Source organism: Vibrio sp. B1REV9 (assembly GCF_905175395.2).
GTDB classification, from domain to species: Bacteria; Pseudomonadota; Gammaproteobacteria; order Enterobacterales; family Vibrionaceae; genus Vibrio; species Vibrio alfacsensis.
Genome location: NZ_CAJIMW020000221.1, coordinates 288,358 through 346,028, shown reverse-complemented (window position 1 = coordinate 346,028; position 57,671 = coordinate 288,358). Strand labels below are relative to the sequence as shown.

The following is a 57,671-nucleotide window of genomic DNA, read 5'->3' as shown; positions in this document are numbered from 1 at the left end:
AACCAATTAAAGATCGTAAAACCGCAACGCATGTAAATAAGCCTCAGGTTCAGTCTCGTTTGAATAGCATCAGTGCATCACTTGCACAGCGAAGTGCGCCTTATGTGGAGCGAGTTGTACATCAGGCTGAAGTCCTCGGCTTACCGCTTTTACCAACCACAACAATAGGCTCTTTTCCACAGACGGCCGAAATTCGAGTACAACGAAACGCGTTCCGAAATGGCCAATTGTCTGAAGCAGATTATAAACAGGCACTTAAGGGCCACATCGCTGATGCGGTCAAGCGACAAGAAGCGCTCGATCTGGATGTGCTCGTTCATGGTGAGGCAGAGCGTAATGATATGGTGGAATACTTTGCCGAAAACTTAGATGGTTTCCAAACGACCAAGTTTGGGTGGGTACAAAGCTATGGTTCACGTTGTGTTAAGCCCGCGATAGTGGTTGCCGATATTGAACGTGAAAAACCGATTACCGTTGAGTGGTCTACTTACGCACAATCGCTCACAAGTAAGAAGATGAAAGGCATGCTTACAGGCCCAGTGACGATTCTGTGTTGGACATTTCCACGGGAAGACATCTCTCGCAAACAGATTGCACAGCAACTCGCCCTTGTACTGCGTGATGAAGTGACCGATTTACAAAGTGCGGGAATAAATATTATCCAAATTGATGAGCCTGCAATTCGTGAGGGCTTGCCTTTGAAAAAACGTGACCATGATGAGTATTTAAAATGGGCGGTAGACGCGTTTAAGATTTCTGCAGCGAGTGCCAAACCCGAAACACAAATTCATACTCACATGTGTTACAGCGAATTTAATGAGATCATCGACTCTGTCGCAGCATTGGATGCAGACGTCATTACGATTGAAACTTCCCGTTCAAACATGGAATTGCTAAAAGCGTTTGAAGACTTTAATTACCCCAATGAAATTGGTCCGGGGGTGTATGATATTCATTCGCCAAATATTCCGACAGAGGCATGGATTGAAAGTCTCATCAAGAAAGCGGCGGAGAAAATCCCACCACAGCGTTTGTGGGTTAATCCAGACTGCGGGTTAAAGACTCGAAATTGGGCAGAAACTGAAGCTGCACTATCGAACTTGGTGTCTGCAACGAAGAAGTTACGTGCAGAGTTAGACTTATAATAAGCAATAATAAACCGTTATTGACTACGATTAATATGGCATAAAAAAGCGAGGTTATCTGCCCTCGCTTTTATCTGTTTAGTCCACGCCGAATTGAATGAAATCGATTGGCTAGATAATTACTGTGGCTGTTGAGTTGCAGTACAACTTTGCTCTGAAACCAATTCGTCTGCCATCAATTGACCACGTGAATTGCGGATCTTAATGCGATATAGCAAGCCCATATCAATCTGTTCACGAACGGCTGGCGTGTTACAGTATGAGTAAATACTGGTGTTCAGCACTTGGTTTAATGGTTTGGCACTGAGAGCATCGTCGTTATAAATCATCATCATCTCTACTACGTTTTTATTGGCAGAAATGCGCATGATTTTAAGTGGCCCGTATTCAAGCGGCAATCCTGCAGACAATACTCCTGCGCGGTTTGAAGCCATCAACTCAAGTTGGCGTTGTTTATCATCATTTGATGAACAGCCTGCAAGTGCACCAAAGGCAAGGAATAGACACAGTAATTTTTTCATAATTTAAAATACTTTCTTGAACGGTTTTACGATCACGTTTTCATAAACGCCTGCCGCGATATAAGGATCGGCATCCGCCCACGCTTGTGCATCTTCTAATGACGCAAACTCTGCAATAACCGTTGAACCAGTAAATCCAGCTTCGCCAGGGTTATCAGAATCAATGGCAGGCATAGGGCCTGCTGTGAGTAGGCGACCTTCGTCTTGAAGTTGCTGTAAGCGCTCAAGGTGTTGAGGGCGAACACTCAAGCGTTTTTCTAACGAGTTCTCTACGTCTTGGGAAAAAATGACGTACCACATGGCATAGTTCCTTAATTGAGGAGGTAAACTCCTAATTTAACGCCTTTTTTGTGCTACTCACAAGCCAACATTTGAATTTGTGAGTGCTTTCTTCGCAATTCGTTGTAATACGAACGTCTATTACTTATTGATTGGACGAGGCTTGCCATTACTATCAATTGCAACGTAGTTAAAAGTCGCATCACAAACCATGAAACGGTCTTCGACGGCATCGACTTTTACCGGTTTGACCCAGACCTCAAGATCTACGCTCATCGAAGTACGACCGATTTTCGTACAGATACCATAGCAACATACCACGTCACCCACACTAACCGGTTTTTTAAAGGTGATGCTAGAAACAGAAACCGTTACGACGCGCCCAGAGGAAATCTCTTTCGCTAAAATTGCACCAGCTAGGTCGAGCTGAGACATGATCCAACCGCCGAAGATATCGCCGTTCGCATTGGTATCGGCTGGCATTGCTAAGGTTCTTAGCAGCAATTGCCCTTTAGGTGACTGACCGTTTTCACTCATTATGACATTCCAAATTAAAAAATATGCAAAAAATGAAGCTCAAAATACGCCCAAGTTTATGGCGCAAGCAACAAAACAGCGACCCTAGGGTCGCTGCAATTAATCGGTATTATTGGATTATAGCAAAATTGAGTTTTTAATCATCAACCGATATGTCGGCCGAGTTTTCTTTTTGTTCACTCTGTTCATTTTGCATGTGCTTATTCTTTGGGCATGTGCTTATAGATATAAAAACCAGTCGCAATCATGTAAGCGAATGTCGCGATAAGTAAACCAAACACTTTGAAGTTGACCCACACGTCCAGAGGTAGGTTAAACGCGACATAGATATTTAAGCCTGCACAAAATGTGAAGAAGCCGACCCAAGCCCAATTTATTTTGGTCCAGATAGTTTCCGGTAACGTGATCTCTTTGCCTAACATGCCTTTAATAGCAGATTTGCCCATTGCGTGGCTGATCGCTAAACCCATTGCAAATGCGGCATAAACGATAGTGACTTTCCATTTAATGAAATTGTCATCATGGAGGAAAATCGTCATCCCACCAAAGATAGCGACCATAACAAATGTAATCAGCTGCATTTTTTCGACTTTTTTGTACAGAGCAAAAGTCAGAACCAATTGGATGGCGGTTGCAACGATGAGTGCTCCGGTCGCAACATAGATGTCGTACATCTTATATAGAGCAAAGAAAATAATGAGTGGAATAAAATCAAGGATTTGCTTCATTTTTCACAAACTACTTAGTTGTTGAGTTGAAGACAGTCTAACGGAATCTCCGTTAATGTGAATAGTGAGAGGGAATAGGGGAGATGAAAACTTATTGCTATGATTATAAAGAAAGCCGCTCATGAGGAGCGGCGAGAGATTAAATATCTGTAAGTCTGTGCCTTTTACAACTCAGCCCCTAATTATTTAAGCTTCTTGTTTTTGAAGCTCCGCTTGTTCTGCAACTTCTTCTTCTACTAAAGCGTCTACAATCACCGCACATGCAGCATCACCGGTGATGTTTAGAGCAGTACGAATCATGTCAAAGATGCGGTCAAGAGCGAACAACAGCGGTAGACCCTCGATTGGAATACCTGCAGCTAGAAGTACCGCAACAACAAGGAATGATGGGCCAGGAACACCTGCTTGACCTACCGCACCTAACGTAGAGGTGACGATGATGGCAATGTAAGCACCCATGCTCAAATCAATGTTGAATAGCTGCGCAAAGAAGATAGCAACTAAGCCGTAGTAGATGGCATTACCAGACATGTTGATGGTTGCGCCTAGTGGCAAAACGAACGAAGCGGTTGAGTTTCTTACGCCAAGTTCTTTCTCGCAAGTATCCATTGTCACTGGCAGGGTTGCCATAGAAGATGCTGTCGACAATGCAACCGCTTGTGGTTTTTTCATCGCAGAGACGAACTTTTTCGCCGATGTCTTAGTGAAAATATGAACCATCAATGGGTATGCAATGAAGCCAAAGATCAGAATCGCCGCAACGTAGACGAGGAACAGTTTGAACACGACCATGAGTGCGCCGAAACCAAACGTACCCACGGCTTCTGCCATTAGACCAAATACACCGATTGGTGCAATGATCATCACTTTGTTGATCATCCAAACCATCGCATCAACAATACAGTTAACACCGTTGATGATAGGATCGCGGCGTTCTTTTGCTTGCTTAGAAATCGCAATGCCGAAGAACATACAGAATACGAGGATCTGTAGAATATTGGCTTCATTCAGTGATTGGAAAACGTTGGTTGGGATCATACCAGTGATGGTTGCCCAGAAAGTAGGTAAATCACCTTTTGAAGCGTACTCAGCAGAGAACATTCCCTCAACACCGCTAATGTCGATGCCCATGCCTGGCTTGAAGATCTCGCCCATGACTAAAGCAAGAGCAACAGCCAGCGCCGACGTTAAGCCAAAGTAACCAAGGGTAATAAGGCCCACTTTACCAGCAGATTGACTATTACCAAGACCAGCAGCACCTGAAATCAATGCGACAGCAACCAATGGGATGACTAACATTTTGATCAAATTGATAAAAATTGCACCTAATGGTGCAAATACTGTTGCGCTTTGACCCATAACGGCACCAACGGCAGTGCCCACGATCATTGCAATGACGACTTGAACGCCAATGTTGTTTAGCAAACTCTTTTCTTTTAACACTTCCATAACCTCTGTGCTAATAATATGTAAAGTCCTAAAATTACCCACCAATCTAATGTTGTTATTTGGATAATTATATCGGGTTGATTTTTACACTTATCATTCACAATTAGCAATACAAAATCGGTACAAACTGGTTCGCTAAGTGAGAAAACTTTGATTGATGATAATTTATTAGCCAATTGCAATCGTTTGCTATCGATCTGGCTGATGTTTTTAGCTGGTGTTGTTTATAAAATAGATAGTAAGAAAGGAGGGCACTTTGAAATGAAATGTTAAAAAAAGATCGATCCCACATGGCACTTAAGGAATCGATCTCATATTTTTAGTTTTGTAATCCGTTATTTTTGTGTCGCAGCTTTCATCGTTACTACGAACTCTTTAAGTTTGTCGAGCATAATCTGTGGCTGCTCAACGTGAACTTCAATGATTTTTACTACGGCTGACCCTGAGATTGCGCCGGCCGCACCAGATTCAAGTGCTTCTTTTACTTGCGCTGGCTCAGAAATACCAAAGCCAAGTAGTGCTGGCGGTGCATTGAATTGATTCAGCCTATCTAGCATATGACCGACAGGCATGTTTGCTTTGGTCTCTGCACCTGTTACACCTGCGCGAGAAAGCAGGTAAGTGTAACCACCGCCTAGCTGAGAGACTTGTTTTAGTGTTTCGTCACTGGCTGTTGGTGGGGCGATAAAGATTTGGTGAATGCCAAATTTCTCCGCCGCCGCGACAAACTCTGCACTTTCATTGGTCGGTACATCGGCAATCAGTACTGAATCGATGCCTGCTTTTGCGCATCGTTCATAGAAGTTTTCAATTCCGCGTGAGTACACAAGGTTTGCGTACATCAATAGGCCAATAGGCAACTCTGGGTACTTAGCTCGGATCTTGCTGATTTGCTCGAAGCAGATATCCGGCGTTGCACCTGAGTCTAATGCGCGAATGTTCGCGCCTTGGATGGTTGGTCCATCGGCTAGTGGATCAGAGAATGGGATGCCGAGCTCAAGGGCATCAGCACCAGATTCCACCAAGGTTTCCATGATTTTGTATGACTGCTGGGCATTTGGATCGCAAACCGTTACGAACGGTACAAATGCGCCTTGGTTTTTCTCGTTTAGGCGCGCAAACATCTTTTCATAACGGCTCATTAGATCGCTCCTTTTTCTTCTAAGATGGCATGCACAGTGAAGATATCTTTATCACCACGACCTGATAGGTTCACAACCAACAATTGTTCTTTTTCTGGGTTCTCACGAGCCATACGCAACGCATGCGCTAAAGCGTGGGAAGATTCTAGGGCAGGGATAATGCCTTCGTTACGAGCAATCTCTTGAAACGCATCTAGAGCTTCATCGTCGGTGACATTGTCGTATTCTGCTCGACCAATCGCATTAAGGTGTGCGTGCTGAGGTCCTACCGATGGAAAGTCTAAGCCAGCTGAGACAGAGTATGATTCTTCCACTTGACCATTAGGGTCTTGCATCAATGGTGCTTTCATGCCGAAGAAGATGCCTGTTTTGCCGTGTTTGAGCGGCGCACCATGCTGGTCAGTATCGATACCTTTACCAGCAGGCTCAACACCGATTAGACGAACGCTCTCTTCTTCAATGAAGTCAGCAAACATACCGATAGCGTTTGAACCGCCACCCACACACGCGATAACAGCATCTGGCAGACGACCCTCGCGAGCCAAAATTTGATTCTTTGTTTCTTCACCGATCATGCGTTGGAAGTCACGAACGATCGTTGGGAATGGGTGAGGACCTGCCGCTGTACCAAGTAGGTAGTGAGCATCTTCATATGTTGCAGACCAGTCACGCAGTGCTTCGTTACAGGCGTCTTTCAGTGTTGCAGAACCAGAGTGTACAGGAATCACTTCAGCACCCATTAGTTTCATTCGAAAAACATTCGGGCTTTGACGCTCAACGTCTTTTGCACCCATGTAAACGCGGCACTTAAGCCCAAGCAATGCACACGCTAGTGCGGTTGCTACGCCGTGTTGTCCTGCACCTGTTTCTGCAATGATCTCGTTTTTACCCATACGTTTCGCAAGCAATGCTTGACCCAACACTTGGTTTGTCTTGTGCGCGCCACCGTGAAGTAGATCTTCACGTTTTAGGTACAGTTTAGTTTTCGTGCCTTTGGTTAGGTTACGAGTTAGAGTTAATGCCGTAGGACGACCCGCATACTCTTGAAGTAATGTCATGAATTCGCTGCGGAATTCAGGATCTTCTTGCGCATCGATAAACGCTTGCTCTAGTTGATCTAGCGCTGGAACTAGAATTTGCGGAACGTACTGACCGCCGTATTCGCCAAAGTAGGCATTCAGTTTTGCCATCGTGATATTCCTTTTCGTAATTTTTTAGCTGCGAATAACGTGAATTTTTCGCTACCACTTTAATTTTTAACTACAACTATAATTTTTGAGCTACAAACCGTTTAATAGTTACGAATAGCACTAAATGCAGATTGCAACTTCTGTGAATCTTTCTTACCTGGCGAACTTTCTACGCCAGAGTTTAAATCTAATCCCAAGCAACCGAGTGTTGCGGCTTGTTGGGCATTTTCTGGTGACAGTCCGCCAGCTAACATAATTTGGCTAGGGTCGCCGATAAGGGACCAGTCAAACACGTGTCCGGTTCCGCCGGTTTGAGAACCAACTTGAGCATCCAATAGGTGGCGGTCAATGTTGTCTGCAAGCAATGCTGGTTTCGTATCGGTGACGCCATAGGCTTTCCAAATCTCAACGCCATCCGGTAATTCCGTTTTCAGCTTGTTGACGTAAGCTTGGTCTTCTTGGCCATGCAGCTGCACCGCTTTCAATCCAAGTGACGTAACAATGGAAGTAACAAAGTCAATGTCGTGATTTTGGAAAACGCCGACATATCGAAGCGGTGCGCCACTCATCGTCATGCGGGCACGTTCAAGATCAACCGCGCGTTTCGATTTTTCTACGAAGATCAAGCCACCAAATACAGCCCCTGCTTGGTAAGCTTTGACAGCATCATCTGGATGCGTCAAACCGCACACTTTGTTTTCTCCAAGCGTCACCTTGCGTACAGCAAGTTCTAGGTTGTCTTCTGCCATCAGCGAGCTGCCAATTAAGAATCCATCTGCGTATTCCGCTAAATCACGAACTTGTTGATGCGTGTAAATACCCGATTCGGAAATCACGGTCGCGTTTGGTGCGAGTTCGCGAATCGTCGGTGCCAGCTCTTTGGTGCGATGTAAATCCGTGCTCAAGTCACGCAAGTTACGGTTATTAATACCGATAACGCGTGCGCCTAGGTTCACCGCACGGTGCAGTTCTTCTTCGTTGCTCACTTCGGTCAGGATACCCATGTTTAGGCTGTGTGCTGCTTCTTCTAGCGCTTTGTACTCTTCGTCATTCAGGACAGAGAGCATCAGTAGCACAGCATCGGCGCTGTAATGACGCGCTAGGTAAACTTGGTAGATATCTACCATGAAGTCTTTGCATAGAACTGGTTGTTTGACTTGACCACGCACTTGAGGAAGAAAATCAAAGTTACCTTGGAAGTATTTCTCATCGGTTAGAACTGAAATCGCATCAGCATGGTTGTTATAAATCGACGCAATGTAATCCAAATCGAAGTCATCACGAATCAAGCCTTTTGATGGGGATGCTTTTTTACATTCCGTAATGAATACCGTTTTTTCACCACTCAATGCATCGTAAAAACTGCGGTCAGATGGCAACAAGTCTGATTGGAAAGTGCTCAGTGGTTGTGACGCTTTACGGTCTGCTACCCATTGGTATTTGTCTCGTACTATTTTGGCGAGAACTTCTGCCATCTCTGCTTCTTTCTTAGAAACATGTTGAGACAGATTGTCGGCTTGTTGAGTGTTGAAGTCAGTCATCTTCATCAATTCCTTAAGCGTGTGCGGCAAGTTGCTGTACCAATTGGTATGCCTTGCCTGAATCCATTGCTTCAATCGCTTGTTGCGTGTTGGCTTTTAAATCTTCATGGCCGAATAGGCGCATTAGCAGAGCAACGTTAACCGCTACTGCACCTAATTGTGCGTCAGTGCCTTTACCCGTCAGGATATTGGTAATAATTGCTTTGTTTTCTTCAGGATCGCCACCCTTGATGGCTTCTAGCGGGTGTGGTTCTAGACCGAAGTCTGCGGGTGTTAGCGTGTATTCAGTGATTTTGCCGTCTTTGATTTCTGCAACGGTTGTTTCACCGTGAATCGCCACTTCATCCAAACCACTGCCGTGTACTACAGCGGCGCGTGTCATACCCATTTGTAGCATGGTTTCTGCGATAGGACGAACCAGTTCTTCACTGTAAACGCCCATCAATTCGATGTTGGGACGAGCAGGGTTAATCAGTGGACCAAGAATGTTGAAGATGGTGCGCGTTTTCATGGTTTGACGCACTGGCATCGCATGGCGCACACCACCGTGGTATTGAGGTGCAAATAGGAAAGCCACACCGATATCGTCTACCGCTTTACGTGTATCTTCTGCGCTCATGGCTAGGTTAATACCAAACGAATCAAGAAGATCAGAAGAACCAGATTTGCTTGAAACGCTGCGATTACCATGTTTCGCCACTTTTAGACCACATGCTGCAGCAACAAACGCCGCAGTGGTTGAAATATTGATGGTGTTGTGACCGTCACCGCCAGTACCGACGATATCTGCGAAATCGTAATCTGGACGAGGGAAGGAGTTTGCATTTGCCAGCAGTGCTTTTGCTGCACCAGCTATCTCATCTGGCGTTTCGCCTTTGATTTTTAGTGCAGTCAGTGCTGATGCCATCAAAATTGGTTCAAGTTCGCCACGGATAATGATGTCGAACAGCTGTTGGCTCTCTTCCTGAGTCAGAGACTCTTGCTCATACAATTTGGTAATAATAGGGTTGATGATTGCTTCCATGTTTCCTCTCCTAAATTTCTTATGTGCCTAGTGCTCTTTAAGCAGTGAGTGGGCTTGCTGAAGTTTGTTCTTCAAGTGCCCATTCAATGGCATTGGCCAACAGTGTTGCTCCGTAGGTCGTCATAATAGATTCCGGGTGGAACTGGAACCCGCAAACTTTATCTTCTTCATGTACAACAGACATTACCAAGTCATTCACTTCTGCTGTGATGGTTAGGCTCTCAGGAACCTTGGTCGCAACCAGCGAGTGGTAACGCGCAATTGCAAGTGGTGATGGTAGGTTTTGGTAAATGGCATGGCTTTGGTGCTCCATCATAGAGACCTTACCGTGAATGATTTCGCCTGCGCCAGCAACGGTGCCGCCGTACGCTTCAATAATCGCTTGGTGACCAAGACAAATGCCGATCATCGGAACTTTGCCTTTCATCCGTTGAATCAGTTCTGGCATTGAGCCTGCCTCTGACGGTGCACCAGGACCTGGTGATAGCAGAACCACTGGGTTTTCAAGCTCGTTTACTGCTTGTTCAATGGTTTGTGCTGGGATGTTATTTCGGTAAATCTTGACTGAGTGACCTAGCGAGCGGAACTGATCCACAAGGTTGTAGGTGAACGAGTCAAAGTTGTCGATAAAAATGATATTAGCCATCTCTGAACCCTATTCCTTATTTTGACTTGTGCGCTGCTTGAATAGCAGAGATTACGGCTTGTGCTTTGCCGCGTGTTTCGTCTGCTTCCGCTTGTGGATCAGAGTCAAAAACCACGCCTGCACCAGCTTGAACTTGAGCAATGCCATTTTCAACGTACGCTGAGCGAATTACTATACAAGTATCAAGCGTACCTTCACCAGTTAAGTAGCCCACAGCACCGCCGTAGCTACCGCGTCGTGCACCTTCTACATCACGAATCAACTGCATTGCGCGAATCTTAGGTGCGCCTGTTAGCGTGCCCATGTTCATACAAGCTTGATAAGCGTGCAGCGCATCCAGGTCTTCACGTAGTTGACCGACCACGCGTGATACTAAGTGCATTACGTGACTGTAGCGGTCCACTTTTAATAGGTCTGCCACGTGGCGAGTGCCAGCTTGAGCAATACGCGCTACATCGTTACGTGCTAGGTCAACCAACATCATGTGTTCTGCGTTTTCTTTCTTGTCGGTGCGCAGTTCAAGTTCGATACGGCTGTCTAAATCAAAGTCAATTTCACCGTTGGGACGTTTACCACGGCGACGCGTGCCCGCGATTGGGTAGATTTCAATTTGGTTGGTGTCGGTTTCATACTTAAGCGCACTCTCTGGTGACGCGCCAAACAAAGTGAACAGCTCATCTTGCATGTAAAACATGTAAGGGCTTGGGTTACTTTGTTTAAGCTCTTTGTATGCAGCGAGCGGTGACGGGCAAGGGAGAGTGAATCGACGTGACGGCACAACTTGGAACACATCGCCTTTCACTACGAACTGTTTTAAGTCACGAACGATCTGGCAGAAGTCATCATCAGAGACGCTTGGTTCAACCGTGATGTCGGTGATTTGCTCTGCACTTGGTAGCAGTTTTGGCGCAGCACATTGAGCGTTGATTTCTTCGATTCGAGTTTCAAGCGTTGTTTTTTCTGAATCATCAACAAACAATGTGGCCTGAAGCTGACAAGATTCCGTTTGATGATCCACAACCAACAACGTTTCCGCTATGTAGAAAACGTAATCTGGGCATTGGTTGGTTGCTTCCGCATTGCCAAGTGGCTCGAAGTTCGCGACTAAGTCGTAAGCAAACAGACCACCAAGGAAAATTGCGTGTTTGTCTTGCTTAGAAATATCAAAGCTGTGTTGAATCAAGCGCAGCGCATCAAAAGAAGAAGCCTCACGCAAGCGGGAATCTTCATCGAGTGTGTCACATGGTTGAGTGAATTCCAAAGTAAGCGTGTTGCCGTTGAATTGACGAGTGACTTCACCGCGCACATTTTGGTAGAGGTGCGTTAGTAGGTTCTTGCCGTTGTTTGTTAACGCGGTCATGGTAACCGTATGGTCAAAGCAAACAATGCGAACGGCCGAATCGACGATAAGTAATGACTTTAGATCTTGCTTTGAATCAATTTCAGCGGACTCTAGCAATAGACTGTCCGTTTTGTTTTCACATAATGTGTGAAACAAGCGCGTTGGATCTTGAGTATAAGGAACAGGTGTTGTTATCACCTCTAACTGTCCAAGCGTTTTAATCTCTATGGCCTTGTTCACAAGACCTCCTTATAGCTGTTGTATCTTCCTGCCGTACATAGTCGCATAAAGCAAACGTTCACCCAATCGAGTCGTGGTCAAAATTGATGAATGTTTAAGCAGTTAAATGTGAGATGGACGACAAAACAAAAAAGCCCGCTGAACTAGCGGGCTTTGCGACATTTAATTCTCTAAACTAAAAGTACACGTTCGCCCACCAAGAACTTGTCCAAGTGCGCCACCAAGCTAGATCAGCAGAACTCGCCTTATTGAGACGAACTGAAACTTTCGCTTTCTGGTCTTGGTTAAATTCTTGTAACATAGTGAGCCTTACAATAGGTACTTCGTATTTGTGTACTAGTAAACTGGTGCGGAGATTAAAAGTCAACCCCAAAACAGCATTAAAACGACAAAAAGATGAGAATTGATTTACACAGCCACACTACTGCCTCGGATGGTCGATTTACCCCGAGTGATTTGGTGGATAGGGCACTAAGTTTTGATATCGAGGTGTTGGCGATCACGGATCATGATACGGTTGACGGCTTAGCTCCGGCCAAGCAATACGTAGAAGAGAATAATCTTCCGATTAAAATCATCGACGGTATCGAAATTTCCACGGTTTGGCAGAACAAAGATATCCATATTGTTGGATTGAATGTGGATCCTGAAAACCCAGCGTTGACGAATCTTATCCAACAACAAAAAGCGCATCGCGTTGCGCGTTCTGAAATGATCGCCGAGCGATTGCAGAAAGCGACGCGAGAGGGAGTTTTAGAAGAAGTCCAGCACATTGCAGGGGACGCGCCCATTACACGAGCGCATTTTGCAAAATGGTTAGTAGATAATGGCTATGCCAAGAACATGCAGATGGTATTCAAGAAATATCTAACGCGCACGAATCCAGGATATGTACCACCAAATTGGTGTTCGATGAAAGAGGCCGTCGATGCCATTCATGCCGCTGGTGGACACGCGGTGTTAGCGCATCCAGGGCGTTATCAGCTGACAGCTAAGTGGGTAAAACGTCTATTAGCTGCGTTTGTTGAAGCGGGCGGTGATGCGATGGAAGTAGCGCAACCTCAACAAGCGCAACAAGAAAGGCGCACTTTGGCGGATTATGCTATACAATACAAACTATTAGCTTCCCAAGGCAGCGATTTTCACTATCCATCACCGTGGATGGAGTTGGGAAGAAACCTCTGGTTACCTGCGGGCGTAGAACCAGTTTGGAAAGATTGGGGAATTGATCCCTCGTTGAATAGCAACGAAATTAAGACTCCATAAAATATAGAGCCGAGAGGTTCGATAATGAGGAATTACAATGAGCCAGTTTTTTTACGTTCATCCAGAAAACCCACAGGCTCGCTTGATCAGTCAAGCAGTAGCAATCATTCGTAGTGGTGGCGTGGTTGTGTATCCAACCGATTCAGGTTATGCACTAGGCTGTCAATTGGAGAACAAACAGGCGTTGGAACGAATTTGTCAGATCCGCCGTCTGGATGACAAACACAACTTTACCTTGTTGTGTCGAGATTTGTCGGAGCTTTCTCTGTATGCACGTGTTGATAACTCGGCATTCCGACTACTAAAAAATAACACACCGGGTCCTTACACATTCATCTTCAAAGGCACAAAAGAAGTGCCGCGTCGCTTAATGAATGCGAAACGCAAGACGATTGGTATTCGTGTTCCGGACAACCGTATCGCGTTGGATTTATTAGAAGCACTGGGTGAGCCAATGATGTCTACCTCGCTTATCTTGCCTGGTAATGACGTAACGGAATCGGATCCAGAAGACATTCGTGACAAGCTAGAGCACGTAGTCGACGTGATTCTTAATGGCGGTTACCTTGGTGAACAACCGACAACGGTTGTTGATTTTAGCGAAGGCGACGCGGTAATTGCTCGTGTAGGCGCCGGTGATCCAGCTCCGTTTGAGTAAAATTTTTTAGCGATTACGAACGTTGATAACGATTGTTTCTTTATACAGTCAATAACGTTAGGAGGCATGTTTGCCTCCTTTTTTGTGATTGTTGGTCACAGAATCACAAAAAGAGAATGGAATTTTTCGAGAATTTGATGAGCGATTCTTTGGTCGATTTTGCTTACATTAAATTTGAGAATCTCGTATAATATCTGACTGAAAAAAATCCCATTAACTGGGTAACTTGCATAATGAAGGCCAATTTCGGTCTCGACGTCTGTGAAGACGACACATAGGTAGATAAATGAGCGAAAAGTTACAAAAAGTATTAGCACGTGCTGGCCACGGCTCTCGTCGCGAGATTGAAGCGTTAATCAAATCTGGTCGCGTTAGTGTAAATGGCATGGTAGCTAAACTTGGTGAGAGACTAGAAGATGAGAACAGCGTAGTTCGAATCGACGGTCACGTTGTGTCTGCAAAGGCACAAGAAGAAGTGATTTGTCGTGTACTGGCATACTACAAGCCGGAAGGTGAACTATGTACTCGTCACGATCCGGAAGGTCGTCGCACTGTTTTTGATCGTCTGCCAAAGATTCGTGGTTCTCGCTGGATTTCAGTGGGCCGTCTTGATGCAAACACTTCAGGCTTGTTGCTATTCACTACTGATGGTGAATTGGCTAACCGTCTAATGCACCCAAGTCGCCAAGTTGAACGTGAATACCTTGTTCGTGTTTTCGGTGACGTTACAGAACAAAAAGTAAAAAATCTAGTTCGCGGAGTTGAGCTAGAAGATGGTCTAGCGCGTTTCGAAGATGTGGTATATGCGGGTGGTGAGGGTATGAACCACACGTTTTATGTCGTGATCAACGAAGGTCGTAACCGTGAAGTACGTCGTCTGTGGGAATCGCAAGAAACGACAGTGAGCCGCTTGAAGCGTGTTCGTTATGGCGACATCTATCTAGATAAAAAACTGCCACGTGGCGGTTGGATGGAGCTTGATCTGAAAGAAGTAAACTACCTACGTGAGTTAGTAGAACTTCGTCCAGAGAAAGAAACCATGCTTGATCTTGATAAAGAAAATACATCACGCAAGCGTGAACGTGCGCGTAGCCAAAAAATTCGCCGCGCAGTTAAGCGCCATGAAGAGCGAGTAAGCGCACCGAAAGGTCGCAGCAATAACCCGTCTCGTCGTAAGCCAAGTAAATCGGCTGGCGAACAAGGTGGACGCAATAAGCATCGTTAATGATTAGCGAAACATTTGAAAGGCTTGCCAATTGGCAGGCCTTTTTCTTATCCATTATTTTATTTTTATCCCTTGTTTTACTTTCTTACCTATTGCCTTTGAAACGAATTTTTACACTGCTTAGAGCTTAGAGCTTAGAGCTTAGAGCTTAGAGCTTAGAGCTTGGGATTTAGACATAAAAAAACACCAGCACGAGGCTGGTGTTTGAATGCAAAATTGGTGAACGTTTTAATCACGTTTCCAAAGCATATGACAGAACTTATGTTCAGGATCTCGACTGATTAGCATACGAGCAAATACGTCATCAAGTACGTCATTTTCCTCGTTTACTAGGCCGATACGAACTTCTGCATACACTTCTTTGTCTACTTCGAAACCAACATGTTCAACCCAGTCATCACCAGTTTCAACAAGTTCGGCCGCTCCGCGATCTTCAAATTGTGCAGTAAACAGAATGACATCAGCAGGCTCTAGGTTGTCTGGAGCCATCTCAAGGAAGATGTCGTACGCTGCGTCGATAACGTCGTCGTAAGAAATCAAATCAGACATGCTTATGCTCGGCTCATGAACTTACGTTCAGTTGTGTTCACAATTACACGCTCGCCAGTTGCGATGTACTCTGGAACTTGAACAACAAGGCCAGAAGCAAAACGTGCTGGTTTAGTACGTGCAGAAGCAGATGCACCTTTGATTGATGGATCTGTTTCTTCAATAACAAGTTCAACAGAAGATGGAAGCTCGATACCAACAGCAGCGCCGTTTACTAGGATAATGTGGATACCTTGCGTGTCTTCATTGATGAATAGAAGCTCATCTTCAACTTCATTGTGCTTGAATGTGTATTGAGAGTAGTCTTCGTTGTCCATGAAAATGTGCTCATCGCCATCAGCGTATGAGTACATTACTGCACGTTTGTTCATTTCTACTGTGTCAACAACGTCATCAGACTTGTAACGCTCATCCACACGTGCGCCTGTCGTTAGATCAGTACAACGCATTTTGTAGATTTTTGAACCGCCACGACCACCAGGAGTCGTTACTTCGATGTCTTTTACTAGAAGAGTTTTACCATTAGACTCGATTGCGAAGCCTTTTTTGATTTCACTTGCCTTTGGCATTGTATTTTCCTATTACACTTATTAAGCAAAACTTTGTGATTATATACCCAACTTTGTTATCTGGCACCAAAATTCATCGCAGTAATTCGATCATCAATAAGCATTGTAACGGGCTTGATTCAAACGCAAGGCTAGTGGATCATATAACTCATCGTTTGTAATATGCTTGAGTTCGCGTTTTCTTTCATGTCTCTCCCTGTAATTAATCCACAGCAACCGTTTCAACCAGAGTTCGCGCCGTTGATCCGTGAAGTTATCATGTGTCTAAAAGGCGGGCTTGGGCCTAATCTTCATAGTGTATATGTTTATGGCAGTGTGGCACGAAAGACGGCGGTTTCAGGTCAATCTAATCTTGATTTGGTCGTAGTAACCAAATCGACCTTTGAGAGTAATCGTGCGACGTTAATTAATACGGTTAAGTGGCGTGCTCAGCAGGGGTACCCACATGTAAAGGGCGTGTCGATCCGTACTGCTGTCGTCAATGAAGTTGCGAATCTAGATAGCATCTTTACTTGGGGCTTTATGTTGAAACATTGCTGTGTATGCGTCTATGGCAATGATTTAAGTGATTGCTTTGGGGATTATGAGCCAAGTTGGGAGATAGCCAAGCACTGGAATATGGATGTGCAAGACTGGCTAACGGTTTATCGAACTAAGATAGCTCAAGCGCAAAGTATTGACGAGTTAGTGAGTGCGCAAGTGGTGATCGCTAAGAAGTTGCTAAGAGCATCTTATTCGTTGGTGATGTACCGAGATAAGCGTTGGTTTGATGATCCTATCGAGTGTGGGGCGGTATTTTTAAAGTACCACCCAGAAAAACAAGTTGAGATTGAACGTCTTGGTATTTTACTTTCAGGTCGGAGTATTCCTAAGCGTTCGGTAATTGGGCTCATTGACGTCTTCGGTGATTGGTTGGTGAAGCAATATCAAAAAACCGAATTTCGAATAGGTTGATTCTAACCTTACGCGAAGTCGTTTCTGATTGGGATCGTGGCTTCGCATAATTATGTTTAGAATAGTCCCATCTGTGGGGCAGACAATTGCTCAAAATCGGTACCAATAAACGGCAAGATCGCATCAGCGACAGGTTTTAACTGCTTATCAATATAGTGTTGATAATCGATTGGGCTTGATGAGTATTCTCTCGGCTCAGGGCCATTTACGGTGATCAAATATTCAATACGTCCACGGTTTTGATATTGTAAAGGGCGTCCTAGTTTTGCGTTGATATCATCCGCTATGCGCGCAGCGCGTACTTGTGGGGGGATATTTTTTTGGTATTCGTGTAACTTGCGGCGCAGACGTTTTTGATACACCAGCTGATCATTGAACTCGCCGCTGTTGGTTTTTTCTACAACCTCGCGAACGTAATCACTCGGATCTTCACCATGGAATATCATTTGATACAGCGTGTTTTGAAACTTTTGTGCTAATGGTGTCCAATCTGTTCGTGCGCTTTCGAGCCCTTTAAAGATGATGCGCTCGTGTTCACCCTCTCCAATTAAACCCGCGTAGCGTTTTTTCGACCCAGTTTCTGCACCACGAATCGTCGGCATCAAAAATTTGCGATAGTGGGTTTCATATTCGAGTTCAAGGATCGAGTTTAGATTGTACTCGCAACGCAAGTGGTCACTCCACCATTGGTTGATATAGTCGACCAACTCATTACCAATCTTATCTGCGTCTGCTTGGCTAAACGCGCCATTTAAAGACACAAAAGTCGAGTCCGTATCACCATAAATCACCTGATAGCCTTTCTCTTCGATGAGCACCTTAGTTTGCTTCATGATCTCGTGCCCACGCATAGTGATGCTAGACGCGAGGCGTGTATCAAAGAAGCGACAACCAGAAGAGCCCAAAACACCATAAAATGAGTTCATGATGATCTTAATTGCTTGAGAGAATGCTTTTTCGTTATTTTTCTTTGCGATATCTCTGGCTGCCCAGAGGTTTTCGATCATCTCTGGTAAGAAGTGTTTGGTGCGATGAAATTGGCCGCCTCGAAAGCCGGGAACAGATTGATGGTCGAGTTTGCCGATTTCTTGTTGTAAGCCCTCAATCAACCCCATAGGGTCAATGAGAAATGAGCGAATAATAGAGGGGTAAAGGCTCTTAAAGTCTAAGACTAAAACAGATTCGTACAGGTTGGGTATTGAGTCCATCACATAACCGCCGGGACTCGCAATCCAATCTTCTGGGTGTAGGTTTGGTGCTACGTAGCCCGCGCGATGAATCTGTGGTAAATATAAGTTAGTAAACGCCGCGACAGAACCGCCAATGCGATCAAGCTCGACACCGGTTAAGCGAGAGCGCTCAATGGCAAAATCAAGTAGGTGAGTATGATTGAAGATTTTGTTTACCAAAACACAATCTTGTAAGTTGTATTTTGCTAACGAGGGTTTATCGGAACGGTACATGCGATTAATTTCATCCATTCGGTCATGCACGTTATGAATTTCTTTACCCTCACCAAGCAGTTCTTGAGAGACCGACTCCAGTGACCAAGAGCGAAAGTGATAGGTCGCCGTCTTTAAGGTATCAATACCATCTAGAACGACACGCCCAGGTATCGAGATAAACCCTTGTTGACTTTGAGCGGAGCTACGGAAAAAACTCGCTTGATCAGCACGGCCAAGCATTAACTTCATGTTATGCCACTCAGCACGCTTATGCAGTAAGCGAAAATCGAAGTCGATAACGTTCCAACCTATAATTACGTCTGGGTCAAAACAGTTAAACCAATCGATCAATGCTTCAAGCAAGGCACGTTCGTCTTTTACCCATTGAATCGACGTTTCTGCCGGTTCAGGCGTACCAATCATGATGACGCGAGAGTCAGCTGGGCTGTCTAACCCAATTGAGTATAAAATGCCTTTTTCAGAACACTCTACATCGAGTGAAACGACATGAAGTTTCGGTTGGTATTCACCACGGCGGCATTTGGCATTTAGGACTCGTTGGAAACCATTTTGAATTTGTATATTGCCGGTGTACTCCATGCTTCCTTTAATGAAGCGCTCCATTAAGTAGCGATCCGCGAGTCGTATATCGCCCTCGTAGTGCGTCAGTTCATTTTGGTTTAGTAGATCCTGCAGCGCCAATGCATCTCGGGTAGTGTGCGAATAGCAGGCTGCGAGTGGCTTGAGTTGGAAATTCTTTAACTCTAACGGGCGAATATCACAAGCAATATGATGAGTTTGAGCCAACTTTTTGACTTGTTCAATATGATCATGCAGGAGAAAAAATACCGGTTTTTCTTCTTGAATAAGCAGTTGAGTTGGGCCGTTATCTGTCGACAGCCAAAGCTCTATTTGTGTTTTTCCTTTTATATCTCGAGCTTGTCGAGTCAGAAGAAAGCCTTGCTGGATATTCAAGAGTGGGAAACCTTAACAATCGAAATAAGTAATGATTCTATCACTCAATGGCCTAAATAGCCTCAATTCGGGATAATCGAAGCCATTCAAAACGACGCTTTTAACGTCTAATGTCGTTAAAATGAACGCTATAGACCCGCGATTGATTTGTCTTTTGGTCTCATCGCCCATCTAAAATAGACGTGCTGACTTTTGCATTTGATTATATTGCTCATAAATTGAGCAATATAGGTTTTTAATCCCAAGTTGAGGTTAAATGGAATTGCACGAGCAAATGGTAATGAGATAGTACTATTCATGAAGTAGGATAATAGGGAAACGGTTGCTTAATGAATGACCATTTGTTCTAGATATTTAGCTTAACTGAACAATATGAAACTTAGTTTCTTGATTTATGGGCGTTTATGTTGTTAATTAGCGTAATATTTAAAATTGGTTCTGCATTCTGCTCTTTTGAACAATTGAGTGGCTGGTGAATAAGTTCTTGCTAAAGTTTGCGTTTCAGCACATATTCAAAGAAAGCAATTTTGTGCCTAATGCGTTAGTATAAGGCCTCATACTGATATCCACATTTAATTACCATTATGTGGGTGCAGAACCAAACCAAGTGTGGAGATACAAGTTTGATAAATGTTTTCCTTGTAGATGATCACGAGCTGGTTCGCACAGGGATACGACGTATTATTGAAGACGTCCGTGGAATGAACGTAGCAGGAGAAGCTGACAGCGGTGAAGAAGCAGTAAAATGGTGTCGTAGTAATCATGCCGACGTCGTTTTGATGGATATGAACATGCCGGGTATCGGCGGTTTAGAAGCCACAAAGAAAATTCTTCGCGTGAATCCTGATGTAAAAATTATCGTTTTGACCGTTCATACGGAAAATCCGTTCCCAACTAAGGTGATGCAGGCGGGGGCTTCTGGTTACTTAACCAAAGGTGCAGGTCCCGACGAGATGGTCAATGCCATTCGTGTGGTTAAAAGTGGACAACGTTATATTTCTCCGGAAATAGCGCAGCAGATGGCATTGAGTCAATTCTCGCCTGCGTCAGAAAATCCATTTAAAGACCTTTCAGAGCGTGAATTGCAGATCATGATGATGATCACCAAAGGCCAGAAAGTAACGGATATTTCTGAACAGTTGAATTTAAGTCCAAAAACAGTCAATAGTTACCGCTATCGCTTGTTTAATAAACTGGACATTAACGGTGACGTTGAGTTAACACACTTAGCGATCCGCCACGGAATGCTGGATACCGAGACCCTTTAGCGTGAATCCTATTTTCGATTCGGCTTCCTTTCTCAAGACAGTTACTCATCAGCCCGGCGTTTACAGAATGTACAACGCCGAGGCTGTTGTTATTTATGTCGGTAAAGCCAAAGATCTTCAAAAGCGCCTTTCTAGTTATTTTCGTAAGAAAGTCGACAGCGAGAAAACTCGCGCCCTCGTTAGTAATATTGCCAAAATTGATGTCACTGTCACGCATACGGAGACAGAAGCACTTATCCTTGAGCATAATTACATCAAGCAGTATTTGCCTAAATACAACGTGCTTTTGCGCGATGATAAATCTTACCCTTACATTTTTATAAGTGGCCACAAACATCCACGGTTGTCGATGCATCGTGGTGCGAAAAAGCGTAAAGGTGAGTATTTTGGTCCCTATCCCGACTCAGGGGCGGTTCGCGAAACGTTGCATTTACTGCAGAAAATATTTCCCGTCCGTCAATGCGAAGACACGGTCTATTCCAACCGAACTCGTCCTTGTTTGATGTATCAAATTGGTCGCTGTGCAGGCCCATGTGTCAGTACAATCATTTCTGAACAAGACTACGGAGAATTAGTGGGCTTCGTTCGTCTATTTTTACAAGGGAAAGACAAGCAAGTTCTAGAACAGCTGATTGTGAAGATGGAACAAGCGAGTCAACAACTTCGTTTTGAAGATGCGGCCAAGTTTCGAGATCAAATCCAAGCGATTCGAAGAGTGCAAGAGCAGCAGTTTGTATCTGAGGATACTTTGGATGACATGGACGTGTTAGGTTTTGCACAAGAAAAAGGCATCGCTTGTATACACATTCTGATGATTCGCCAAGGTAAAGTGCTCGGCAGTCGAAGTCATTTTCCTAAGATCCCTCACAATACAAGTCAACAGGAAGTCTTTGATAGTTTCTTATCTCAATACTATTTAAGCCACAATGAAGCTCGTACGATCCCGACACGTATCATTTTGAATCAAGAGTTAGGAGAGAACATCGCTTCTTTTCAGCAAGCGCTAAGTGATGTAGCAGGGCGTAAAATACGTTTCCACACATCACCGACGGGCTCTCGTGGCCGCTATCTGAAGTTGTCCAATACAAACGCTCTGACCGCGCTTACTGCGAAGATTAACCATAAGATGACCATTAACCAACGCTTCAAAGCATTACGAGAAGTGTTGGGTTTAGAGTCTATTACTCGTATGGAGTGTTTTGATATCTCTCATACGATGGGGGAGAGTACTATCGCCTCTTGTGTGGTCTTCAATAGTGAGGGACCGGTTAAGCAAGAGTATCGTCGCTATAACATCACAGGGATAACCGGAGGCGATGACTATGCTGCGATGGGACAAGCATTAGAGCGCCGTTATTCTAAACAGTTGGATGTCGAGAAAATACCGGACATCATCTTTATTGATGGTGGCAAAGGTCAACTCAACCGTGCTCATGAGATTATTTCGCAATATTGGGGAGATTGGCCAAAGCGTCCAACCATGATCGGTATTGCCAAAGGGGTGACTCGTAAACCAGGTCTTGAAACCTTAATTACCGTAGATGGTGGTGAGTTTAATTTGCCAAGTGATGCACCAGCATTGCATTTGATTCAACATATCCGAGATGAGAGTCATAATCATGCAATCGCAGGCCATCGAGCGAAACGTGGAAAGACGAGAAGAACCAGTGCGTTAGAAGGAATTGAGGGTGTAGGACCGAAACGTCGCCAAGCTTTGCTCAAATATATGGGCGGTTTACAGGAATTGAAGCGTGCGAGTGTCGAAGAAATCGCCAAAGTGCCAGGAATTAGCCACTCTTTGGCAGAAATTATTTTCCAAGCATTGAAACAATAAAGAAAATCCCGCAACATTAAGCCGCAATGTGTAAGAGAATAATAAAATGCGTTTGAATATCCCGAACATTCTGTCCCTACTAAGACTGTTCCTAATCCCAGTTTTTGTGGTTGTCTTCTATCTACCTTACTCTTGGGCACCATTTGCCGCCGCAATGGTATTTTGGGTTGCAGGCTTTACGGATTGGTTAGATGGCATGTTAGCCCGAAAATTGGGCCAAACCTCTCGCTTTGGTGCCTTTATCGATCCAGTTGCGGATAAAGTACTTGTCGCCACAGCCTTAATTTTGATTACTGAACATTACCATACGATTTGGGTCACTATCCCAGCAGTGACTATGATAGCGCGTGAAATCATTATCTCTGCATTGCGTGAATGGATGGCTGAAATTGGTAAACGAGCCAGTGTTGCTGTTTCATGGGTAGGGAAAGTGAAAACCGTTTCACAGATGTTTGCACTTTGGGTTCTGATTTGGCGTTACGACGATTGGATGGTATGGGTTGGTTTTGGTGCACTTTACGTTGCGACATTCCTGACTTATTGGTCAATGGTTCAGTATCTCGCTGCGGCGAAAGATGACTTGCTCAATGAAGAGCATCACTGATTGTTACCGCTCGTACGAATAGCATTTTAAGAAGCAGGCTTGATGGCCTGCTTTTTTATTCCAGAATAAAAATCATCATGAATGTGATCTAAGTCTTGTTTTTGTTTTCTTCATATTAAATGTCGCGTTTAACAAGTAATACTTAATGATAATAAGGGAAGATCTTTTATTGATATTCGCTAGCGTAGTAGCCCAATATTCATGATAAACAAGTGTATTTGGGATTTTTTAGTACTAAAACCAAGCAATTTATGGCGTTTCGAACAAATTGTGGTCAAACGATTTAAAAAACTAAAAATAGTGTTGACTCGAATGCTCGAATCCGTAGAATGCATCCCGTACCCAAGAGAGCACGGCTTGAAAGGGTGGTGAAAGAAGTTAACTTCATTCACAAAGATGGCGCCTTGGCAGAGTGGCTATGCAGCGGATTGCAAATCCGTGGACCTCGGTTCGACTCCGGGAGGCGCCTCCATTCTTTTGAAAGTGAATGACTTTCGAGAATAAATGCGACACTAGCTCAGTTGGTAGAGCGCAACCTTGCCAAGGTTGAGGTCACGAGTTCGAACCTCGTGTGTCGCTCCAAAAATTTAAAGATATGGCTTTTTTAGCGGTATCGGATGGTGTTTTACTTTTCTGTAAAGGCATCACAAAGAAATTTGTGTGCCCTGGTGGTGGAATTGGTAGACACAAGGGATTTAAAATCCCTCGACGTTCGCGTTGTGCCGGTTCAAGTCCGGCCCGGGGCACCATCTCAAACATTGCGACACTAGCTCAGTTGGTAGAGCGCAACCTTGCCAAGGTTGAGGTCACGAGTTCGAACCTCGTGTGTCGCTCCAAACTTCAAAGCCCAGCATTTATGTTGGGCTTTTTAGTATCCGAACATTTGTCTAAATGTGCGTTCCATTCGTTGTTTTCCCAATCTCATCCAGAACAATACCCGTTCACCTCTGTTTGTTCTAATACACATCTAATACTCAAGTAAGATTAGTCACAGTAAAAGCTTGATCATTATTGCTTGTCAAAATCGCTGTTTCGCGCGTTATAACATATTGATTAGAATCATTAGTTTTCTGAAATTTATGCTTTTTCTCAAGTGCTTTTCTTGGCATAACTTACTGCTTATGTATTATTCGGCTTAGTATCATTTATGAGTGATATGTGAAAAATTATTTCCAGATGATTTTAATTTGTGATAAATTTCCGCGCAATCTCGGAGCGTAATTATACGGCACATCTCTGGGGGATACGCGTAATGACCATTCAAGCTGATTGTGACATTACGTAGGGTAGGTATTGGCAAAGCCATTTGTCGATAGACGGGATACTAATGCTGCAAGTTCAGCATGTTTATGGGAAACCCAACATTGAAACTTTTTAACACACACACACTAATCAGCTTCATTTTACCGAAATGTCCAGTTCTTCAAAACGGGTGCATTACGGAGCCTTGATTATTCCTCAACATCGTTAAAAGTCTCACTTACCTGAGACGGTGTATCTGTACCTGTCGTTTTGCTTCGGCGGTGCGGAGGTGTATCTATTTCCTACTATTTAATATTAATAAAAATAAATATAGGAAAGAGAATAATTATAATTCAAGGGACTATGTAGTATGAGCACTGCCTTTGAAGTCGATAATACTATCGCAAATTTCTTTTCTGCTCAGATTCCTATTGTTGACGGGGTCTATGATTTAACGCCGGATCAAATTTTGATTGAGCAGGAGGAACATGAATCTGAAGTTCGTTCTTATCCTCGTCGCTTACCGATTGCGATCAAACAAGCTTATGGGTGTTTGGTGGAAGATTCTCGAGGTCAAATCTTCTTGGACTGCTTAGCTGGTGCAGGCACGCTAGCTTTGGGTTATAACCACCCAGAGATTAACCAAGCACTAAAAGAACAGTTGGATGCGGGCTTACCGTATCAGACACTTGATATTGCAACATCGGCGAAAACGCATTTCATCAAGTCAGTGAAAGACTTTCTTCCTCAAGATATGAGTGATAATTGTGTTGTTCAATTCTGTGGTCCGTCAGGGGCTGATGCCGTTGAAGCGGCGATTAAGCTCGCTAAACAAACCACGGGCCGTAACACTATGTTTGCTTTTCGTGGTGCCTACCATGGTATGACGAATGGCACCATGGGTATGATGGGTAACTTGGGCACTAAGGCTCGTCGTACCGGTTTGATGTCAGACGTACACTTTATGCCTTTCCCATACAGCTTACGTTGTCCATTTGGTTTAGGCGGTGACGAGGGCGCGAAAGCGAGTATTCGTTACATAGAACGTTTATTGAATGACGATGAGGCAGGCATCATGAAGCCCGCTGCGATCATTGTCGAGCCAGTACAAGGCGAAGGTGGTGTTATTCCTGCTCCTGCATTCTGGCTACGTGAGTTGCGACGCATTTGTGACGATCACGGCATCTTGCTGATTTTCGACGAAATTCAATGTGGTGTTGGCAAGTCTGGTCATAATTTCGCATTCGAAGAAGCCGGTATCGTGCCTGATATTTTATGTTTGTCTAAAGCAATCGGTGGTGGCTTGCCAATGTCATTATTGGTGATCAACAAACAACACGACACATGGAAGCCTGGCGAGCATACGGGTACTTTCCGTGGCAACCAACTCGCAATGGTCTCAGGTGCAAAAGCACTAGAAATCATCCAACGCGACAACCTTGTTGAACATGCGAACGTTGCCGGTCAGTACTTACGCTTTGGTCTTGAGAGCATTCAAAAACGCGTTAACTGTATTGCAGATGTACGCGGCAAAGGCTTAATGCTTGGCGTTGAGATTAAGAACCCAAATGGCGAACTAAACAAGTTCGGTGAGCCTTTGTCAGATGGCCAACTTACTCTTGCTATTCAACGTGCGGCGCTTGAGCGTGGATTGATGGTAGAAAAGGGCGGCCGCGACGGTTCAGTCATCCGTTTCCTTCCTCCACTCATTATCTCTTTTGAGCAAATCGATTTTGCCCTCCGAGTATTGGAAGACGCAATTATCGCGGCGGGTGGTAGCCACATTGAAACAGACCCACAAGAAGAGTGGAAAAAGCACTTCATTCAAACCGGTGAACTTGGTGGTACTGAGTTTGCGTCAGTGATGAACCACATGACTGCAGCAATGAAGTCGGTGTTTGAGCAGGTCAACACGCCATACTCAGGAATGGATCCTAAATTACTCGAAGCGGCTATCAACTCGGTTGATTTGGATAACAAGAACGCACCGCTCAAATCGGTGATTGATGAGGCGGCTGAACTCGTTGCAAAGAATGCCATCTTCACTCAACACCCTGATTGTATTGCTCACCTACACACGCCTCCATTGATGCCTGCGATAGCGGCAGAAGCCATGATTGCAGCGTTGAACCAATCAATGGATTCATGGGATCAAGCATCGTCAGCGACTTACGTTGAACAAAAAGTGATCGGCTGGCTGTGCAATAAATACGAGCTAGGTAATCAGGCCGACGGTATTTTCACTAGCGGTGGTACGCAAAGCAACCAGATGGGCTTAATGCTGGCGCGTGACTGGATGGCAGATAAGCTAAGCGGTCACTCTATTCAGAAGTTGGGTCTGCCCGATTACGCAGACAAACTGCGCATTGTATGTTCGAAGAAATCACACTTCACTGTTCAAAAGTCAGCTTCTTGGATGGGACTTGGTGAGAAAGCGGTGATGACTGTCGATGCGAACGCTGACGGTACCATGGATGTTACTCAGTTAGATCAAGTTCTAACCCAGGCAAAAGCAGAAGGTTTGATTCCATTTTCTATTGTTGGCACCGCGGGTACGACCGATCACGGCGCAATTGACGATCTTGATTTCATTGCTGATATGGCAGCGAAACATGAAATGTGGATGCACGTTGATGGCGCGTACGGTGGCGCACTGATTCTTAGCAGCCACAAATCACGCCTGAAAGGTGTAGAGCGTGCGCACTCGATCAGTGTCGACTTCCACAAACTCTTCTACCAAACAATCAGCTGCGGTGCGTTGCTGGTGAATGACAAGTCGAACTTCAAGTTCTTACTTCATCATGCGGACTACTTAAACCGTGAACACGATGAACTGCCAAACTTGGTCGACAAATCCATCGCAACCACGAAGCGTTTTGATGCATTGAAAGTTTTTATGACGATGCAAAACGTGGGCCCTAAAGCGCTTGGCGATATGTACGATCACTTGTTAGCACAAACACAACAAGTGGCTGACATGATTCGCGCACACGATCAGTTTGAACTTCTGGCTGACCCAGCACTTTCTACGGTTCTATTCCGCGCAACAAACGTCCGTGCAACAAATGTCCATATAAAAAACGCATCTGCAGATTTAGATGAACTAAATAAAGCATTGCGTCTAGAAGCGTTGACTCGTGGTATCGCAGTACTTGGAGAAACCATCGTCGATGGTAAGACCGCTCTTAAATTTACGATTTTGAATCCTTGTTTGACGACATCGGACTTTGAATCTTTGCTCTTGAAAATCAACACGCTAGCCGTTGAGCTAGTTTAATAAAGGTAACGGAAAACTATGGCAGTTCTACAGATTGGTGCAGGCGGCGTTGGCTGGGTTGTTGCACACAAAGCGGCACAAAACAACGACGTTCTGGGTGATATCACAATCGCATCACGTACTATTGGTAAGTGTGAGAAGATCATCGAATCGATTCAGAAGAAAAACAACCTGAAAGATTCAACTAAGAAACTAGATGCGCGCGCAGTTAACGCTGACGACGTAGATTCTCTGGTTGCTCTTATTGAAGAAGTTAAACCGGATCTCGTAATTAACGCGGGTCCTCCGTGGGTTAACATGCCAATCATGGAAGCGTGTTACCGAGCAAAAGTTTCATACCTAGACACATCTGTGGCCGTTGACCTATGTTCTGAAGGTCAGCAAGTTCCTGAAGCTTATGATTGGCAATGGGGCTACCGCGAGAAGTTCGAAGAAGCGGGCATCACGGGTATCCTAGGCGCTGGTTTCGATCCAGGCGTAGTATCGGTATTCGCGGCGTACGCAGTGAAGCATCTGTTTGATGAAATTGATACGATCGACGTAATGGATGTGAATGCAGGCGACCACGGTAAGAAGTTTGCAACCAACTTTGACCCAGAAACAAACATGCTTGAGATCCAAGGCGACTCGTTCTACTGGGAAAACGGCGAGTGGAAACAAGTGCCTTGCCACTCTCGTATGCTAGAGTTTGATTTCCCGAACTGTGGTTCACACAAAGTTTACTCAATGGCGCACGATGAAGTTCGCTCAATGAAAGAATTCATCCCGGCAAAACGCATTGAATTCTGGATGGGGTTCGGTGACCGTTACCTAAACTATTTCAACGTAATGCGTGATATTGGCCTACTAAGTCCAGAACCACTAACGCTACACGACGGTACAGTCGTTCAACCTCTACACGTGTTAAAAGCGATGTTGCCTGATCCAACGTCTCTAGCACCTGGCTACACTGGCCTAACGTGTATCGGTACTTGGGTTCAAGGTAAGAAAGACGGTAAAGAGCGCAGCGTGTTTATCTACAACAACGCAGACCATGAAGTCGCGTACGAAGACGTTGAACACCAAGCGATCTCTTACACAACAGGTGTGCCAGCAATTACAGCCGCGCTGCAATTCTTCCGTGGCGAATGGGCAGATAAAGGTGTGTTCAACATGGAACAGCTAAACCCAGATCCGTTCCTAGAAACAATGCCAACAATCGGCCTTGATTGGCATGTTCAGGAGTTGGAAGCAGGTCAGGGCTTACCGCTGATTCACGAACTGAACAAATAAGTTTTATTATTAAATTTGTTTAGATAATTCGAGCAGTCATGGTCAAAAGCCGTGACTGCTTTTGTCGTATTTGAGTTTAGCCCCTCCCAGTCTCCTTTTCTTAAAGGGGACGTTAAAGGGGGTAACGTGTGATGAAAATGGTGAGTTATGAGTAAAGAGCAACTTAAAACCCCGTACTTTATGATCAATGAAGATAAGTTGGTTGAGAACCTAGAAAAAGCGAAGCAGCTAAAAGACATTTCTGGTGTAAAGTTGGTGTTGGCACTGAAGTGCTTCTCAACATGGGGTGTATTCGACATCATCAAGCCTTACTTAGATGGCACGACTAGCTCTGGTCCGTTTGAAGTGAAGCTTGGCTACGAAACTTTCGGTGGTGAAACGCACGCATACAGTGTTGGCTATAGCGAAGACGATGTGCGAGAAGTCGCTGATATCTGTGACAAGATGATTTTTAACTCACAGTCACAGCTAGCAGCTTACCGTCATGTTGTTGAGGGCAAAGCATCTATTGGCTTGCGCTTAAACCCAGGTGTAAGTTACGCGGGGCAAGATTTAGCGAATCCTGCTCGTCAGTTCTCTCGACTTGGCGTACAAGCTGACCACATTAAGCCGGAAATTTTCGATGGCATTGATGGTGTGATGTTCCACATGAACTGTGAGAACAAAGACGTGGACGCGTTCATCGCCTTGTTGGATTCGATCTCGGAACAGTTTGGCGAATACCTGAATAAACTTGATTGGGTCAGTATGGGCGGTGGTGTATTCTTCACATGGCCGGGCTACGACATCGAGAAGTTAGGCTTAGCGCTGAAAGCGTTCTCGAAAAAGCACGGAGTACAAATGTACTTAGAACCGGGAGAGGCAATCATCACAAAAACGACCGACCTTGTCGTGACCGTTGTAGATATTGTTGAAAACGTGAAGAAGACGGCGATTGTGGATTCGGCAACGGAAGCTCACCGCTTGGATACCCTTATCTACAATGAGCCTGCGTCTATCCTAGAAGCATCAGAAAACGGCGAGCACGAGTACGTGATTGGTTCTTGCTCTTGCCTAGCGGGTGATCAGTTCTGTGTGGCGAACTTTGAACAACCACTGGAGATCGGCCAGCGTCTGCATATTCTAGATAGTGCGGGTTACACCATGGTGAAGTTGAACTGGTTTAATGGCTTGCGTATGCCATCTGTGTATTGCCAACGTTCAAATGGTGAGATTCAAAAACTAAACGAATTTGATTACTCAGATTTCAAACGCTCGTTATCTCAGTGGACGGTGAAATAACCACTAATCCACCCGCTGGAAACGTAAAAAGAGCAGCGATGGCTGCTCTTTTTTGTACTTCGTGAATGACTAGCTATATGAGGTATCGTTCGAAAATACCCTAGAATCCAGCGATTAGCTTTCAACAATCACGCGAGTGTCTTCACTTAGTGATTCAAGCTCATTCACCACGTCATCGAGTTCAAGTTCACTTGGTAATTTGATGGCCAATTTTGCGCTAAACAAACTGGAACTTATACCACCGCCGCCAGCAATGAATACTCGCTGACAGTCCATATCAAGTATAGAGATACCTTGGCTATCAAGTACATGAGTGATCTCGTTGACGATGCCTCCGCGGTCATTGGCATCTAAACGTAACTGAAATATCGTCTCTTCACGGTGTGAATGAGGGCCGGAGTCGACGAACTTCACGACTAGGGTTTGACAAGCAGAGAACGCGTCTTTTACTGTCTCGGCGTTTTCTTCAGGAAGCTCAATTTTAATCACGCCAGCCACTTGGTCCTCAATAAAGTTCACTTTACTGATTAACCATTTGCCCCCATTTTCATGTGTGACCGCCGCAAGTTGTTTGATGGTCGCAGGTGAAGCCTGACCGACGAAGTTTACGATAAATACAGTGTTCATAATGTCCCCTCCCAGATAAGGTTTGGACGCGGCACGCATTTACGCATCGCTGAAGTGATTGGAACTTAAGTTATTGGAATAAGTCCTTTTATTTCAGTGTAGGTGCTGAGAGAGGGTAATGTTTGATAAAGGTCAATTTTTCACACTAATTCGTGATGCAAATAATGAAAACTACGCTTAGGGCACAAAAAAAGCAGTCCGGAGACTGCTATTTGAATGTGTTGCTTTGCTTTAAATATTCTCAATTACTTAGAAAGAGACTTTCATCTCAAAGCCGTAGAATTGGCGATCGTAGCTCGCCCCAGCGTTCATTGCGAATTTAGCCGCATCCTGGTTACCAAACCAAGGAGAAGAGGCGAACTGGAATTCTGCGCTGCCGCCCCAAGCGTCTGACACCCAGTAGTGAATATGGCCGACAGGGTTTAGGAAGAATAGTGATACATCACCTATGGTTTCTGACCCCATGACTTCTCCACCGCCAGCAATAATATCTTGTTCTGCGCTGAGCATCATTTCACCAACGACTGCTCCGAAGAAAGGCGTAATGAAAATATCTTGCCATGATGGCACTTCGGCAAACGCTTCTACACCATATTCCCAAAAGAACGTCGACATGGTTGCAGAGTATAAGAACGATTCGAATTCGTTGTAACCTGCGTGACGTGCTGCCGTATAGTAAACCCCACCAAAGTATGGGTGCATGATGTAGTTAAGAAAGTGTTCGTCACGATCCCACACAGGGCCACTTGATACATTGTCTTTCCACTTACTGCCGAGCTTACTCATGTCACGATCATCGTCGTCCCATTTGGTAATACTTTCTGGTAGAAACGTCATTAAACCAACAGTCGCAACACTTAGACCTAAAATGGTGTAAGTTTGCCCCATAAGGTAATCCCAATCTTTGTCTTTTGGAACAATAAGATGTTTCGGTTGAAGACCAGCATCAAGATCAAGTGAGTCATTGCTATCCAGTCCCATTGCGAAGCTGCGATTTTGAGGTTCGAAGCTATACAGCGTGGTCGTTTCGCAGTAACCTGACAAACAATCAGGTGTGTAAGAAAACTCACTATGGCGGGTCATGTCATATTGGCTAGCGTTTGCGGCTGCAGACGCTGTCAGTACGAGACCGCTAAAAGTCTTCTTGAACATGGATAATTTTGACACAGAGGTCTCCGAGTTGTTGGTTTAATGATCTAGCGCACAATTATCCCTTAAAAGCACAGCCATGAAAATAGTTGACCTAAATTTAATCTCAACAAATAGATATACCTAAGTGACTTTAAGGTGCAGAATTCTTGTTGAAAGGCGTCTGTTTAGGTTGCTTAGGTATAGAGATTAGTCTAATAAAATGAAAATGATATAGGCACAAAGTCGAAAAAAGTGAATGTTGCCCAATTTCAGGAGTCAGTTGTGAAAATTGCTATGCTTAGTACCGGTGAAGAAGTGCTTCACGGTGATATTGTTGATACGAATGCGGCGTGGTTATCTAGCTTGTTTTATCAACATGGTTTTGGCTTAACCAAACGCTCTACAGTCGGTGATAAACTATCTAGCCTAATCGAAGAATTCCTGATGTTGAGCTTCAATAATGATGTTGTGATCGTTAATGGCGGTTTAGGCCCAACGACGGATGACATGAGTGCAACGGCAGCGGCAAGAGCAGCTGATTGTAAATTGGTATTGTTTAGAGAATGGTTAGGACACTTAGAAGCCATGTATGCTCGACGTGGTATTCCTATGCCTGACAGCAATTTAAAACAAGCTATGTTGCCCGAAATTGCGGACATTGTAGACAATCCTATTGGTACGGCTTGTGGCTTTAAAATGCTGATCAACGATGCGATATTTTATTTCACCCCGGGTGTACCGAGTGAATTTAAACTTATGGCGGAAACTCAGATTTTACCGGATTTAAAGAAACACTTCCCTGAAGTGGAAAGCTCGTCTTGTAGCCGTATTTATACGTTTGGACTTTCTGAATCCGGGATTTCAGATACGCTTGACCAAATGAAACTTCCTCACGGGTACGAACTGGGTTATCGCTCTTATTTACCATTCATTGAAGTAAAATTATTTGGCCCATCGAATCAAGTCGAACAACGCGTGAAGCTCATACAGATTATTCATAAGCATCTTGAAACCAATACCGTGAGTGTTGATATGCCCATGGTGGATCATGTTGGTCAACTGTTGGCAGATAAACGGTTAACATTGTCAGTTTCTGAAAAGAGCAGTGCAGGGCACTTAACCTATTGGCTCAACGGGAATGAAAACATAGCAAAACAATTTGGTCATGGTTGGGTGTTGTCGGGTCACCATGCTACGATTTTGGATGAAAATGATCCGCTTGCTGCGACATTTGCGTTTGCTGGTGCTACGCGTGAGAAATGCGGAACAGACTTAGCTTTGGTGACGGGAAATATTGACGATAGTGTCTTTTCTGTGGCGCTCTCCACAGAGGCAGGGGAGTGGGGGGCATTGTATAAGCTATCAAGAAAGTATCAGCGTGATGACCAGGTGAAAGTTATTAGTGCAGTGGCGCTCGACTTGCTAAGGCGCTACTTGGAACGTAAACCGATGTCCGCTCGATATTCGTTTCTTGAGAAAGTGAAAGAGATGCACATTCCGAATAGTGCGCTTTAATCGATGCTCAACTTACCGATATCCAGATAATAAGAAGCCAAGGCAATCGCCTTGGCTTCTTAGTATTCACTAAAACTAAACTTATGCGCGTTTTTCTTTCATCGTATAGTTAACACCGTTCAGTGAAACACTGGATTTCGCTTTACAGATACAAGGCAGAATTTCATCAGCTTGTGTGTAAGCCATTGCAAAACCAACATACTCCACTTCGCCAGACTCCAGCTTACAGCGGCAAGCACCACAGTGACCATCGCGGCAATTGTATTCAGGCAGCAGACCAGCTTGTTCCATCGTCTCCAAAATCGTATTGGATGGATTGGATTCAATGCTGATAAGTTTGTTGATTTTGATTGTTGGCATTACAGCTCAAATCCTTCAAAGTCGTTAGCGCTGATCTCATTATCAATTTGACCAACAAGGTAAGAAGAGATTTCTGCTTCTTGTGGTGCAACTTGAACGTTATCTGATGATAACCACGCATTAATCCAAGGAATTGGGTTTGTCGTTGCGTTAGGGTATGCCGCAGGTAGGCCTACCGCTTGCATACGAATGTTTGTGATGTATTCAACGTATTGGCTCAGGATGTCTTTGTTTAGACCGATCATAGAGCCGTCTTTGAAGAGGTATTCTGCCCACTCTTTCTCTTGCTCTGCCGCTTCTTTGAATAGGTCAAAACACTCTTGTTTTGCTTCTTCTGCGATTTGCATGAAAGAGAAATCATCTTGGCCGTTACGCAGCAAGTTAATCATATGCTGAGTACCACTCAAGTGCAGCGCTTCGTCACGAGCTATGAGCTTGATGATTTTTGCGTTACCTTCCATCAGCTCACGTTCAGCGAAAGCAAATGAACATGCGAAACTTACATAGAAACGAATAGCTTCTAGTGCGTTTACAGACATCAAACAGATGTAGAGTTTCTTTTTCAACTCGTAAAGACTGATCTTAACCGTTTCGCCGTTGATAACATGCGAACCTTCGCCGTAACGATGGTAATCGTTCGTTGCTTGGATCAAGTCATCGTAGTAGTGCGCGATGTCTTTTGCACGCTTTAGGATGTGCTCGTTCTCAACAATGTCATCAAACACGACACTTGGATCGTTCACGATGTTGCGAATGATGTGCGTGTATGAACGAGAGTGAATCGTTTCAGAAAATGACCAAGTCTCAATCCATGTTTCTAGCTCTGGCAGAGAAACAAGTGGAAGAAGCGCAACGTTCGGGCTGCGACCTTGGATTGAATCTAGGAGCGTTTGATACTTCAAGTTTGAGATGAAGATATGCTTTTCGTGATCAGGCAGTTTGTTGTAGTCAATACGGTCGCTTGATACGTCAACTTCTTCTGGACGCCAAAAGAAAGATAATTGCTTTTCGATCAGCTTTTCAAAAATTTCGAACTTTTGCTGGTCGTAGCGTGCAACGTTAACCGATTGACCTAGGAACATTGGTTCCTTTAGTTGGTCATTTTTGTTCTGGTTAAAAGTACTGTAAGCCATAATGCCTCAATTCCTTTTAAACCTCCCCGTAGAGGGAGGTTCTCGATAATTTGGTTCTGTGGATTGTTCAGTGTCGGGAAGATTAAATCTTACAACCGCCGCCAGCACAATCATCATCTTGCGGTTGAACCGCGTCTTTCTGGTCGTCTTTCGCGCCATCGCGTGTGTTATGGTAGTAAAGTGTTTTTACACCAAACTTGTACGCAGTGAGTAGGTCTTGAAGTAGTTTCTTCATTGGTACCTTACCACTTTCGTAGCGTGACGGATCGTAGTTTGTGTTTGCAGAAATCGCCTGGTCAATGAATTTTTGCATGATACCAACAAGATGCAGGTAACCATCATTCGCACCAATGTTCCACAGTAGTTCATAGTTATCTTTAAGCTCTGTGAAATCAGGCACAACTTGTTTCAAGATGCCGTCTTTTGATGCTTTCACTGACACATAACCACGTGGTGGCTCAATACCGTTTGTTGCGTTAGAGATCTGAGAAGAGGTCTCAGATGGCATTAGCGCCGTCAACGTTGAGTTGCGTAGACCATGTTCCATGATCTCTTGACGTAGGCTATCCCAGTCGTACTGCAGAGCTTCGTCACAGATTAGATCAACGTCTTTTTTGTACGTGTCGATGGGTAATAGCCCTTTCGCGTAGTTCGTTTCATGGAACAGTGGGCATTTACCTTGCTCTTTCGCAAGTGCTACCGATGCTTTCAATAGATAATATTGAATGGCTTCGAATGTACGGTGAGTCAGACTGTTCGCACTGCCGTCAGAGTACTTCACGCCATTCTTTGCTAGGTAATATGCGTAGTTGATGACACCTACACCTAGAGTACGGCGGTTCATTGTTGACTTATAAGCAGCTGGTAGTGGGTAGTCTTGGTAATCAAGCAGTGCATCTAGCGCACGAACCACAAGTTCAGACAGTTCTTCAAAATCGTCTAGAGACTTGATCGCACCAAGGTTGAACGCAGAAAGCGTACAAAGTGCAATTTCGCCTGAATCATCTTCAACGTTAGTCAATGGCTTCGTTGGAAGTGCAATTTCCAAACAAAGGTTAGATTGACGAACAGGCGCAACTTCAGAGTCAAATGGGCTGTGAGTGTTACAGTGGTCCACGTTCTGAATGTAGATTCGGCCTGTTGAAGCACGCTCTTGCATCAGCAGCGTGAACATTTCGATCGCTTTAACCGTTTCTTTCTTGATTGCAGGATCATTTTCGTATTGAACGTATAGGCGTTCGAATTCTGCTTGGTTCTCGAAGAATGCGTCGTATAGACCTGGTACATCAGATGGTGAGAATAGCGTGATATTGCCACCTTCAACCAAACGTTGGTACATCAGTTTATTCAACTGAACACCGTAGTCCATGTGACGAACACGGTTCTCCTCAACACCACGGTTGTTCTTAAGAACCATCAGTGAGCGAGCTTCACCGTGCCATAGTGGGTAGAATACTGTCGCTGCACCGCCACGAACACCACCCTGTGAACAGCACTTAACGGCGGTTTGGAAGTATTTGTAGAATGGGATACAACCTGTGTGGAATGCCTCACCACCACGGATTTCAGAACCTAGCGCACGGATACGACCCGCATTGATACCGATACCTGCGCGTTGAGAAACGTAACGAACAATTGAGCTCGCCGTCGCGTTGATAGAATCTAGGCTATCACCACACTCGATCAGTACGCATGAGCTGAACTGACGAGTAGGAGTACGTACACCAGACATGATTGGTGTAGGTAGAGAAATCTTAAATGTTGACGTCGCATCGTAGAAACGCTTGATGAAGTCAAGGCGCGTTTCTTTCGGGTAGTTTGCGAACAAGCAAGCAGAAACAAGAATGTAGAGGAACTGAGCACTTTCGTAGATCTCACCTGATACACGGTTTTGAACGAAGTACTTACCTTCTAACTGTTTTACAGCGGCGTAAGAGAAGTCGAGATCGCGCTTGTGATCGATGTACGCATCAAGCTCATCAAGTTCTTCTTTTGTGTAATCTTCCAGAATGTGGCTGTCGTACTTACCTAAATCCACAAGGCGAGATACGTGATCATACAAAGCTGGTGGCTCGTATTGACCGTACGCTTTTTTACGTAGGTGGAATACCGCTAGGCGAGCAGCGAGATATTGATAATCCGGAGTCTCTTCTGAAATTAAGTCTGCAGCAGACTTGATCATCGTCTCGTGGATATCTGACGTGGTAATACCTTCGTAAAATTGGATATGTGCGCGCAGTTCTACCTGAGACACCGAAACGTTATTTAGACCCTCTGCGGCCCAAGTGATAACTCGGTGAATTTTTTCCAGGTCGATACTTTCTTTGCGGCCATCACGCTTAGTGACGGTAAGTTTTTGGTTCATTCTGCTTTATTTCCCTAAGAAAACTGATAAAAGCCGTATTTTTGTTGGTTTATGTGCAAAACTTGTAAAGGTTGCGGCGGCTTTGTGATCAAAGTCTATCTATATATTGTAGCTGAAACACAAGATATAGGGGTTAACTGGATTGCGGGTTACAAGATAGTGCTATTGCGCCAATTTATCAAGGCGCAGCTTTTGGATGACTTGTGGATAACTAACAAAAAGCAAAAAAACAGTAAGTGAACACTAACCGATGAGAAAAGGGCTCACTTGAAAGGGGAAAATATCGCTTTTCAGATCGGTTCATAAATAACCGCATGTAAAAATATTTTCCTTGATCTTTGACAGTTTTTGTTTGTTAAAAATGGAGTGGTTAAAATGGAATCTAGTGCACTTTTTTTCTTCAGAAATTGACAAAAAAAGCGGCGCATTTGTGCTACCGCTTTTAGTGCATGACATATTTAAAAAGACGAAGTCTTTCACTCAATGAGTAAAATTGATGGTGAGTGTTTTAACTTTTGACGTTCACTATCGTCTTAGAGAACGCTCTCACTTATAGTGAACACTTCGTGGTGTGTACGATGTAATTCACATCCACATTACGGCCTAGCTTGTAGCTGTCATTTAGAGGGTTGTAGTGCAAACCCGTAATGCCCATTTCTGTCAGATCAGTTTGGTCGATCATTTTCATCATTTCGGCTGGTTTGATGAATTTCTCATGATCATGAGTGCCCTCTGGGACAATCTTCAACAGCTTTTCTGCTCCGACAATAGCAAATAGGTACGATTTAATATTGCGATTCAATGTTGAGAAAAAGACATGACCACCAGGCTTGACCAGTGTTGCACATGACCGAATGACAGAAAGAGGATCCGGTACATGCTCTAGCATTTCCATGCACGTCACCACATCATAACTGCCGGCATGTTCTGCGGCGTGTTCTTCGATCGTACTGCGAATGTAATCAAGCTTAGTGCCTGTTTCTAGTGCATGCAGACGAGCCACTTCTAACGGCTCTTTGCCCATGTCTAAACCCGTCACCAATGCGCCTTCTTTTGCCATGCTCTCAGCGAGAATACCGCCACCACAGCCAACATCGAGCACTTTTTTCCCAAATAGGCCATCTGCTTTGTCGAGAACGTAGTTTAAGCGAAGCGGATTAATTTGATGCAGAGGCTTAAACTCACCCTCTAGATCCCACCAACGAGAAGCCATCTCTTCGAATTTCTTAATTTCACTTGGGTCAACGTTTTGTGCTGTTGTCATGATAGTTATATCGCTTCGCTAATAGTCCTTTGGAATGCGAGATTATACTCTAATGGTACGATACGTTAAAACTGCTTCTTCTCTCACAATCGCAACAGAGGAGATTTTTGAGCGGCAGTGGTGGAAATGTAGTCAGTTTTCATAAAGATATGGGACGAATGTGCAAATTCTCTTCATTTAACACATAACCAAGCTCACAACCTGATAAAAGGAGCGGGAAAGTGATGCCCCGTTGATGAATTGTGTGTTATATTTTTGCACCTTACACGTATCGTAATTACGATCAGATAATAGAGGGATAATGGCTCTATGAGCGATTTAGCTAAAGAGATCACGCCCGTAAACATTGAAGATGAGCTTAGAGGTTCATACCTAGACTACGCGATGTCAGTCATCGTCGGTCGTGCTCTTCCAGATGTGCGTGATGGCCTAAAACCAGTACACCGCCGCGTTTTATTCGCGATGAACGTACTAGGCAACGATTGGAACAAACCATATAAAAAATCAGCCCGTGTTGTCGGCGACGTAATCGGTAAATATCACCCACATGGTGACAGTGCTGTGTACGACACTATCGTACGTATGGCTCAGCCGTTCTCACTTCGTTACATGCTGGTCGATGGTCAAGGTAACTTCGGCTCGATCGATGGCGACTCTGCTGCGGCAATGCGTTATACCGAAGTACGTATGGCGAAGATTGCCCACGAACTTCTGGCTGACCTAGATAAAGAAACCGTAGACTATGTACCCAACTATGATGGTACTGAGCAGATTCCTGCGGTTCTTCCGACTAAAATTCCTAACCTACTGGTAAACGGCTCTTCGGGTATCGCGGTAGGTATGGCAACCAACATCCCGCCACATAACCTTGGCGAAGTGATCGACGGATGTCTTGCATACATCAATAATGAAGCAATCACGATTGATGAGCTAATGGATTATATACCTGGTCCTGATTTCCCTACAGCGGCGCTGATCAGCGGCCGTAAAGGCATTGTAGACGCGTACAAAACAGGTCGCGGTAAGATCTACATGCGCTCAAAAGCGGAAATCGAAGTGGAGAAAAATGGTAAAGAGACCATTATCGTCACTGAAATCCCTTACCAGGTGAACAAAGCTCGCTTGATCGAGAAGATTGCTGAGCTAGTTAAAGATAAGAAAGTTGAAGGCATCAGTGCGCTACGTGACGAGTCTGATAAAGACGGTATGCGTATCGTTATCGAATGTAAGCGTGATGCAGTGGGCGAAGTGGTTCTGAACAACCTTTACGCTCAAACTCAACTTCAAACTACTTTCGGTATCAACATGGTTGCGCTTGATAATGGCCAGCCAAAACTATTCAACTTGAAAGAGATGTTGAAGTGTTTCGTTGACCACCGTCGTGAAGTGGTTACTCGCCGTACTATCTTCGAATTGCGCAAAGCTCGTGAACGTGCTCATATCCTTGAAGCTCTATCTCTTGCACTTGCTAATATCGATGAAGTTATCGAGCTAATCAAAAACGCACCAACACCTGCAGAAGCTAAAGTTGGCTTGGTATCACGTGGTTGGGACCTAGGTAACGTAGCCTCAATGCTTGAGCGTGCTGGTACAGATGCTGCTCGCCCTGAATGGCTTGAAGATCAATACGGCATCCGTGATGGTCTTTACTACCTAACAGAAACCCAAGCACAAGCTATTCTAGAACTTCGTCTACACCGTCTAACTGGTCTAGAGCACGAGAAGATTCTTGACGAATACAAAGCACTTCTAGATGAAATCGCAGAGTTAATGCACATTCTTGCAAGTACTGAGCGCTTGATGGAAGTGATCCGTGAAGAGCTAGAAACGGTGCGTGATGCGTTTGGTGACGTTCGTCGTACTGAAATCACAGCGGCGAGCCATGACATCGATCTAGAAGAGCTTATTGCTCGTGAAGATGTTGTTGTGACACTGTCTCACGAAGGTTACGTTAAATACCAATTACTCAGCGACTATGAAGCTCAGCGTCGTGGTGGTAAAGGTAAGAGCGCAACCAAGATGAAAGAAGAGGATTATATCGAGCGTCTGCTTGTTGCGAATACTCACGATAACATCTTGTGTTTCTCTACTCGTGGTAAGACTTACCGTCTAAAAGTTTATCAATTGCCACATGCGAGCCGTACCGCTCGTGGTAAGCCAATTGTAAACATCTTACCTCTTGAAGATGGCGAGCGTATCACGGCAATTCTTCCTGTGTCTGAGTTCAGTGCTGATAAGTTTATCTTTATGGCAACCGGTGATGGTACCGTTAAGAAAACATCTCTTGATCAGTTCGCGAACGTTCGTTCTAACGGCCTAATCGCCGTTAACCTACGTGATGATGACTCTCTAATCGGTGTTGATATTACAACAGGCAATAGCGATATCATGCTGTTCTCGAAAGCGGGTAAAGTGGTTCGCTTTAGCGAGGACAAAGTCCGTGCGATGGGACGTACTGCATCTGGTGTTCGCGGTATGAAACTGGCAGATGATGACCAAGTTGTGTCTCTCATCGTTCCGTCTAACGAAGGTGATATCCTGACTGTGACGCAAAACGGTTACGGTAAACGTACTGAATTGGCAGAGTACCCAATTAAAGGTCGTGCGACACAAGGTGTTGTTTCTATCAAGGTTTCTGAGCGTAACGGTCCAGTCGTTGGTGCGGTACAAGTAGAAGAAGGCGACGAGATGATGATGATCACCGACGCTGGTACTCTAGTGCGTACACGTGTTGCAGAGGTTAGCCAAGTGGGTCGTAACACACAAGGTGTGACTCTGATCCGCACAGCATCTGATGAATCGGTTGTTGGTCTACAGCGTATCGACGAAGTTGAAGAAGTGGAACTGCCAGAAGGTGAAGAAGCGGAAGCAACAGTAGATGCAAATGCAGAGCAACAAGCGACAGAAACGCCAGCAGCAGATGATGCATCTGAAGGTTCTGAAGAAGAGTAATTCTTCTCTAAATCGCTAAATTTAGAAGCCGAGCAAACACGCTCGGCTTTTTTGTATCTGAATCACGCAATTTAAACTTGAAACCAGTAAACTAAACTTCATTTTGTTTATGGATCAGCCATATGTCGGTTTGGTTTTTTGTTGCCATCACTTTGATGGGGTTATTCATCGCAGTTCTATTGCTTGGCGCGTCAAAAGTGAAGTCGCATCAATGGTTGGGCATTTGTGCGTTGATCGTTGTTTTTACTAGCGTAAGCTTCTTATATTTTCGTCAAACCTCGTCAGAGCCTGCGCAAGCAGAAATGTCTCGAATGATGGCAGCCCGTGACATTATGGAAGAAATTCAAACACAGTTAAGGGAAGCCCCTAACAATGCGGAGTTGTGGTTTCAGCTCGGGCAGAGCTATTTGATGGAGGGAGAGCTTGACGGTGCATTGATCTGCTTCGATTATGCCATTCAGCTAACCGATCCTGTTGATGCTAGCCAACTTGCTGCAAAGGCAACGACGTTATATTACCTCTATCAGCAATCCATGACGGATGAGGTCAGTTTGCTTCTGGATCAGGCATTACAGATAGAGCCGCACAATGAGGCGGCCTTGTCTTTGATCGCGAACGACCATTTTTTGTCGTTCCGTTTCCAAGAAGCGATTGATACTTGGATAATTTTACTAGACTCTAATGATCCTAGTTTAGATCGAGCGCAGATCATTAATTCGAACAATCAAACTAAAGTACTTATGTAGACGTGCAATTTTGTCGGTGGATTTGAATTCACATTGTATTCAAAGCTAGAGACAGATTTAAAGTTAAAGACAAATTGAAAGCTATACACAAATTGAAACGATAAACAGGCATCACGTTTAAGCAGACCTGAGTGATAAACGGATTTAAAGGGTAAACAATGGGCAGAGGAAGTAGCATGAAAGAAATAACGTTGAGTCTATTGGTTCTATTATCGGGAACGATGCTGGTGGGCTGCACTTCTTCTTCGAATTCTGGGGCCTCTTCTGTTTATTACTCTACGGGTTACTATGACCCTTGGTGGTATGATAATGATGATTACTGGGTCTATTATTATCCAGGTTGTTGTGATGATAATGATGATTATAAAGAGAAGTTGGAAGAGTGGTGGAATGGCTTAGATGATGAGCAACAACAATCGATCAAAGACAAAGTTGAAGATTGGAAAGACGACGACATGTCAGCAAACATCGATAATATGAAGCGCCAACTTGATGACCATTGGCAATCACTTCCGGATGAACAAAAGCAAGAAATTCAGAACAAATGGGAAAATCGACCAGAGCGTGTTGAGTCTGTTGTGTTGCAAGATAAAGCTTTAAAAGAAAAAGTTCAGCAAAAGAAAGCGTTGCCAAACACCAAAATGCAGCGCTCTGTTGCTCGTCCGGATGTACAAATACCAAAGACTCGACCGAATATTCAGTCTATGCCAAGAGTGCGTCGTCGTTAGTTCAATAGCCAGTCCTGACCAAGTATATCGAGGTGGCTTGGATATTTATGAGCTGCAAAATAAAGTGATATAAAATCTCTTCCAGCTAATTTTCCATGCATTGCTAACACGGTGAGTTAGATTGGCTATTCGATTTAGAATTGAGAATCAGTTTTCAAATGCAATTCCGAGCACATAGACCTTAAAAAATTAACCATGATTAATGTGATTACAATTCCACAATTTGAAACTAATCGTGCACAGAGCAAGCGGAATGATATTATTTGTGCGAATTTATGAGTGTTTTAGTGAATCAATATTTATTAATTTGAGCTGAAGACGTAATAAAGAATTAAGCAGGTGTATGCAGTGGATCCAGTAATATCGCAATTAAAAAAGGACTTTTATTCGCAGATTCGTGCATTGCAGTCACCGAAGATGCCACAAGTCACATCATCACTCGCTGTCTTGACTGAAGAAGAAATTCAAGAACTTGAAGCAGCTTGGATAGAGCTTAAGGTTTGGAAGCGAAATCAAACACATTGACAAGATTGTTGCGTTTTAAGCAAACATACTAAACCCCCGGCAAATTTGTCTGGGGTTTTTTATTGTAGTTCACTTTAAATGTTATATTATAACAATTGCAAAGTCAGCCATCGATCAGTTCGAGTTGGATATTGACCCAAATGCTAAATAAGAATAGATCTCATAGTGATCTCAACATTGAAAAATTGGGTATCAGTCCCCATAGTTGAAAGGCAGATGAGAGCAATCCCATGAATGCAATAACGAAAATGCATCAAGCAATAAATCGAGTGAGTGTAGATATGGCGGAAGTACGTGCCAGAGTTGATTTTAAAGTCGGGGCAAAAAGTAACATAGATGCTGAAATCCTGTCTTTTCATGGTCTAAAGACAGACAAAGAGCATGTAGCAGTTATCTTTAAAAAAGCAGATCAATCGCAAGATACGCCGTTAGTGCGTATGCATTCTGAATGTCTAACGGGTGATGTATTCCACTCGTCACGCTGTGATTGTGGCGAGCAATTGGAAGAGACCATCAATCGCATGGGTGAGTCAGGCGGTATTATTTTGTATCTTCGTCAAGAAGGTCGTGGTATTGGCCTTTACAACAAAATTGACGCATATCGTCTTCAAAGCCAGGGTATGAATACTTATGAGGCTAACAACCACCTAGGTTTTGACGACGATTTACGTGACTTTACCGAGGCGGCGCAGATGTTAGAAGCACTTGGTGTGAGTAAGATTCGTTTGGTAACAAATAATCCAAAGAAAATTCGTGAACTTGCTGAGTATGGCATTGAGATTGAGGAAGTGATTAACACCTCAGCTCACATCAAAGATGGCAATGAAAGCTATTTGAAAGCCAAAGTATCACACGGTAAGCACCATTTAAAAGTTTAAGCATAACGTATAAAAGTTTAAACATAACGTAGTTAAAGGCATCGCTTTTGAACTGTTGTTGAATTGTAAAGAACCTCACGCTTGTGGGGTTTTTTTGTATTTGGCAAAAGTTGAACATTTTGTACTGTAATGCTCAGTTACACGCATCTGGAGGGGTATTGAATAAGGCAATCATTGGTCTTGAATGACTTAGAAAGTCTATTTGGTGAGCAGGCAATCAGATTATTGTTTGCGATTTTGATTCTGGATTCTTACTTTTAACGCGGCAAGTCGTGAGATATTTGCCATACTTTTTTAATAATAAGTAGGGCAAGGGTTGTATCAGTGATCGCAAGAGTTCTCATTATAGCCGCACTTAGTGTGCCATTTTACAGTTTTTCCACCGTCGTTTCTTCGGAGGCTTCAGCACAGACCGATCAAGCAGGGGCCGTTGAGCAGTTGTCGATCGAAAAAATGATTCACTATCCAGATGTCTTAGAGCAATTGTATCAAACCACAAATTACCGTTTGAATTGGGAAAACGCACAAGACGTTGAAGCGTTACTTCTGCAAATGAAGTTGGTGTCTTTGGCGGATGTGAGTCAAGAGTTCAATGATCAATTACTTCGCATAGAAAGTGTACGTCTGCGAGGTGATAAGCTCGATTTTGATCTTGTGATGACCGATTCTCTGCTCATGTATTTGAGTTACCTTGAGCAAGTCCCCTCTGAGGGCATTAATTGGCTTTTCGCGGACAAAATGCACGTAAAATTTCCTGCTCCCAACGTCGAAACGTTATCAAAATTGAGTAATGAGATATTAGTTGGAAAGCTCGGCGCTTTGTTGGTTGATTTACGTTCGCCCCTTCAAAAAGATGATGCTTTTCAGATGACTTATGCCTCTTTGGCTGAACATGCTAAGGCGCTTTATCCCTTATACCAACAGCAAGGCTTACTTCGAGTTGGCGATGCGCTTAACGATAAGGCTGTATTGTTGGATAGATTGGCTGTTGTTGGCTTGGATGTGAGTTATCTTGACCCAGAGACTCCAACCTATGATGAGAATCTAGAACTGGCGATTATTGAGTTTCAGCGTATCCATGGTTTAAAGCAAGATGGAGTGATTGGCCCAAATACTCTGCGTTGGATAAATGTCTCACCGAATCAACGTTTGCATTTATTAGCACTTAATGCCGAGCGTTCAAGAATTTGGTCAAAAGAACGAGATAACGTTGTCTTTGTTAATGTACCGGGTTACCAAGTCACCTATTGGCATGATGGGCAGCCGCTGTTTGAGTCAAAAGTGGTGGTAGGTAGAGCCACTCGAAAAACACCCATCATGACTGGAAACCTAGACTCCGTCATTCTTAACCCGACATGGAATGTACCATGGAAAATCATGGTGAAAGACATCATCCCGAAAGTGAAGCGAAATCCAATGTATCTGGTGCAAAATAATATCCAGATCATCCGTTCGTGGACATCAAGGGAGATCATTGACCCTACTACCATCAACTGGGCGACGGTGAATCCACGCAGCTTTCCTTATCGAATGAGACAATCATCAGGCTCAAATAATGCGTTAGGTTTGTACAAATTCAATATGCCAAACCCTAAGGCTATTTATCTGCATGATACGCCAAGTAAAGGGTTATTCGAAAAAGATCGTCGTGCTTTTAGCTCGGGTTGTGTCCGTGTTGAAAATGCGGATCAATTGGCTGAATTGTTATTTAAAACTCAAGGTCTTGAAGAGCGTTTTGAGAAAAAGCGTCAGAATGCTTACCGTTCTAATACTTCAGTCCCACTGAGCGAGCGTATTCCGGTACATATTATTTATCAAACGGCGTGGCTTGAGGAAGGGACGTTGTATTATCGTGACGATATTTATCAATATGACCACCAAGGTTGAGGTTATTTAATAAAATTTACAATTTAGAAAATTCTTTTTCTGTTCAATAATTAAACGAAAAAACAAGCCAAAACGCGACAAGCAAGCACGATTTATACGTTTGACGTGTTACATCGCTTTCGGTAATGTCCGTTTTTCGTTTAGTTATTGAGCAGTATGTTGTAAATGGTCAGTCGTCAATTTTCCCGTCGAGATTTTCTCAAAATGAGTGCTGGTGGTGTCGTTGTTGCATCCGCGATGCCAACAATGGCTTGGGCATCTTTGCCTCATGCACCTCGTGTGCTCGCCATGAACAATCTAAACACAGGTGAACTAATGGAGTCTTGCTATTTCGATGGTAAGGCATACGTCGATGAAGAATTGAAACGGCTAGATCGTTTCTGTCGAGACCACCGTCGTAATGAAGTGCATCCTATGGACCGACGTTTGTTTGATCAAATAAGCCAAATCCAAAAGTTAATTGGTACGCAAGCTGAAGTGATTGTGATCTCCGGTTATCGTTCGCCAAAAACCAATGCGTCTTTACGCAATGGTTCATCTGGCGTAGCGAAAAAGAGTATGCATATGGAGGGTAGGGCAATCGACTTTCGTTTGGATGGCGTAAAGTTGTCGACGGTTCGTGAAGCTGCACTAAACCTTAAAGCGGGCGGTGTAGGTTATTACCCAAACAGCAATTTTGTCCATATTGATACGGGCGCCGTCCGTTCTTGGCGTGGTTGATGAGTAAGCGCTTGAAATGCTGTTATTGAGTCCCGGACAGTCCCCTTGGTACAAAGCTTGAAGTCATTTGGGCTTAGTGTCATAGTTGCGGCAGTTTTTATGCAAATTAATTCGGTATAGGTTATCTATGGCTCTGAAGTATCAAGTTGTTCCAGTAACATCTTTCTCTCAAAACTGTTCTATCGTCTGGTGTGATGAAACCATGAAAGGCATCGTGATTGATCCGGGCGGTGACGAAAAGCAGCTTGCGATGCTCATTAAAGAGTTGGGCGTAGACGTGGTAAATCTTGTCCTCACTCATGGTCACCTTGATCACGTAGGTGGCACAGAGCCATTGTCTGCATTGCTAGGCGGCACTGAAATTGTGGGCCCGCATAAAGCAGATAACTTCTGGTTGCAGGGGTTAGAGGGACAAAGCCAAATGTTTGGTTTTCCGCTAACTGAGGCGTTTGAACCACACCAATGGCTAAATGATAGTGACACTGTCACCTTTGGTAATCAAACACTCAATGTGATCCACACGCCAGGTCATACTCCGGGTCACGTTGTGCTATACAGTGAAGAGGCGCGTCTTGCGTTTGTGGGCGATGTATTATTTAACGGTAGCGTTGGTCGTACTGATTTCCCTCAGGGAGATTTCAACACGCTTATCAGCTCGATAAAAGAGAAATTATGGCCTCTCGGTAACGATGTCACGTTTGTACCAGGTCATGGCCCACAATCTACTTTTGGTCACGAGCGCAAAACAAACCCATTCGTTGCTGACGAAATGCCACTGTACTGATAAGTCATAGATCTAATAAATCAAATATCTGGCTCGGCGGCCGCTAAGTATCGTCGAGCCAATCCTACAAACTCCTCTGCGTCTCTATCTAAGTCACTGGCTGAGATAAACACATCATAGCCGTAGAACTTTCTTTGATATTTCATTCGATTGGCGAGCATCGCTTGCAAACCGTCGTAGTGAATGCCCTCTTTACTGATATAAGGGGCAGGATCAAGCACCATATCTTCGAATTTCGTCTCACAGTGACTTTGTTTTGCACCCAAGTATAAAAGTGCCCGCTGGCTAAGTAGCACTTCTGTCGCAATGCGAGGGCAAATGGCATTGAGATACGGAGAATAGTGTTTGAGTCGAATGCCAATCCAAGGGAGAGGTTGATGCCACCCTTCTTGTTGGTACGTGCAGATCCCGATGGTGTCAATATTCTTCCAACGAACGACCCAGCCACCTTTGAATAAATGTTGTTGGAAGTGAGAAGCCGTTAAGGTGAACGCTACTTGGCTTTTTTTGATCATAATGATCGCGAAACCAACGATGATTGCCATCAATACCACAGAAAGCATGGCCTGTTTCCAACCGGGAGCAATGGAAACCAAAAACAAGGTAATGAGCACAACTAACAGCATGATCAGGCGGTTGATTGGTGCATCGGATTTGAAATGAGAATTCGTGATATGCAGAGTTTCCATACTTGTCACCTTGAACATGAGCACGGTGGGTGCTTAAAGTTTGATGTGCGTTAATACCTCTGTTTTTATACCCAGTATTCAATAAATCCGTTCACAATTTATCTGTTTAAATAGTAGACGTTCTATGCCTGGAGCGCATTTTTCATCGCGTTTCACCGCGAAAACCTACAAATTGCTTCTAAATTTTGGTATAAAACGCGCTTCAAATTTTCATCCCTGCTGATATGCAGTGAACTGGAGAAATATTCAATGAGACTTGCTCATAAGCGTAAAGTGCAGATGAAACTGCAAAAGCGCATTAAAGCGACAGTAGCGAACTTAGCTGCAGCACCAAAAGCTGCAAAGCCTGTTGTTGAAAAAGCAGCGGCACCTCTTGTCGCGGAACAAGCTGTTGTTGAGAAAGCAGTAGCTGAGAAGAAAGTAGCTGCAGCAAAAGTTGTAGAGGTTGCACTGACGCCTAAGCAGCAACAAGTGTTAGACATCGTTGTTGCAAATGCAGAGGGTATCAACCCTAAAGGCATTGGCTTAGCAGCAGGCCAAGAAGATACAAAAGCGGCATCATGGGCTACTGGCGCGCTTAAAAAGCTTCTTGAAGAAAACCTAGTTCAAAAAGAGCAGTTGGCAGGTAACAAAGTTATCTATAAAGCAGTTTAATTACCGCTGTAATTCTCTCTTAATACCTCGACTAAGTTCGGGGTATTTTTTTATCCAGTACCTATCGTCCCAATGACTTAAACATATGTGGGACCTTGGCTTATGCTCACATCACTCATTTGTTCGAGCAGATATTATTCTAACGTCACAAACCTGCCATTTGTCACATTTCCTTAAATAGTATGTAAATTTTCGCGCAGTAACATACGTACGTATATGCCTGGTGACTTTTATTTTGGGGCTTTATTAACACCCTGATAAAACGATTAAAATTCTATCATTGGTATAAATCCTACGTAGTACTACGTAATACCAAAGGCTGATTCCTAGATTTTTCTATTGATACCGTGCGTGTTCGTGCCCATTTCTAACCTCTCAATAATGATTCATCTTTTATCTCGAATCCTTGTGAAATGGATGACAACAATAACCTTGGTGACAAAGGACGTGAACGATGAGTCTTATCCAAAAATCTTTGAAGCGAGTGCTCAAGGCAACGGCAATGGTTGCTGCAATGGCATTCGTCACAACTTCTGCGAGTGCTGACGACAAAGTGTATCGCCTTAAACTGGCGGAAACGTGGGGACCTAATTTCCCAATTTTCGGTGATGCGACCAAAAATATGGCGAAAATGGCAGAAGAAATGTCGAATGGACGCCTGCAAATTCGTATTGATTCAGCAAACAAACATAAAGCGCCTTTGGGCGTGTTTGATATGGTGAAATCTGGCCAGTATGACATGGGTCACTCGGCGTCTTATTACTGGAAAGGCAAAGTACCTAACACGCTTTACTTTACTTCGATGCCTTTCGGTATGCTGCCAACCGAACAATATGCATGGTTCTATTACGGTGGCGGTATGGAGCTAATGGAAAAAGTGTATTCCCCACATAACCTTTTGTCGTTCCCTGGTGGTAATACGGATACACAAATGGGGGGGTGGTTCCAAAAAGAAATCAAATCTGTTGATGATCTACAAGGTTTGAAAATGCGAATTCCAGGCTTCGCGGGCGAGATTCTTGCTGAGCTAGGTGCAAAACCAACCAACATTGCACCGGGTGAACTATACACATCACTAGAACGTCGGACGATTGATGCATTGGAGTGGGTCGGTCCATCACTAGATTTGCGTATGGGTTTCCACAAGATCGCGCCTTACTACTACACAGGTTGGCATGAGCCGGGCACAGAATTACAGTTCCTAATCAACAAACGCGCTTGGGACCGTTTACCTGATGATCTGAAAGCCATTCTTCAAGTTGCGATGAAAACAGCTGCGTACGACATGTACACACAATCTAAGCACGAAAGTGGAAAGAACTGGGCGTCTATCCAATCAGAATATCCAGACGTACAAGTGAAAGACTTCCCACCAGAGGTTATCTCTGCTCTGCGTGAAGCAAATGAACGTCTACTTAAAGAGCACGCAGAGAAAGATGCGTTAGCGAAAGAGATTCAAGAATCTCAAGCAAACTACATCGAGCAAGTGCGCCCTTGGTCTAACATTTCTCACCGAGCTTACTTAAACAGTCAAGCTCAGCAATAACTTCACCAAGCAGGCTAACGTTGAGCTTATACCCCTAATTAGCCTGCGAATGAAGCCCAAGAAAAACTTCTCTTTGAGAAGTATTTATTACCCGACACGTCCAGATGTTGGGCATAACAGAGCTCCGCATCATAGCGGAGCCATTCTACATGTTCCATGGAGTTCGGAATGAGAAGCCTTATTTATATTGAGCGAATCTTTAACCGCTTCGGTGACTTTCTAGGATGGTTATCCAGTATCCTATTTATCTTGTTGTTAGCGAACGTGGTGTATGACGTTGTCATGCGTTATGTGTTTAACGACGTATCGATTGCCTTTCAAGAGATGGAATGGCACTTATTCTCTGCTGTATTTCTACTTGGTGTCCCATATGCGATTAAGTCCGGTGGGCACGTACGAGTCGACATTTTTTATGAGCGTTTATCATACAAAGCGCAGTCCATTATCGACATCATAGGCACGTTACTTTTTCTATTTCCGTTTTGCCTTTTGGTTGCTTGGTTTGGTATCGACTTTGCTAAAGAAAGTTATGCATTGGGTGAGACATCAGGTGACCCAGGTGGTTTGCCTTACCGCTGGATCATTAAGGCCATGATCCCACTTTCATTCTTATTTATGGCGATCAGTGGCGTTGGATTGTTACTGCACTCGATCAACAAAATCGTGAACCCTCATCTCATCTATGCCGGTAACAACGGTAAGTCGTAAAAGGAAGTCAGAATGATCGGTATAGTGATGTTTTTTGTAGCGTTGTTTGCGTTACTGCTTGGTTTTCCTGTTGCCTTTACTTTTGGAGGCATCGCATTAATTTTTGGCGTGTGGGCTGAGGGCATCGAGATGTTTGCTTTCATGCCATACCGTATTCAGTCCATTATGGAGAACACGGTACTGATGGCCGTACCGCTGTTTGTTTTCATGGGGTTGGTTTTACAAAAAACTCGATTAGCAGAACAGCTACTTGAATCCATGGGACGCCTATTCGGTGGTGTTCGCGGTGGTATTGCCATTTCTACCGTATTAGTGGGCGCTTTATTGGCCGCTTCTACAGGGGTTGTGGGAGCGTCTGTTGTGGCGATGGGCCTGATTTCTCTGCCAGTGATGCTCAAGTACAACTACGATAAAGGCTTGGCATGCGGCACTATTTGCGCGTCAGGAACACTCGGGCAAATTATCCCACCCTCTATCGTATTAATCCTACTTGGGGATGTACTCGGTGTGCCAGTTGGCGATTTATTCCAAGCGGCGATTTGGCCAGGATTAATGCTGGTGGGCGCGTATGTAATCTATATTCTTATCTACGCTAAATTGAATCCAGAAGCGGCTCAACCCATCGAGCGTGATGAATCTATCAGCCGAAAAGACGAAGTGATCACCGCGTTGAAAGCCGTCATCCCACCTCTTGCGCTGATCGTCGTCGTGCTGGGTTCGATCTTTGCAGGCATTGCAACACCCACTGAGTCTGCTGCACTAGGTGGGGCAGGGGCGATAGTGCTTGCACTTCTGTACAAACAGTTTAGCTGGTCGATGGTCTACGAAGCGTCTAAAGAAACAGTTAAAGTGACAGCGATGGTCTTTGCTATTTTATTAGGTGCGACCGCGTTCTCAATGGCCTTTACTTACACTGGTGGCGATTACTTAGTGGAAGAGTGGATGATGCAGTTGCCGGGAGAGAAATGGGGATTCCTGATCATTACGATGCTCGTTATCCTGATCCTAGGCTTCTTTATTGATTTTGTGGAAATCTGTTTCATCATCGTACCAATTATTGCACCCGTTGCGGAGTTGATGGGCATCAACATGACGTGGTTTGCGATATTAATTGCGATGAATCTACAGACCTCTTTCCTGACTCCGCCATTTGGTTTCAGCCTCTTTTACTTGAAAGGTGTCGCTCCGGCAGGGGTAACGACAAAAGATATTTACAGAGGAGTAATGCCATTCATTGCCATTCAGATTGCGGTCCTCACCTCGATCTTGGTTTTCCCAGGTTTTATGGCATGTAGTGGCTGATGCCAATCGTCGTATCTGATGGTGATAGTAACGATGATTAGAGCGGTGATTGGTATGAGAGTTAAATTAGGAAACTGTGAGCTGTAAGTTTCCACCTTGTAGCACAAGTTGTTAAGCTGCCTATTCGTAAGGATAGGCAGTTTTTCATGGAGGATGAAATGCCTCTTAAAGCGAAACTCATCTTGCTAGCTTTGATTCCAGTGTTACTGGTGACCGCGAGCATCAGTTGGATTTCTATCTATCAGGCTAAAACGCTTGGTCAACGAGAAGTGGAAATCTTTCATCAAAGTCTCATCCAATCGAAAGAAGCCGCGCTGAAAGATACGGTCGATCTCGCTTTTGATGCCATCTCGCATATCTATAACGATCCCCACCTTGATGAAAGTGTCGCGAAAGCCCAAGTTAAAGCCATTCTTAATCGTCTACGCTATGGCTCAGATGGGTACTTTTTTGCGTATGACCAATACGGCACTAATCTTGTTCACCCCATTCAACCTGATTTGACGGGACAGAACTTACTCCATATCCAAGACCAAAATGGAGACCGCTTGATTGAGGCGCTATTGCATCAAGCTCAGCGAGGTGGCGGTTTCCATCAATATTTATGGCAAAAGCCGTCCACGGGAGAAACCGTACCAAAACTCAGTTATGCGGCATGGCTTGATAAGTGGCAATGGATGATCGGAACTGGGCTATATATTGAAGATGTCAGCCGAGAAGTTTCTAATATGCGAGCCGCGGTGAATCGGAATATAGAAACGACATTTTTCTCTGTCGTGGTGATTTTGGTTGTCACAGTCGCGGTGATCATCGTCTTTACGTTGGCGATAAACCTGCATGAACACCGGTTGGCGGATAAGAATCTTAAAGAGCTTGCTCATAAAACGGTGATGTTTCAAGAAGACGAAAAAAAGCACCTAGCTAGGGAGCTTCATGATGGTATCAACCAGTTGTTAGTGTCGAGTAAGTGTCACTTAGAGTTGATGGAGCATCGAATTGAAGATCAAAAACTAAAGTCACATCTAGAAAAATCTCAGCGCTCTTTGATGACTGCGATCAGTGAAGTTCGCCATATTTCTCATCAATTACGTCCTAGTGCCTTAGACGACATTGGCTTAGAGGCGGCGCTGACGACCTTACTTCAGGATTTTCACTCTCATTCAGGGATTGAAATTGACAGCCATTTTGATACCGCACAAACCAAACTCAAGTCGGAAGTCTCTACCACGCTCTATCGAGTGGCGCAGGAGTCATTGAATAATATAGAAAAACATGCGCAGGCTAAAACCGTAACGATGACACTAAATAAAATGGGGAGCATTCTTCAATTACTGATTCGGGATGATGGTATCGGTTTTATGGTGAGCTCTGCTGCTCATAAACAAGGGATAGGATTACGGAATATGCGTGAACGTGTGGAGTTCATTGGTGGTGAATTTGAGCTGATGAGTGAGCCTGGTTTAGGCACGGAAATTACCGTACTGTTAGATTTAGATGGATTAGTTTATGGATAAACCAATTAGTGTGGTGATTGTCGATGATCATCAAGTGGTACTAGATGGATTTATGGCTCGCTTAGAGCTAGAGCCAGATATTGATGTGATTGGCACGGCAAGTAATGGGTTAGAAGCGATAGAGGTCGTTAAGCATTTAAGCCCAGATGTCGTATTGATGGATATTAGCATGCCAATCATGAATGGCATCGAGGCGACAGGGGTGATCAAAGAAGAATGCCCTCAATGCAAAACTTTGATGCTGACGATGCATGACAACCGGGAATACATCATGAAAGTGATGCAGGCGGGAGCCGTTGGCTACATGTTGAAAGAAATTTCAGCAGAAAAGATGGTTCAGGCGATTAAAACAGTCAATCAGGGTTCAACGTATTTTTGCGAGTCGGTTACTCAAACATTGTTCACTCAAGATGTGATACCTGTGGCACAAAAACCAAATCCATTAAGCCGTCGCGAAGAGGCGGTACTCAAATTGGTCGCCCAAGGGAATAGCAGCAAAAAGATTGCCACTTTACTTGATATAAGCTATCGAACGGTAGAAACCCACCGACACAATATAAAGCATAAGCTGGATTTACACTCGACAGCTGAACTGGCCAAATACGCATTTGAAACAGGTTTAACGGATTAAAGGCGAGCGCACATAGTCGGTTTATTTTAGACAATGAGCGCTCATGAAGAAGTTTATTCTGGTTTAGTGATGCTGCCCAACTCTAGCATTGGAGCAACGTCGATATCTTCAGCATTCATCATCGTAGAAATGCGTTGGACTGAAGAAAGCAGCAGACTTTGTTCCCACTCTTCAAGTTTTTGAAAACGACTAATAAAGTGCTCTTGAAGTGGGGTCGGTGCTTGCTCGAGTACGGCGATGCCTTGTTCCGTAAGTACAGCATGCACTTTTCGTTTGTCTTCCACACTACGGCGACGCTCCACATATTTATTACGCTCTAAGCGGTCCAATATTGTGGTTGCCGTTGCTTGGCTCATGTTGGTATGGCTCGACAGCTGTTTAATGGTGACGTTATCTAACTCGCTGATAGCGCGCATTAGGATCAGCTGAGGAGCAGTCAACCCAGACTCTTTACTTAGCTTTTTAGAATGTAGGTCGATCGCTCGGATGATCTGACGAATCGAGACCAAAACTTCTTCGTACTTTTCCAATTTTTTCATCCAGTCGTTTAGGAAGCATATTACGAGGTGACACTAACTCAAAAGCACTGTTTTTAAAAGGGCTTAGTGATGCTGGGCATCAGCAATTTTGCAATTCATAGCATTGAGAGCGTTTTGTCACGCGGATTTATGCAAGTGATAGAAGATCTCCTAAAATAATTATAGTAATAAATATTCGTAGTCTAAACAGGATAATGGGTAAGTTTGCTACTTTAGATGGGTTCTACTGATTTAAAACAGGTTAATTGGATTTTTTATCAGCAAGTGATAGACAAAAAAACCTCAAATGGTAGGATTTGCGACTTTCTGGAAAGTTAAATGTATCGTGCTCAAATTATTTTTGATGTTTTTATCAAATTAAGAAAGCACAAAAGAGAGGAACAATGACAAAAGGTATAGATAAGTACAGTATCGATAGTACCGACTATACGGTTGGTCAAGATAATGTCCAGAAATGGGGCTTTGACGTACATAACCCAGTGTTTGGTATTAGCGCTGGTTTCATCGCACTTTTTCTTGTCGCTGCATTAGTTCTAGATGCGCATACCGCAAAAACCGCACTGGATGGCATTAAGCTGAAAATCATCAGTTCTTTTGACTGGCTGTTCATCATCTCAGGTAACATTTTCGTTATCTTCTGTTTAGGCCTTATCGTTTCACCAATGGGTAAGATTCGCCTTGGTGGTAAAGATGCTGTGGCGGATTATTCATTCATGTCATGGCTGGCCATGTTGTTTGCCGCTGGCATGGGTATTGGCCTGATGTTTTGGAGTGTGGCAGAACCGGTGGCGTATTTCACTGGTTGGTATGAGACACCATTAGGCGTTGAAGCGAACACTCCGGAGGCCGCAAGGCTTGCACTTGGCGCGACCATGTTCCACTGGGGTTTACACCCTTGGGCAATCTACGGTGTTGTGGCACTGTCACTTGCATTCTTCACTTACAATAAGGGTTTGCCGCTTTCCATGCGTTCGATTTTCTACCCGCTATTGGGCGATCGTGCATGGGGTTGGGCTGGTCACATTGTTGATATCCTTGCTGTACTGGCTACTTTATTTGGTTTAGCGACTTCCTTAGGTTTGGGGGCGCAACAAGCGGCGAGTGGTATCCACCATGTGTTTGGTGTTGAGCCTGGGCTCGGGTTGCAAATTGTCGTTATCACTGTTGTCACCTTGTTAGCGGTCGTTTCGGTTATCCGTGGTATTGATGGCGGTGTAAAAGTCATCAGTAATATCAACATGATTATCGCCTTTTTGTTGCTTATTCTGGTTGGTTTGATTGGTTGGGCAGTAAGTTTAGGCTCAATTCCAACCACTTTGATGGCATATGTGGAAAATTTAGTGCCATTGAGTAACCCATTTGGTCGCACTGACGAAGCTTGGTTCCAAGGTTGGACGGTATTCTACTGGGCTTGGTGGATCTCATGGTCACCATTTGTGGGTATGTTTATCGCACGAGTATCACGCGGTCGTACGGTCCGTGAGTTCATTACTGCTGTTCTGATTGTCCCAACTGCAGTAACACTCATTTGGATGTCGGTCTTCGGTGGTCTAGCAATCGACCAAGTGATCAACAATGTCGGTGATTTAGGCGCGAATGGCCTGACTGACGTGTCACTTGCTATGTTCCAAATGTTTGATGTTTTGCCGTTTGGTAACATACTTTCGATTATTGCCGTTGTACTGGTATTGGTATTTTTCATTACCTCTTCAGACTCAGGATCGTTGGTGATTGATAGCATCACAGCTGGTGGTAAAGTCGATGCTCCCGTACTTCAACGTGTATTTTGGGCGTTTATGGAGGGGGCAATTGCTGTTGCGCTACTCTGGATCGGTGGCTCGGAAGCGGTTCAAGCACTTCAAGCAGGGGCGATTTCGACTGCCTTACCATTTACCTTTGTCTTACTTGCTATGTGCGTGAGTTTGGTGATGGGTATGCGAACTGAGCGTCAATAAGGGCCAATTTTATAAAAATTGCTTATATATTAGTAACTTAAAAAGTCAGTGTTTATGCTGGCTTTTTTTTGTGATTTTTATGACGATAGACAAAAAAATGACGCATTAAATCTTTATTTAACAAAGGTTTATTATTTCAATTTTATAAATAAAAGAACGTGATTAGTTGTGTAAAAATGTGTAATATTTGCTCGCCTTAACTGTTCTCCCAACTTCTATAATAATGATGAAACTAACGCTAAAACAAAAACTAATTGGCGCAAGCCTATCCGCTGTTGTCGTTATGGCGACAGCATTAACCTGGTTGTCGGCTGG

The 57,671-nt window shown here is 44.1% G+C and carries 50 protein-coding genes, 4 tRNA genes and 1 other annotated feature (2 of these 55 only partly in view); of the genes, 31 read left to right on the top strand and 23 right to left on the bottom strand.

The features are described 5' to 3' along the window. A protein-coding gene (gene metE, locus KHN78_RS02035) for a 5-methyltetrahydropteroyltriglutamate--homocysteine S-methyltransferase (protein ID WP_211919608.1) crosses the window boundary here: on the top strand, positions 1-1,145 show its 3' portion. It extends 1,141 nt beyond the left edge of the window; only the last 1,145 of its 2,286 coding nucleotides appear in the window; the start codon falls outside the window, past its left edge; the stop codon is at positions 1,143-1,145. Positions 1,146-1,264: 119 nt separating this feature from the next. Here metE and KHN78_RS02030 read toward each other — a convergent pair whose 3' ends face one another. The 12 genes from KHN78_RS02030 to KHN78_RS01975 all read right to left on the bottom strand — a co-directional run bounded on the left by KHN78_RS02030 (position 1,265) and on the right by KHN78_RS01975 (position 12,085). Then, on the bottom strand, positions 1,265-1,666 hold the full coding sequence (locus KHN78_RS02030) for a GspS/AspS pilotin family protein (RefSeq protein WP_211919606.1): 402 nt from the start codon (positions 1,664-1,666) through the stop codon (positions 1,265-1,267). A 3-nt stretch (positions 1,667-1,669) separates the two neighbouring features. Further along, entirely contained in the window at positions 1,670-1,966 is a 297-nt protein-coding gene (locus KHN78_RS02025) for a YciI family protein (protein ID WP_211919603.1), read from the bottom strand. A gap of 120 nt (positions 1,967-2,086) precedes the next feature. Then, positions 2,087-2,482 carry an acyl-CoA thioester hydrolase YciA gene (gene yciA, locus KHN78_RS02020; protein ID WP_211919602.1) on the bottom strand — a complete coding sequence of 132 codons (396 nt, stop codon included), beginning with the start codon at positions 2,480-2,482 and terminating at the stop codon, positions 2,087-2,089. Positions 2,483-2,682: 200 nt separating this feature from the next. After that, positions 2,683-3,210, bottom strand: coding sequence for a septation protein A (locus KHN78_RS02015; RefSeq protein WP_211919600.1), 528 nt, complete (start codon positions 3,208-3,210; stop codon positions 2,683-2,685). A 186-nt stretch (positions 3,211-3,396) separates the two neighbouring features. Then, positions 3,397-4,659 carry a dicarboxylate/amino acid:cation symporter gene (locus KHN78_RS02010; RefSeq protein ID WP_211919598.1) on the bottom strand — a complete coding sequence of 421 codons (1,263 nt, stop codon included), beginning with the start codon at positions 4,657-4,659 and terminating at the stop codon, positions 3,397-3,399. A gap of 335 nt (positions 4,660-4,994) precedes the next feature. Beyond that, on the bottom strand, positions 4,995-5,801 hold the full coding sequence (gene trpA, locus KHN78_RS02005) for a tryptophan synthase subunit alpha (protein WP_211919595.1): 807 nt from the start codon (positions 5,799-5,801) through the stop codon (positions 4,995-4,997). Next, positions 5,801-6,991, bottom strand: a complete 1,191-nt coding sequence (trpB, locus tag KHN78_RS02000; protein WP_211919593.1) for a tryptophan synthase subunit beta — start codon at positions 6,989-6,991, stop codon at positions 5,801-5,803. The genes trpA and trpB overlap by 1 nt, the downstream gene beginning before the upstream one ends. Positions 6,992-7,092: 101 nt before the next feature. Beyond that, positions 7,093-8,532 (bottom strand): bifunctional indole-3-glycerol-phosphate synthase TrpC/phosphoribosylanthranilate isomerase TrpF, encoded by a 1,440-nt coding sequence (trpCF, locus tag KHN78_RS01995; protein ID WP_211919591.1) that lies wholly within the window; start codon positions 8,530-8,532, stop codon positions 7,093-7,095. A 13-nt stretch (positions 8,533-8,545) separates the two neighbouring features. After that, positions 8,546-9,556 carry an anthranilate phosphoribosyltransferase gene (gene trpD / locus KHN78_RS01990; RefSeq protein WP_211919589.1) on the bottom strand — a complete coding sequence of 337 codons (1,011 nt, stop codon included), beginning with the start codon at positions 9,554-9,556 and terminating at the stop codon, positions 8,546-8,548. 37 nt (positions 9,557-9,593) lie between these two features. After that, on the bottom strand, positions 9,594-10,202 hold the full coding sequence (locus KHN78_RS01985) for an aminodeoxychorismate/anthranilate synthase component II (protein WP_211919587.1): 609 nt from the start codon (positions 10,200-10,202) through the stop codon (positions 9,594-9,596). 16 nt (positions 10,203-10,218) lie between these two features. Further along, positions 10,219-11,784 (bottom strand): anthranilate synthase component 1, encoded by a 1,566-nt coding sequence (locus KHN78_RS01980; RefSeq protein ID WP_211919585.1) that lies wholly within the window; start codon positions 11,782-11,784, stop codon positions 10,219-10,221. 125 nt (positions 11,785-11,909) lie between these two features. Next, positions 11,910-12,013, bottom strand: a sequence feature (Trp leader region). Further along, entirely contained in the window at positions 11,960-12,085 is a 126-nt protein-coding gene (locus KHN78_RS01975; RefSeq protein ID WP_211919583.1) for a Trp operon leader peptide, read from the bottom strand. (Overlaps the previous feature by 54 nt.) A 95-nt stretch (positions 12,086-12,180) precedes the next feature. On the opposite strand from KHN78_RS01975, the gene rnm reads away from it, so the two are divergent. From rnm to rluB, 3 genes are all read left to right on the top strand, one after another. Continuing rightward, complete coding sequence (rnm, locus tag KHN78_RS01970; protein ID WP_211919581.1) at positions 12,181-13,050, top strand: RNase RNM; 870 nt, start codon at positions 12,181-12,183, stop codon at positions 13,048-13,050. 37 nt (positions 13,051-13,087) lie between these two features. Then, positions 13,088-13,708, top strand: a complete 621-nt coding sequence (locus KHN78_RS01965) for an L-threonylcarbamoyladenylate synthase (RefSeq protein WP_211919579.1) — start codon at positions 13,088-13,090, stop codon at positions 13,706-13,708. Positions 13,709-13,994: 286 nt separating this feature from the next. Continuing rightward, positions 13,995-14,933 (top strand): 23S rRNA pseudouridine(2605) synthase RluB, encoded by a 939-nt coding sequence (gene rluB, locus KHN78_RS01960; RefSeq protein ID WP_211919577.1) that lies wholly within the window; start codon positions 13,995-13,997, stop codon positions 14,931-14,933. Positions 14,934-15,161: 228 nt separating this feature from the next. On the opposite strand, the gene KHN78_RS01955 is transcribed toward rluB, so the two are convergent. After that, positions 15,162-15,482: an HI1450 family dsDNA-mimic protein gene (locus tag KHN78_RS01955; protein ID WP_128811144.1), complete on the bottom strand. Its 321-nt coding sequence runs from the start codon at positions 15,480-15,482 to the stop codon at positions 15,162-15,164. A gap of 2 nt (positions 15,483-15,484) precedes the next feature. Next, positions 15,485-16,051 (bottom strand): elongation factor P-like protein YeiP, encoded by a 567-nt coding sequence (yeiP, locus tag KHN78_RS01950; RefSeq protein ID WP_128811143.1) that lies wholly within the window; start codon positions 16,049-16,051, stop codon positions 15,485-15,487. Positions 16,052-16,237: 186 nt separating this feature from the next. Here yeiP and KHN78_RS01945 point away from each other — a divergent pair, with 186 nt between their 5' ends. After that, entirely contained in the window at positions 16,238-17,005 is a 768-nt protein-coding gene (locus tag KHN78_RS01945; protein ID WP_211919575.1) for a nucleotidyltransferase domain-containing protein, read from the top strand. A gap of 56 nt (positions 17,006-17,061) precedes the next feature. Here KHN78_RS01945 and KHN78_RS01940 read toward each other — a convergent pair whose 3' ends face one another. After that, positions 17,062-19,425 carry a DNA polymerase II gene (locus KHN78_RS01940; RefSeq protein WP_211919573.1) on the bottom strand — a complete coding sequence of 788 codons (2,364 nt, stop codon included), beginning with the start codon at positions 19,423-19,425 and terminating at the stop codon, positions 17,062-17,064. Positions 19,426-20,048: 623 nt separating this feature from the next. Between KHN78_RS01940 and uvrY the strand changes: the two genes are divergently transcribed. From uvrY to nspC, 10 genes are all read left to right on the top strand, one after another. Next, entirely contained in the window at positions 20,049-20,693 is a 645-nt protein-coding gene (uvrY, locus tag KHN78_RS01935) for a UvrY/SirA/GacA family response regulator transcription factor (protein ID WP_128811140.1), read from the top strand. 1 nt (position 20,694) lies between these two features. After that, on the top strand, positions 20,695-22,527 hold the full coding sequence (gene uvrC / locus KHN78_RS01930; RefSeq protein WP_211919571.1) for an excinuclease ABC subunit UvrC: 1,833 nt from the start codon (positions 20,695-20,697) through the stop codon (positions 22,525-22,527). 46 nt (positions 22,528-22,573) lie between these two features. Next, on the top strand, positions 22,574-23,131 hold the full coding sequence (gene pgsA, locus KHN78_RS01925; protein ID WP_128811138.1) for a CDP-diacylglycerol--glycerol-3-phosphate 3-phosphatidyltransferase: 558 nt from the start codon (positions 22,574-22,576) through the stop codon (positions 23,129-23,131). Between the two features lie 398 nt (positions 23,132-23,529). Further along, positions 23,530-23,603, top strand: a tRNA-Cys gene (locus KHN78_RS01920). A 34-nt stretch (positions 23,604-23,637) separates the two neighbouring features. Continuing rightward, positions 23,638-23,713 (top strand) — tRNA-Gly (locus KHN78_RS01915). 80 nt (positions 23,714-23,793) lie between these two features. Further along, positions 23,794-23,880, top strand: a tRNA-Leu gene (locus KHN78_RS01910). Between the two features lie 11 nt (positions 23,881-23,891). Continuing rightward, positions 23,892-23,967, top strand: a tRNA-Gly gene (locus tag KHN78_RS01905). Between the two features lie 776 nt (positions 23,968-24,743). Then, complete coding sequence (locus KHN78_RS01900; RefSeq protein WP_211919569.1) at positions 24,744-27,650, top strand: pyridoxal phosphate-dependent class III aminotransferase; 2,907 nt, start codon at positions 24,744-24,746, stop codon at positions 27,648-27,650. An 18-nt stretch (positions 27,651-27,668) separates the two neighbouring features. After that, positions 27,669-28,922 carry a carboxynorspermidine synthase gene (locus tag KHN78_RS01895; RefSeq protein ID WP_211919567.1) on the top strand — a complete coding sequence of 418 codons (1,254 nt, stop codon included), beginning with the start codon at positions 27,669-27,671 and terminating at the stop codon, positions 28,920-28,922. 147 nt (positions 28,923-29,069) lie between these two features. Next, positions 29,070-30,203, top strand: a complete 1,134-nt coding sequence (gene nspC, locus KHN78_RS01890) for a carboxynorspermidine decarboxylase (protein ID WP_211919565.1) — start codon at positions 29,070-29,072, stop codon at positions 30,201-30,203. Between the two features lie 114 nt (positions 30,204-30,317). Here nspC and KHN78_RS01885 read toward each other — a convergent pair whose 3' ends face one another. Both KHN78_RS01885 and KHN78_RS01880 read right to left on the bottom strand, forming a co-directional pair. Continuing rightward, on the bottom strand, positions 30,318-30,830 hold the full coding sequence (locus KHN78_RS01885) for a glycine cleavage system protein R (RefSeq protein WP_128811134.1): 513 nt from the start codon (positions 30,828-30,830) through the stop codon (positions 30,318-30,320). Positions 30,831-31,079: 249 nt separating this feature from the next. Beyond that, on the bottom strand, positions 31,080-31,982 hold the full coding sequence (locus KHN78_RS01880) for a DUF3943 domain-containing protein (RefSeq protein ID WP_211919965.1): 903 nt from the start codon (positions 31,980-31,982) through the stop codon (positions 31,080-31,082). Between the two features lie 261 nt (positions 31,983-32,243). On the opposite strand from KHN78_RS01880, the gene KHN78_RS01875 reads away from it, so the two are divergent. Continuing rightward, entirely contained in the window at positions 32,244-33,476 is a 1,233-nt protein-coding gene (locus tag KHN78_RS01875; protein WP_211919563.1) for a CinA family nicotinamide mononucleotide deamidase-related protein, read from the top strand. 81 nt (positions 33,477-33,557) lie between these two features. On the opposite strand, the gene yfaE is transcribed toward KHN78_RS01875, so the two are convergent. The 4 genes from yfaE to ubiG all read right to left on the bottom strand — a co-directional run bounded on the left by yfaE (position 33,558) and on the right by ubiG (position 38,598). Beyond that, a complete protein-coding gene (gene yfaE / locus KHN78_RS01870; protein WP_211919561.1) occupies positions 33,558-33,836 on the bottom strand; it encodes a class I ribonucleotide reductase maintenance protein YfaE in 279 nt (92 codons plus the stop codon). Beyond that, positions 33,836-34,969, bottom strand: coding sequence for a class Ia ribonucleoside-diphosphate reductase subunit beta (nrdB, locus tag KHN78_RS01865; RefSeq protein WP_211919559.1), 1,134 nt, complete (start codon positions 34,967-34,969; stop codon positions 33,836-33,838). The genes yfaE and nrdB overlap by 1 nt, the downstream gene beginning before the upstream one ends. An 82-nt stretch (positions 34,970-35,051) precedes the next feature. Then, a complete protein-coding gene (nrdA, locus tag KHN78_RS01860) occupies positions 35,052-37,334 on the bottom strand; it encodes a class 1a ribonucleoside-diphosphate reductase subunit alpha (RefSeq protein WP_211919557.1) in 2,283 nt (760 codons plus the stop codon). A 550-nt stretch (positions 37,335-37,884) separates the two neighbouring features. After that, entirely contained in the window at positions 37,885-38,598 is a 714-nt protein-coding gene (gene ubiG / locus KHN78_RS01855; protein ID WP_211919555.1) for a bifunctional 2-polyprenyl-6-hydroxyphenol methylase/3-demethylubiquinol 3-O-methyltransferase UbiG, read from the bottom strand. A 309-nt stretch (positions 38,599-38,907) separates the two neighbouring features. Here ubiG and gyrA point away from each other — a divergent pair, with 309 nt between their 5' ends. From gyrA to KHN78_RS01820, 7 genes are all read left to right on the top strand, one after another. Then, positions 38,908-41,550 (top strand): DNA topoisomerase (ATP-hydrolyzing) subunit A, encoded by a 2,643-nt coding sequence (gene gyrA, locus KHN78_RS01850; RefSeq protein WP_211919552.1) that lies wholly within the window; start codon positions 38,908-38,910, stop codon positions 41,548-41,550. A 122-nt stretch (positions 41,551-41,672) separates the two neighbouring features. Further along, the gene (locus tag KHN78_RS01845; protein WP_211919550.1) at positions 41,673-42,296 is read left to right on the top strand and encodes a tetratricopeptide repeat protein; all 624 of its coding nucleotides are present in this window, start codon (positions 41,673-41,675) and stop codon (positions 42,294-42,296) included. Positions 42,297-42,472: 176 nt separating this feature from the next. After that, positions 42,473-43,024, top strand: coding sequence for a hypothetical protein (locus KHN78_RS01840; protein WP_211919548.1), 552 nt, complete (start codon positions 42,473-42,475; stop codon positions 43,022-43,024). 755 nt (positions 43,025-43,779) lie between these two features. After that, entirely contained in the window at positions 43,780-44,427 is a 648-nt protein-coding gene (locus KHN78_RS01835) for a GTP cyclohydrolase II (protein ID WP_206513189.1), read from the top strand. A gap of 342 nt (positions 44,428-44,769) precedes the next feature. Then, entirely contained in the window at positions 44,770-46,314 is a 1,545-nt protein-coding gene (locus tag KHN78_RS01830; RefSeq protein ID WP_211919964.1) for a murein L,D-transpeptidase, read from the top strand. Positions 46,315-46,479: 165 nt separating this feature from the next. After that, on the top strand, positions 46,480-47,034 hold the full coding sequence (locus tag KHN78_RS01825) for a YcbK family protein (RefSeq protein WP_128811122.1): 555 nt from the start codon (positions 46,480-46,482) through the stop codon (positions 47,032-47,034). Positions 47,035-47,161: 127 nt separating this feature from the next. Then, positions 47,162-47,818, top strand: coding sequence for an MBL fold metallo-hydrolase (locus KHN78_RS01820; RefSeq protein ID WP_211919546.1), 657 nt, complete (start codon positions 47,162-47,164; stop codon positions 47,816-47,818). A 20-nt stretch (positions 47,819-47,838) separates the two neighbouring features. Here KHN78_RS01820 and KHN78_RS01815 read toward each other — a convergent pair whose 3' ends face one another. Further along, complete coding sequence (locus KHN78_RS01815; RefSeq protein ID WP_211919543.1) at positions 47,839-48,507, bottom strand: DUF2982 domain-containing protein; 669 nt, start codon at positions 48,505-48,507, stop codon at positions 47,839-47,841. Between the two features lie 249 nt (positions 48,508-48,756). On the opposite strand from KHN78_RS01815, the gene KHN78_RS01810 reads away from it, so the two are divergent. The 6 genes from KHN78_RS01810 (at position 48,757) to KHN78_RS01785 (ending at position 54,862) form a co-directional block, all read left to right on the top strand. After that, on the top strand, positions 48,757-49,161 hold the full coding sequence (locus KHN78_RS01810; protein ID WP_211919541.1) for a MarR family transcriptional regulator: 405 nt from the start codon (positions 48,757-48,759) through the stop codon (positions 49,159-49,161). Positions 49,162-49,615: 454 nt separating this feature from the next. Next, entirely contained in the window at positions 49,616-50,707 is a 1,092-nt protein-coding gene (locus KHN78_RS01805) for a TRAP transporter substrate-binding protein (protein ID WP_211919539.1), read from the top strand. Positions 50,708-50,875: 168 nt separating this feature from the next. Continuing rightward, entirely contained in the window at positions 50,876-51,415 is a 540-nt protein-coding gene (locus tag KHN78_RS01800; protein ID WP_211919537.1) for a TRAP transporter small permease subunit, read from the top strand. 12 nt (positions 51,416-51,427) lie between these two features. Next, the gene (locus KHN78_RS01795) at positions 51,428-52,717 is read left to right on the top strand and encodes a TRAP transporter large permease subunit (RefSeq protein WP_211919535.1); all 1,290 of its coding nucleotides are present in this window, start codon (positions 51,428-51,430) and stop codon (positions 52,715-52,717) included. 158 nt (positions 52,718-52,875) lie between these two features. Then, complete coding sequence (locus KHN78_RS01790; protein ID WP_211919532.1) at positions 52,876-54,231, top strand: cache domain-containing protein; 1,356 nt, start codon at positions 52,876-52,878, stop codon at positions 54,229-54,231. Then, positions 54,224-54,862, top strand: a complete 639-nt coding sequence (locus tag KHN78_RS01785; protein WP_211919530.1) for a response regulator — start codon at positions 54,224-54,226, stop codon at positions 54,860-54,862. The genes KHN78_RS01790 and KHN78_RS01785 overlap by 8 nt, the downstream gene beginning before the upstream one ends. 53 nt (positions 54,863-54,915) lie before the next feature. On the opposite strand, the gene KHN78_RS01780 is transcribed toward KHN78_RS01785, so the two are convergent. Beyond that, positions 54,916-55,392 carry a MarR family winged helix-turn-helix transcriptional regulator gene (locus KHN78_RS01780; RefSeq protein ID WP_128811113.1) on the bottom strand — a complete coding sequence of 159 codons (477 nt, stop codon included), beginning with the start codon at positions 55,390-55,392 and terminating at the stop codon, positions 54,916-54,918. Positions 55,393-55,784: 392 nt separating this feature from the next. On the opposite strand from KHN78_RS01780, the gene KHN78_RS01775 reads away from it, so the two are divergent. Together KHN78_RS01775 and KHN78_RS01770 are read left to right on the top strand one after the other, a co-directional pair. After that, complete coding sequence (locus tag KHN78_RS01775) at positions 55,785-57,356, top strand: BCCT family transporter (protein ID WP_211919528.1); 1,572 nt, start codon at positions 55,785-55,787, stop codon at positions 57,354-57,356. Between the two features lie 226 nt (positions 57,357-57,582). Next, positions 57,583-57,671, top strand: the 5' portion of a protein-coding gene (locus tag KHN78_RS01770; protein ID WP_211919963.1) for a methyl-accepting chemotaxis protein. Its footprint extends 1,795 nt past the window's final position; only the first 89 of its 1,884 coding nucleotides appear in the window; the start codon lies at positions 57,583-57,585; the stop codon falls past the right edge of the window.

Coding starts and splice junctions, on each gene's coding strand:
- KHN78_RS02030 (WP_211919606.1), bottom strand. CDS start 1,666: ATGAAAAAATTACTGTGTCTATTCCTTGCCTTTGGTGCACTTGCAGGC.
- KHN78_RS02025 (WP_211919603.1), bottom strand. CDS start 1,966: ATGTGGTACGTCATTTTTTCCCAAGACGTAGAGAACTCGTTAGAAAAA.
- yciA (WP_211919602.1), bottom strand. CDS start 2,482: ATGAGTGAAAACGGTCAGTCACCTAAAGGGCAATTGCTGCTAAGAACC.
- KHN78_RS02015 (WP_211919600.1), bottom strand. CDS start 3,210: ATGAAGCAAATCCTTGATTTTATTCCACTCATTATTTTCTTTGCTCTA.
- KHN78_RS02010 (WP_211919598.1), bottom strand. CDS start 4,659: ATGGAAGTGTTAAAAGAAAAGAGTTTGCTAAACAACATTGGCGTTCAA.
- trpA (WP_211919595.1), bottom strand. CDS start 5,801: ATGAGCCGTTATGAAAAGATGTTTGCGCGCCTAAACGAGAAAAACCAA.
- trpB (WP_211919593.1), bottom strand. CDS start 6,991: ATGGCAAAACTGAATGCCTACTTTGGCGAATACGGCGGTCAGTACGTT.
- trpCF (WP_211919591.1), bottom strand. CDS start 8,532: ATGACTGACTTCAACACTCAACAAGCCGACAATCTGTCTCAACATGTT.
- trpD (WP_211919589.1), bottom strand. CDS start 9,556: ATGGAAGCAATCATCAACCCTATTATTACCAAATTGTATGAGCAAGAG.
- KHN78_RS01985 (WP_211919587.1), bottom strand. CDS start 10,202: ATGGCTAATATCATTTTTATCGACAACTTTGACTCGTTCACCTACAAC.
- KHN78_RS01975 (WP_211919583.1), bottom strand. CDS start 12,085: ATGTTACAAGAATTTAACCAAGACCAGAAAGCGAAAGTTTCAGTTCGT.
- rnm (WP_211919581.1), top strand. CDS start 12,181: ATGAGAATTGATTTACACAGCCACACTACTGCCTCGGATGGTCGATTT.
- KHN78_RS01965 (WP_211919579.1), top strand. CDS start 13,088: ATGAGCCAGTTTTTTTACGTTCATCCAGAAAACCCACAGGCTCGCTTG.
- rluB (WP_211919577.1), top strand. CDS start 13,995: ATGAGCGAAAAGTTACAAAAAGTATTAGCACGTGCTGGCCACGGCTCT.
- KHN78_RS01955 (WP_128811144.1), bottom strand. CDS start 15,482: ATGTCTGATTTGATTTCTTACGACGACGTTATCGACGCAGCGTACGAC.
- yeiP (WP_128811143.1), bottom strand. CDS start 16,051: ATGCCAAAGGCAAGTGAAATCAAAAAAGGCTTCGCAATCGAGTCTAAT.
- KHN78_RS01945 (WP_211919575.1), top strand. CDS start 16,238: ATGTCTCTCCCTGTAATTAATCCACAGCAACCGTTTCAACCAGAGTTC.
- pgsA (WP_128811138.1), top strand. CDS start 22,574: ATGCGTTTGAATATCCCGAACATTCTGTCCCTACTAAGACTGTTCCTA.
- KHN78_RS01900 (WP_211919569.1), top strand. CDS start 24,744: ATGAGCACTGCCTTTGAAGTCGATAATACTATCGCAAATTTCTTTTCT.
- KHN78_RS01895 (WP_211919567.1), top strand. CDS start 27,669: ATGGCAGTTCTACAGATTGGTGCAGGCGGCGTTGGCTGGGTTGTTGCA.
- nspC (WP_211919565.1), top strand. CDS start 29,070: ATGAGTAAAGAGCAACTTAAAACCCCGTACTTTATGATCAATGAAGAT.
- KHN78_RS01885 (WP_128811134.1), bottom strand. CDS start 30,830: ATGAACACTGTATTTATCGTAAACTTCGTCGGTCAGGCTTCACCTGCG.
- KHN78_RS01880 (WP_211919965.1), bottom strand. CDS start 31,982: ATGTTCAAGAAGACTTTTAGCGGTCTCGTACTGACAGCGTCTGCAGCC.
- yfaE (WP_211919561.1), bottom strand. CDS start 33,836: ATGCCAACAATCAAAATCAACAAACTTATCAGCATTGAATCCAATCCA.
- nrdB (WP_211919559.1), bottom strand. CDS start 34,969: ATGGCTTACAGTACTTTTAACCAGAACAAAAATGACCAACTAAAGGAA.
- nrdA (WP_211919557.1), bottom strand. CDS start 37,334: ATGAACCAAAAACTTACCGTCACTAAGCGTGATGGCCGCAAAGAAAGT.
- ubiG (WP_211919555.1), bottom strand. CDS start 38,598: ATGACAACAGCACAAAACGTTGACCCAAGTGAAATTAAGAAATTCGAA.
- gyrA (WP_211919552.1), top strand. CDS start 38,908: ATGAGCGATTTAGCTAAAGAGATCACGCCCGTAAACATTGAAGATGAG.
- KHN78_RS01845 (WP_211919550.1), top strand. CDS start 41,673: ATGTCGGTTTGGTTTTTTGTTGCCATCACTTTGATGGGGTTATTCATC.
- KHN78_RS01840 (WP_211919548.1), top strand. CDS start 42,473: ATGAAAGAAATAACGTTGAGTCTATTGGTTCTATTATCGGGAACGATG.
- KHN78_RS01835 (WP_206513189.1), top strand. CDS start 43,780: ATGAATGCAATAACGAAAATGCATCAAGCAATAAATCGAGTGAGTGTA.
- KHN78_RS01825 (WP_128811122.1), top strand. CDS start 46,480: ATGGTCAGTCGTCAATTTTCCCGTCGAGATTTTCTCAAAATGAGTGCT.
- KHN78_RS01820 (WP_211919546.1), top strand. CDS start 47,162: ATGGCTCTGAAGTATCAAGTTGTTCCAGTAACATCTTTCTCTCAAAAC.
- KHN78_RS01815 (WP_211919543.1), bottom strand. CDS start 48,507: ATGGAAACTCTGCATATCACGAATTCTCATTTCAAATCCGATGCACCA.
- KHN78_RS01810 (WP_211919541.1), top strand. CDS start 48,757: ATGAGACTTGCTCATAAGCGTAAAGTGCAGATGAAACTGCAAAAGCGC.
- KHN78_RS01805 (WP_211919539.1), top strand. CDS start 49,616: ATGAGTCTTATCCAAAAATCTTTGAAGCGAGTGCTCAAGGCAACGGCA.
- KHN78_RS01800 (WP_211919537.1), top strand. CDS start 50,876: ATGAGAAGCCTTATTTATATTGAGCGAATCTTTAACCGCTTCGGTGAC.
- KHN78_RS01795 (WP_211919535.1), top strand. CDS start 51,428: ATGATCGGTATAGTGATGTTTTTTGTAGCGTTGTTTGCGTTACTGCTT.
- KHN78_RS01790 (WP_211919532.1), top strand. CDS start 52,876: ATGCCTCTTAAAGCGAAACTCATCTTGCTAGCTTTGATTCCAGTGTTA.
- KHN78_RS01785 (WP_211919530.1), top strand. CDS start 54,224: ATGGATAAACCAATTAGTGTGGTGATTGTCGATGATCATCAAGTGGTA.
- KHN78_RS01775 (WP_211919528.1), top strand. CDS start 55,785: ATGACAAAAGGTATAGATAAGTACAGTATCGATAGTACCGACTATACG.